General features: G+C 71.9%; 51 protein-coding genes and 1 pseudogene (2 of these 52 only partly in view). 28 read left to right on the top strand and 24 right to left on the bottom strand.

Features of this window, described 5'->3' with window-relative positions; translation table 11 throughout:
* From LGI35_RS08625 to LGI35_RS46580, 4 genes and pseudogenes are all read left to right on the top strand, one after another.
* On the top strand, positions 1–486 hold the 3' portion of the coding sequence (locus LGI35_RS08625) for an electron transfer flavoprotein subunit beta/FixA family protein (RefSeq protein WP_227293305.1). It extends 300 nt beyond the left edge of the window; only the last 486 of its 786 coding nucleotides appear in the window; its start codon lies off the left edge, out of view; it ends in the stop codon at positions 484–486.
* Positions 487–534: 48 nt separating this feature from the next.
* On the top strand, positions 535–1497 hold the full coding sequence (locus LGI35_RS08620) for an electron transfer flavoprotein subunit alpha/FixB family protein (RefSeq protein ID WP_227293304.1): 963 nt from the start codon (positions 535–537) through the stop codon (positions 1495–1497).
* A gap of 173 nt (positions 1498–1670) precedes the next feature.
* On the top strand, positions 1671–2963 hold the full coding sequence (locus tag LGI35_RS08615) for a DUF6986 family protein (protein ID WP_116500357.1): 1293 nt from the start codon (positions 1671–1673) through the stop codon (positions 2961–2963).
* Between the two features lie 92 nt (positions 2964–3055).
* A pseudogene (locus LGI35_RS46580) lies at positions 3056–3243 on the top strand (serine/threonine-protein kinase); the annotation flags it as partial.
* A gap of 17 nt (positions 3244–3260) precedes the next feature.
* Here the strand turns inward: LGI35_RS46580 and LGI35_RS08610 are convergent.
* Positions 3261–4298, bottom strand: coding sequence for a LacI family DNA-binding transcriptional regulator (locus LGI35_RS08610; RefSeq protein WP_376224993.1), 1038 nt, complete (start codon positions 4296–4298; stop codon positions 3261–3263).
* A gap of 159 nt (positions 4299–4457) precedes the next feature.
* Here LGI35_RS08610 and LGI35_RS08605 point away from each other — a divergent pair, with 159 nt between their 5' ends.
* Positions 4458–5405, top strand: coding sequence for an ROK family protein (locus tag LGI35_RS08605; RefSeq protein WP_227293303.1), 948 nt, complete (start codon positions 4458–4460; stop codon positions 5403–5405).
* Between the two features lie 116 nt (positions 5406–5521).
* Here LGI35_RS08605 and LGI35_RS08600 read toward each other — a convergent pair whose 3' ends face one another.
* On the bottom strand, positions 5522–7588 hold the full coding sequence (locus tag LGI35_RS08600; protein ID WP_227293302.1) for an NPCBM/NEW2 domain-containing protein: 2067 nt from the start codon (positions 7586–7588) through the stop codon (positions 5522–5524).
* 267 nt (positions 7589–7855) lie between these two features.
* Between LGI35_RS08600 and LGI35_RS08595 the strand changes: the two genes are divergently transcribed.
* From LGI35_RS08595 to LGI35_RS08585, 3 genes are read left to right on the top strand one after another with little or no spacing between them, the layout of a single operon-like run.
* Positions 7856–9124, top strand: coding sequence for an ABC transporter substrate-binding protein (locus LGI35_RS08595; protein WP_227293301.1), 1269 nt, complete (start codon positions 7856–7858; stop codon positions 9122–9124).
* An 11-nt stretch (positions 9125–9135) separates the two neighbouring features.
* Entirely contained in the window at positions 9136–10059 is a 924-nt protein-coding gene (locus LGI35_RS08590) for a carbohydrate ABC transporter permease (RefSeq protein ID WP_376224992.1), read from the top strand.
* On the top strand, positions 10056–10988 hold the full coding sequence (locus tag LGI35_RS08585) for a carbohydrate ABC transporter permease (RefSeq protein ID WP_227293299.1): 933 nt from the start codon (positions 10056–10058) through the stop codon (positions 10986–10988). The genes LGI35_RS08590 and LGI35_RS08585 overlap by 4 nt, the downstream gene beginning before the upstream one ends.
* A 14-nt stretch (positions 10989–11002) precedes the next feature.
* Here LGI35_RS08585 and LGI35_RS08580 read toward each other — a convergent pair whose 3' ends face one another.
* The gene (locus tag LGI35_RS08580) at positions 11003–11380 is read right to left on the bottom strand and encodes an anti-sigma factor antagonist (protein WP_227293298.1); all 378 of its coding nucleotides are present in this window, start codon (positions 11378–11380) and stop codon (positions 11003–11005) included.
* Between the two features lie 61 nt (positions 11381–11441).
* Positions 11442–11672: a hypothetical protein gene (locus LGI35_RS08575; RefSeq protein WP_227293297.1), complete on the bottom strand. Its 231-nt coding sequence runs from the start codon at positions 11670–11672 to the stop codon at positions 11442–11444.
* A gap of 148 nt (positions 11673–11820) precedes the next feature.
* Between LGI35_RS08575 and LGI35_RS08570 the strand changes: the two genes are divergently transcribed.
* Positions 11821–12861, top strand: a complete 1041-nt coding sequence (locus LGI35_RS08570) for an NUDIX hydrolase (protein ID WP_227293296.1) — start codon at positions 11821–11823, stop codon at positions 12859–12861.
* A 15-nt stretch (positions 12862–12876) separates the two neighbouring features.
* Here the strand turns inward: LGI35_RS08570 and LGI35_RS08565 are convergent, their stop codons facing one another.
* Both LGI35_RS08565 and LGI35_RS08560 read right to left on the bottom strand, forming a co-directional pair.
* Positions 12877–13614, bottom strand: a complete 738-nt coding sequence (locus tag LGI35_RS08565; RefSeq protein WP_227293295.1) for an MBL fold metallo-hydrolase — start codon at positions 13612–13614, stop codon at positions 12877–12879.
* Positions 13615–13709: 95 nt separating this feature from the next.
* Positions 13710–15068 carry a dipeptidase gene (locus tag LGI35_RS08560; protein WP_227293294.1) on the bottom strand — a complete coding sequence of 453 codons (1359 nt, stop codon included), beginning with the start codon at positions 15066–15068 and terminating at the stop codon, positions 13710–13712.
* A gap of 211 nt (positions 15069–15279) precedes the next feature.
* Between LGI35_RS08560 and LGI35_RS08555 the strand changes: the two genes are divergently transcribed.
* Positions 15280–16587 carry a geranylgeranyl reductase family protein gene (locus LGI35_RS08555; protein WP_376219476.1) on the top strand — a complete coding sequence of 436 codons (1308 nt, stop codon included), beginning with the start codon at positions 15280–15282 and terminating at the stop codon, positions 16585–16587.
* On the opposite strand, the gene LGI35_RS08550 is transcribed toward LGI35_RS08555, so the two are convergent.
* Positions 16571–17053: a nitroreductase family deazaflavin-dependent oxidoreductase gene (locus tag LGI35_RS08550; RefSeq protein WP_227293293.1), complete on the bottom strand. Its 483-nt coding sequence runs from the start codon at positions 17051–17053 to the stop codon at positions 16571–16573. The two genes, LGI35_RS08555 and LGI35_RS08550, sit on opposite strands and share 17 nt — an antisense overlap.
* A gap of 264 nt (positions 17054–17317) precedes the next feature.
* Here LGI35_RS08550 and LGI35_RS08545 point away from each other — a divergent pair, with 264 nt between their 5' ends.
* The 3 genes from LGI35_RS08545 to LGI35_RS08535 all read left to right on the top strand — a co-directional run bounded on the left by LGI35_RS08545 (position 17318) and on the right by LGI35_RS08535 (position 20106).
* Positions 17318–18052 (top strand): TetR/AcrR family transcriptional regulator, encoded by a 735-nt coding sequence (locus tag LGI35_RS08545; RefSeq protein ID WP_227293292.1) that lies wholly within the window; start codon positions 17318–17320, stop codon positions 18050–18052.
* 144 nt (positions 18053–18196) lie between these two features.
* A complete protein-coding gene (locus tag LGI35_RS08540; RefSeq protein ID WP_227293291.1) occupies positions 18197–19444 on the top strand; it encodes a sensor histidine kinase in 1248 nt (415 codons plus the stop codon).
* On the top strand, positions 19441–20106 hold the full coding sequence (locus tag LGI35_RS08535; protein ID WP_227293290.1) for a response regulator transcription factor: 666 nt from the start codon (positions 19441–19443) through the stop codon (positions 20104–20106). Before LGI35_RS08540 ends, LGI35_RS08535 begins: the two co-directional genes overlap by 4 nt.
* Positions 20107–20236: 130 nt before the next feature.
* On the opposite strand, the gene LGI35_RS08530 is transcribed toward LGI35_RS08535, so the two are convergent.
* Positions 20237–21763: an MFS transporter gene (locus LGI35_RS08530; RefSeq protein ID WP_227293289.1), complete on the bottom strand. Its 1527-nt coding sequence runs from the start codon at positions 21761–21763 to the stop codon at positions 20237–20239.
* Positions 21764–21850: 87 nt separating this feature from the next.
* Here LGI35_RS08530 and LGI35_RS08525 point away from each other — a divergent pair, with 87 nt between their 5' ends.
* A complete protein-coding gene (locus LGI35_RS08525) occupies positions 21851–22255 on the top strand; it encodes a MarR family winged helix-turn-helix transcriptional regulator (RefSeq protein ID WP_227293288.1) in 405 nt (134 codons plus the stop codon).
* A gap of 31 nt (positions 22256–22286) precedes the next feature.
* On the opposite strand, the gene LGI35_RS08520 is transcribed toward LGI35_RS08525, so the two are convergent.
* The 3 genes from LGI35_RS08520 to LGI35_RS08510 all read right to left on the bottom strand — a co-directional run bounded on the left by LGI35_RS08520 (position 22287) and on the right by LGI35_RS08510 (position 25272).
* A complete protein-coding gene (locus LGI35_RS08520; protein ID WP_227293287.1) occupies positions 22287–23018 on the bottom strand; it encodes a maleylpyruvate isomerase family mycothiol-dependent enzyme in 732 nt (243 codons plus the stop codon).
* A gap of 65 nt (positions 23019–23083) precedes the next feature.
* Positions 23084–24301, bottom strand: coding sequence for an MFS transporter (locus LGI35_RS08515; protein WP_227293286.1), 1218 nt, complete (start codon positions 24299–24301; stop codon positions 23084–23086).
* 191 nt (positions 24302–24492) lie between these two features.
* Positions 24493–25272, bottom strand: a complete 780-nt coding sequence (locus LGI35_RS08510) for a DeoR/GlpR family DNA-binding transcription regulator (protein WP_116500410.1) — start codon at positions 25270–25272, stop codon at positions 24493–24495.
* 179 nt (positions 25273–25451) lie between these two features.
* Between LGI35_RS08510 and LGI35_RS08505 the strand changes: the two genes are divergently transcribed.
* The 5 genes from LGI35_RS08505 (at position 25452) to LGI35_RS08485 (ending at position 29894) form a co-directional block, all read left to right on the top strand.
* Positions 25452–26336, top strand: a complete 885-nt coding sequence (locus LGI35_RS08505) for an SIS domain-containing protein (protein WP_116500412.1) — start codon at positions 25452–25454, stop codon at positions 26334–26336.
* 39 nt (positions 26337–26375) lie between these two features.
* Complete coding sequence (locus tag LGI35_RS08500) at positions 26376–27227, top strand: class II fructose-bisphosphate aldolase (RefSeq protein WP_227293285.1); 852 nt, start codon at positions 26376–26378, stop codon at positions 27225–27227.
* 60 nt (positions 27228–27287) lie between these two features.
* Positions 27288–28004 carry an alpha-ketoglutarate-dependent dioxygenase AlkB family protein gene (locus LGI35_RS08495; RefSeq protein WP_227293284.1) on the top strand — a complete coding sequence of 239 codons (717 nt, stop codon included), beginning with the start codon at positions 27288–27290 and terminating at the stop codon, positions 28002–28004.
* Positions 28005–28073: 69 nt separating this feature from the next.
* Positions 28074–29336, top strand: a complete 1263-nt coding sequence (locus tag LGI35_RS08490) for an ROK family protein (protein WP_227293283.1) — start codon at positions 28074–28076, stop codon at positions 29334–29336.
* A 63-nt stretch (positions 29337–29399) separates the two neighbouring features.
* Positions 29400–29894 (top strand): levansucrase, encoded by a 495-nt coding sequence (locus LGI35_RS08485; protein ID WP_227293282.1) that lies wholly within the window; start codon positions 29400–29402, stop codon positions 29892–29894.
* On the opposite strand, the gene LGI35_RS08480 is transcribed toward LGI35_RS08485, so the two are convergent.
* From LGI35_RS08480 to LGI35_RS08465, 4 genes are all read right to left on the bottom strand, one after another.
* Positions 29879–30838, bottom strand: a complete 960-nt coding sequence (locus tag LGI35_RS08480; RefSeq protein ID WP_227293281.1) for an oxamate carbamoyltransferase subunit AllH family protein — start codon at positions 30836–30838, stop codon at positions 29879–29881. The genes LGI35_RS08485 and LGI35_RS08480 overlap by 16 nt on opposite strands.
* Positions 30835–32268: a YlbE family protein gene (locus LGI35_RS08475; protein ID WP_227293280.1), complete on the bottom strand. Its 1434-nt coding sequence runs from the start codon at positions 32266–32268 to the stop codon at positions 30835–30837. Before LGI35_RS08475 ends, LGI35_RS08480 begins: the two co-directional genes overlap by 4 nt.
* Positions 32265–33857, bottom strand: a complete 1593-nt coding sequence (fdrA, locus tag LGI35_RS08470; protein ID WP_227293279.1) for an acyl-CoA synthetase FdrA — start codon at positions 33855–33857, stop codon at positions 32265–32267. The genes LGI35_RS08475 and fdrA overlap by 4 nt, the downstream gene beginning before the upstream one ends.
* 132 nt (positions 33858–33989) lie before the next feature.
* Entirely contained in the window at positions 33990–35606 is a 1617-nt protein-coding gene (locus LGI35_RS08465) for a PucR family transcriptional regulator (RefSeq protein WP_227293278.1), read from the bottom strand.
* Between the two features lie 171 nt (positions 35607–35777).
* On the opposite strand from LGI35_RS08465, the gene LGI35_RS08460 reads away from it, so the two are divergent.
* The 4 genes from LGI35_RS08460 to LGI35_RS08445 all read left to right on the top strand — a co-directional run bounded on the left by LGI35_RS08460 (position 35778) and on the right by LGI35_RS08445 (position 39919).
* The gene (locus tag LGI35_RS08460; protein ID WP_227293277.1) at positions 35778–36806 is read left to right on the top strand and encodes a carbamate kinase; all 1029 of its coding nucleotides are present in this window, start codon (positions 35778–35780) and stop codon (positions 36804–36806) included.
* Positions 36803–37867, top strand: coding sequence for an acetamidase/formamidase family protein (locus tag LGI35_RS08455; RefSeq protein WP_227293276.1), 1065 nt, complete (start codon positions 36803–36805; stop codon positions 37865–37867). The genes LGI35_RS08460 and LGI35_RS08455 overlap by 4 nt, the downstream gene beginning before the upstream one ends.
* A gap of 124 nt (positions 37868–37991) precedes the next feature.
* Complete coding sequence (locus tag LGI35_RS08450) at positions 37992–39242, top strand: amidohydrolase family protein (protein ID WP_227293275.1); 1251 nt, start codon at positions 37992–37994, stop codon at positions 39240–39242.
* A gap of 86 nt (positions 39243–39328) precedes the next feature.
* Positions 39329–39919, top strand: coding sequence for a DUF1097 domain-containing protein (locus tag LGI35_RS08445; RefSeq protein ID WP_227293274.1), 591 nt, complete (start codon positions 39329–39331; stop codon positions 39917–39919).
* A gap of 9 nt (positions 39920–39928) precedes the next feature.
* On the opposite strand, the gene LGI35_RS08440 is transcribed toward LGI35_RS08445, so the two are convergent.
* From LGI35_RS08440 to LGI35_RS08430, 3 genes are read right to left on the bottom strand one after another with little or no spacing between them, the layout of a single operon-like run.
* Positions 39929–40849 (bottom strand): phosphotriesterase family protein, encoded by a 921-nt coding sequence (locus LGI35_RS08440; protein WP_227293273.1) that lies wholly within the window; start codon positions 40847–40849, stop codon positions 39929–39931.
* On the bottom strand, positions 40846–41430 hold the full coding sequence (locus LGI35_RS08435) for a DUF4865 family protein (protein WP_227293272.1): 585 nt from the start codon (positions 41428–41430) through the stop codon (positions 40846–40848). The genes LGI35_RS08440 and LGI35_RS08435 overlap by 4 nt, the downstream gene beginning before the upstream one ends.
* A 19-nt stretch (positions 41431–41449) precedes the next feature.
* On the bottom strand, positions 41450–42010 hold the full coding sequence (locus LGI35_RS08430) for a TetR/AcrR family transcriptional regulator (RefSeq protein ID WP_227293271.1): 561 nt from the start codon (positions 42008–42010) through the stop codon (positions 41450–41452).
* Between the two features lie 183 nt (positions 42011–42193).
* On the opposite strand from LGI35_RS08430, the gene LGI35_RS08425 reads away from it, so the two are divergent.
* From LGI35_RS08425 to LGI35_RS08415, 3 genes are read left to right on the top strand one after another with little or no spacing between them, the layout of a single operon-like run.
* The gene (locus LGI35_RS08425; RefSeq protein WP_227293270.1) at positions 42194–42475 is read left to right on the top strand and encodes an SHOCT domain-containing protein; all 282 of its coding nucleotides are present in this window, start codon (positions 42194–42196) and stop codon (positions 42473–42475) included.
* Complete coding sequence (locus tag LGI35_RS08420) at positions 42472–43260, top strand: ABC transporter ATP-binding protein (protein WP_227293269.1); 789 nt, start codon at positions 42472–42474, stop codon at positions 43258–43260. Before LGI35_RS08425 ends, LGI35_RS08420 begins: the two co-directional genes overlap by 4 nt.
* A 5-nt stretch (positions 43261–43265) precedes the next feature.
* Complete coding sequence (locus LGI35_RS08415) at positions 43266–45827, top strand: ABC transporter permease (RefSeq protein WP_227300245.1); 2562 nt, start codon at positions 43266–43268, stop codon at positions 45825–45827.
* Positions 45828–45865: 38 nt separating this feature from the next.
* Here the strand turns inward: LGI35_RS08415 and LGI35_RS08410 are convergent, their stop codons facing one another.
* Together LGI35_RS08410 and LGI35_RS08405 are read right to left on the bottom strand one after the other, a co-directional pair.
* Positions 45866–46384: an ATP-binding protein gene (locus LGI35_RS08410; RefSeq protein WP_227293268.1), complete on the bottom strand. Its 519-nt coding sequence runs from the start codon at positions 46382–46384 to the stop codon at positions 45866–45868.
* Positions 46385–46596: 212 nt separating this feature from the next.
* Positions 46597–46941, bottom strand: coding sequence for a hypothetical protein (locus LGI35_RS08405; RefSeq protein WP_116500449.1), 345 nt, complete (start codon positions 46939–46941; stop codon positions 46597–46599).
* A gap of 306 nt (positions 46942–47247) precedes the next feature.
* Here LGI35_RS08405 and cds1 point away from each other — a divergent pair, with 306 nt between their 5' ends.
* On the top strand, positions 47248–48405 hold the full coding sequence (gene cds1, locus LGI35_RS08400) for an L-cysteine desulfhydrase Cds1 (RefSeq protein ID WP_227293267.1): 1158 nt from the start codon (positions 47248–47250) through the stop codon (positions 48403–48405).
* A gap of 15 nt (positions 48406–48420) precedes the next feature.
* Here cds1 and LGI35_RS08395 read toward each other — a convergent pair whose 3' ends face one another.
* Positions 48421–48918, bottom strand: a complete 498-nt coding sequence (locus tag LGI35_RS08395) for an SRPBCC family protein (protein ID WP_227293266.1) — start codon at positions 48916–48918, stop codon at positions 48421–48423.
* Positions 48919–48984: 66 nt separating this feature from the next.
* Positions 48985–49812, bottom strand: a complete 828-nt coding sequence (locus LGI35_RS08390; protein ID WP_116500454.1) for a DeoR/GlpR family DNA-binding transcription regulator — start codon at positions 49810–49812, stop codon at positions 48985–48987.
* A gap of 216 nt (positions 49813–50028) precedes the next feature.
* Between LGI35_RS08390 and LGI35_RS08385 the strand changes: the two genes are divergently transcribed.
* On the top strand, positions 50029–52368 hold the full coding sequence (locus LGI35_RS08385; RefSeq protein WP_227293265.1) for a hypothetical protein: 2340 nt from the start codon (positions 50029–50031) through the stop codon (positions 52366–52368).
* On the opposite strand, the gene LGI35_RS08380 is transcribed toward LGI35_RS08385, so the two are convergent.
* Both LGI35_RS08380 and LGI35_RS08375 read right to left on the bottom strand, forming a co-directional pair.
* Positions 52338–54746: a right-handed parallel beta-helix repeat-containing protein gene (locus tag LGI35_RS08380; RefSeq protein WP_227293264.1), complete on the bottom strand. Its 2409-nt coding sequence runs from the start codon at positions 54744–54746 to the stop codon at positions 52338–52340. The two genes, LGI35_RS08385 and LGI35_RS08380, sit on opposite strands and share 31 nt — an antisense overlap.
* Positions 54747–54861: 115 nt before the next feature.
* Positions 54862–55351, bottom strand: partial view of an Rv1733c family protein gene (locus LGI35_RS08375; protein WP_227300244.1) — the 3' portion only. Its footprint extends 116 nt past the window's final position; 490 of the gene's 606 nt are visible here — the last part of the coding sequence; its start codon lies beyond the right edge, outside the window — the gene reads right to left on this strand; it ends in the stop codon at positions 54862–54864.

Raw genomic sequence — 55351 nt, 5'->3', positions numbered from 1 at the left:
TCGCTGGTGCTGGCGAAGGCGATCGAGAAGGCCGGGTTCGATCTGGTGGTCTGCGGTATGGCCTCCACGGACGGTACGGCGGGTGTGGTGCCGGCGCTGCTGGCGGAGCGGCTGGGTGTGCCGCAGGTGACGCTGTTGTCGGAGGTGTCGGTCGAGGACGGTGTGGTCAAGGGCCGTCGTGACGGTGACACGGCCTCGGAGCAGGTGGAGGCCTCGCTCCCGGCGGTGGTGTCGGTGACCGACCAGTCGGGCGAGGCGCGTTACCCCTCGTTCAAGGGGATCATGGCGGCGAAGAAGAAGCCGGTCGAGTCGTGGGACCTGTCGGATCTGGGCCTGGAGGCCGACGAGGTGGGTCTGGCGGGTGCGTGGACGGTCGTGGACGCGGCGGCCGAGCGTCCGGCGCGCAGCGCGGGCACGATCGTCAAGGACGAGGGCGAGGGCGGCAAGCAGCTCGCCGAGTTCCTCGCGGGCCAGAAGTTCATCTAGCCCCGCTGTCCCCTTCCGTCTCACTCTTTCGCATGCAGGAGAAGTCCCATGGCTGAAGTTCTGGTCTACGTCGATCACGTGGACGGTGCCGTCCGCAAGCCCACCCTTGAGCTGCTGACGCTGGCGCGTCGTCTGGGTGAGCCCGTCGCCCTGGCGCTGGGTGCGGGTGCCGCCGACACGGCCGCCGCGCTCGCCGAGCACGGCGCGACCCGTGTCCTGACCCATGATGCCGCCGAGTACGCCGACTATCTGGTCGTGCCGAAGGTGGATGCGCTGCAGGCCGCCTACGAGGCGGTGTCCCCGGCGGCGGTGCTGGTGCCGTCCTCGGCGGAGGGCAAGGAGATCGCGGCGCGTCTGGCCGTGCGGGTCGGGTCGGGTGTCATCACCGACGCCACCGACCTCCAGGCCGGTGAGCAGGGCCCGGTCGCGACCCAGTCGGCGTTCGCCGCCTCGTTCACCACCACCACCCGTGTCTCCAAGGGCACCCCGGTCATCACCGTCAAGCCCAACAGTGCCCCGGTCGAGTCCGCCCCCGCGGCCGGCACCGTCGAGGCCCTGGCCGTGTCGTTCTCCGAGCAGGCCACGGGCACCAAGGTCACCGCGCGCACGCCGCGTGCCTCGACGGGGCGTCCGGACCTGACCGAGGCCGCGATCGTGGTCTCCGGCGGCCGCGGCGTCAACGGCGCCGAGAACTTCGGAATCATCGAGGCCCTCGCCGACTCCCTCGGCGCGGCGGTCGGCGCCTCCCGCGCCGCGGTCGACGCGGGCTGGTACCCGCACTCCAACCAGGTCGGCCAGACCGGCAAGAGTGTGTCCCCGCAGCTGTACATCGCGAACGGTATCTCCGGCGCGATCCAGCACCGGGCCGGCATGCAGACCTCCAAGACCATCGTCGCGGTCAACAAGGACGCCGAAGCCCCGATCTTCGACCTCGTCGACTACGGCGTCGTCGGCGACCTCTTCGACGTCGTCCCCCAGCTCACCGAGGAAGTCAACACCCGCAAGGGCTGAGCTTCTCCGGGCCGATCACGGCAACGGGGCCGCGTGGTGATCTTCACCGCGCGGCCCCGTTCGCGTACGGGGGACCATTGACGCAGATGGCGCACGCAGATAACTTCGCTATACGGATTATTGATTCCGTGAAGCGGAAACTCTGGAACGTCGAGAGTGTGGAGGGTGCAGGAATGGGTCAGCAAGAGAAGGTGGCAACGAGCCTCGCCGGAGCGGTCAGCGAGGGCATCAGCGCTTCCCTCGCCCCGGTGGACGCGGAGCTGGAGCGCCGCTACCCCGGAGACCCCGGCACCCGGCAGCCCGTCCACACCGTGTACATCCCGGGCGAGCAGTTCGACGCCGACAGCATCCGTACGTGGGGCGACAAGGCCCTGGCGATGCTCGACGAACACGCCCCGGACGCCGCCTCCTTCGCCGCCGTCCTCGGCCTGGGCGACGACCTCGCCGAGGCCGTCCACTCGCGCGTACGCGCCAAGCTGGAGCGCGAGCCGGTCGAGGACCTGCGCATCGACTTCGAGGACGGCTACAAGGGCGCCGACGAGGACCAGGACGCCGCCCGCGCCGCCCGTCTCGTCGCCGAGGCGTACAAGAACGGCACCGCCGCCCCGTACATGGGAATCCGCATGAAGTGCATGGAGGAGCCGGTACGCGACCGGGGCATCCGCACCCTCGACATCTTCCTGACCGGCCTCATGGAGGCGGGCGGCCTCCCCGACGGGCTCGTGCTCACGCTCCCCAAGGTGACGTACCCGGAGCAGGTCACCGCCATGGTCCGGCTCCTGGAGGCGTTCGAGAAGGCCCACGGACTCGAGGCGGGGCGCCTCGGCTTCGAGATCCAGATCGAGACCAGCCAGTCCATCCTCGCCGCCGACGGCACCGCCGCCGTCGCCCGCATGATCGACGCCGCCGAAGGCCGCGCGACCGGACTGCACTACGGCACCTTCGACTACAGCGCCTGCCTCGGCGTCAGCGCCGCCTACCAGGCCAGCGATCACCCGGCCGCCGACTACGCGAAGGCCGTCATGCAGGTGGCCGCCGCCGGCACCGGCGTCCGCGTCTCGGACGGTTCCACCAACGTCCTGCCCGTCGGCACGACCGCGAAGGTCCACGACGCCTGGCGCCTGCACTACGGCCTCACCCGCCGCGCCCTGGCCCGCGCCTACTACCAGGGCTGGGACATGCACCCGGGCCACATCCCGACGCGCTACGCCGCGGTCTTCGCCTTCTACCGCGAGGGCTTCGAGTCGGCCGCCGCGCGCCTGGCCGCCTACGCCGGTCACCACGAGGGCGGCGACGTGGCGGACGAGCCCGCCACCGCCAAGGCGCTCGCCGGCTATCTGCTGCGCGGCCTGGACTGCGGCGCCCTCGACACGGGCGAGGTCACCCGGATCACCGGCCTCACCCTGGCCCGCCTGCAGGGCTTCGCGGGTCCGCGCCGCGGCGACCTGACCGCGCAGGAGCGCTGACCGTCCCGGTCCTGTCGCGCACATCCGGTCCTGTCACCGCTGCCCCGTAGGCTGTACGCCACTCAAACTGGCGTCACAAGGACGGGGCAGCGGTGTCTTCGGGGGATCAGGAAGAGACGGGCGGAGGCGGCCGCTTCCTCGCCGGGCGGTACCGGGTGTGGGAACAGCTCGGCCGCGGCGGCATGGGAGCCGTGTGGCGCGCGGTCGAAACGAGGTGCTCGGCCGCGAGGTCGCCCTCAAGGAACTGCGCACCCCGTCTGCTGGCTGTCCGCGCCTGGCCGTCCGACAGGACAACTGTCAGTCGGCCGGGGGCAGTTCGCCCGAGCCGCGGGTGATCAGCCGGGTCGGCAGCTCGATCCGCTCCGGCACCAGCGACACCCCGTCGAGCTGCCGGAACAGCCGCTCGGCGGCCGTCCGGCCCAGCTGCGCGGCGTCCTGCGCGACGACCGTCACGCCGGGGCGCAGTAGATCGCCCAGCTCGATGTCGTCGAAGCCGACCAGCGCCACGGGGCGGTCCACCTCGGACAGGACCCGTACGACGGTCACCGTCACACGGTTGTTGCCCGCGAAGATCGCCGTGACCGGATCGGGGCCCGCGAGCATCTCCTCCGCGGCGCGCCGCACCCGCTCCGGATCCGTCACGCCGAGCGACATCCACGCGTCCTCGACGGTTATCCCGGCGTCCTCCATCGCGGTCCGGTAGCCGCGCAGACGCTCGGCGGCGGTGTGGATGCGCGGCTGGTCACCGATGAAGCCGATACGGCGGTGGCCGTGCGCGATCAGATGCGCGACGCCGTCACGCGCGCCCCCGAAGCTGTCGGAAAGGACCACGTCCGCGTCGATCTTCCCGGCGGGACGGTCGACGAACACGGTCGCGACACCGGCGGCGATCTCGGGCTCCAGGTAGCGGTGGTCGTCACCGGCCGGGATCACCACGAGCCCGTCCACCCGGCGGGCGCAGAGCGCGAGGACGAGCTCCTGCTCGCGCTCCGGGTCCTCGGCGCTCGATCCGTTGATGAGCAGCGCGCCATGGGCGCGGGCGACCTCCTCGACGGCGCGGCTCAGCGGTCCGTAGAAGGGGTCGGCCAGATCCTCGAGCACCAGGCCGATGCTCGCGGTCCTGCCCTTGCGCAGGACGCGCGCGCTGTCGTTGCGGCGGAAGCCCAGGGCCTCGATGGCCTCCTGGACGCGGCGTTCGGTGTCGGGGGTGACTCCCGGTTCGCCGTTGACGACGCGGGACACCGTCTTGAGGCCCACTCCGGCGCGCGCCGCGACGTCCTTCATGGTCGGGCGGTTGCCGTAACGGCTGTCTGGGCGGCGGGCGGTGCGGTCCACGGTGGGCTGTCCTGTCCTGTCGTCGCTGCGGTTCCAGGGGGTTCATGATGCTGTATGGGGATGTGGCGTCGAGCATAGGCCCTGGACAACGTTGTCAGATGCGAGAGAGACTATCCATCGCATATCCGACCTGCCATTTCACCAGGGGACCTCACACTGATGCAGACCGACCTCGTCGCCGCGCTCGACATCGGCGGCACCAAGATCGCCGGGGCCCTGGTGGACGACCACGGCCGCATCCTGCTGCGCGCGCAGCGGCCGACTCCGGCCAAGGAGGACGGGGACACGGTGATGCGGGCCGTCGAGGACGTGCTGCGCGAGCTGACCGCCGCCCCGCTGTGGGTGCGGGCGGGGGCCGTCGGCATCGGGAGCGCGGGTCCGGTGGACGCCTCCACGGGCACGGTGAGTCCGGTCAACGTGCCGGGCTGGCGCGACTTCCCGCTCGTGGACCGGGTCAGCGCGGTCACCGGGGGTCTGCCGGTCGAACTGGTCGGGGACGGCGTGGCGATGACGGCGGCCGAGCACTGGCAGGGCGCTGCGCAAGGCCATGACAACGCGCTGTGCATGGTCGTCTCCACCGGCGTCGGCGGCGGCCTGATCCTCGGTGGCAAGCTGCACCCGGGGCCCACGGGCAACGCGGGCCACATCGGCCACATCAGCGTGGATCTGGACGGGGACCCGTGCCCGTGCGGGGCGCGCGGCTGCGTCGAGCGGATCGCGAGCGGGCCGAACATCGCGCGCCGCGCGCTGGACAGCGGCTGGCGCCCCGGCGCGGACGGCGACCTGTCGGCCGCTGCGGTGGCCTCGGCCGCGCGCGGGGGAGACAGGGTCGCCATCGCCTCCTTCGAGCGTGCCGCCCAGGCGCTCGCCGCGGGCATCGCCGCGACGGCCACGCTCGTGGAGATCGACATCGCGGTGATCGGCGGGGGAGTGGCGAAGGCGGGAGAGGTCCTCTTCGCGCCATTGCGCCGCTCGCTGCGTGACTACGCGACGCTGTCGTTCGTGCAGCGCCTCACGGTGGCTCCCGCCCGCATGGGCACGGACGCGGGCCTTGTGGGCGCGGCGGCGGCGGCGCTCACGCGCGACCGGGACGTGTCGGCGCTCTGAGGCGCGGGTCATTTACCTGGACGTCTGGACGTCTGGACGTCTGGACGTCTTCACGTCGTTCCAGGGTGGCCGGAGCCGGGGCGGACATGTGGCCCACCCCGGCTCCGGCTGACGCTCTAGCAGGAGAGCGTCGCGTCCCCCCAGTCCGCGTGGTCGGAGTCCACGCCGTCGCCGGCGTCGGTCACCACGAGGCGTACCGCCTGTGCCCCGCTCACGTCGGCCGACAGCGGCTCGGCCGCGTCCGCGTTGGTGAGGGTGCCGGTCGATGCCACCTTCTTGCCGTCGGCCCAGATCTCGAACGTCACGGTCCCCTTCGTGCCCTTCTCGTCGTCGACGCCCACACTCGCGCTGACGCGTTCGCACGAGCCGCCCGTGTAGTACTCGACGGCACTGTCCGCGTGCACGCCGAGCCCCTTCTGGTACACGACGCCGCCGATGGTGATCGGATGCCCGTCCCCCGCGTCGCTCTCGCCGTTGCTGGTGTTGCGCTCGACGGGCCCGTACCCGTTCGTCGTGGACAGCCACGGCAGATCGCCGAGTGACGACGCTCCGGCCGGTGGCGCGACCACCACGTGCGTGGTCAGCGGCAGCACGCTCTGGACGCGCACACCGCCCGGCGAGCGGTACGTGGCCTTGAGGGACAGGTCGTACGCTCCCGTCGCGGTCCCCGCCGGCGCGGTCACGGTCCATGACGTGGTGAGGGCCTTGCCCGTCGGTACGGATCCGGCGCCGGTCGGCGAGACCGGCCTGACGCTCCATCCGGAGGGCCCGCTCAGCGCGACGGACACCTTGCGTGCGGGCGTGCGGCCGAGATCGGTGACGGACGTCGTGAGCCGGGCCGCCTTGCCGGCCTCGACGAACGGCGCGCCGCCCAGGCCGAGTTCGACGGCGGGCGGGTTCGCGGCCCACTTGCCGTCGGCGGCCACCCGTACCAGTACGGTCCCGTGGGCGGGCACGGTCGCCGAGATGGCCCCGGCCGTGTTGTAGCTCTTGTGCTGCCACAGATCGCGCAGTGTGTAGGCGCTCGCGTGCGGCAGTCCGACCGCGTCGGCCGACGTGGCGATCCGCTGTGCGTTGCCCGACTCGTTGAAGAGGGCGACGGCGCGGCTGCCGTCCTTCATCTCCTTGGCGACGACCCAGCGCCCGCCCTCGGAGGAGAGCACCGTTCCTTGCTTGCCCAGCGGGTCCTGGTCGACGGCGATGACTTCGCGGTTGCTGAGGATGTCGAGGGTCTCGGCGGAGGCCTTGCGCAGATCGGTGCCGATGAGCAGCGGTGAGGCCATGATCGACCACATCGAGAAGTGCGTGCGGTACTCGGTCGCGGTCATGCCGCCGTTGCCGACCTCGAGCATGTCAGGGTCGTTCCAGTGCCCGGGCCCCGCGTACTGCGCGAGCGGCAGGTTCTGCTTCATCAGGGAGAGCATCGAGCCCCAGCTGTCACTGATGTCACCGGTGGTGCGCCACAGATGGCCGACGTCGGCCGCCCACTCCCACGGCTTGTTGGAACCCCACTCGCAGAGGCTGTAGACGATGGGCCGTCCCGTGGCCTTCAGGGCGTCACGCATCGTGCGGTAGCGCTGCTTGGCGTCGACGCCCTGGTTGTTGCAGTTGTCGTACTTGAGGTAGTCGACGCCCCAGTCGGCGAACTGCTGGGCGTCGCTGTACTCGTGACCGAGGCCGCCCGGGAAGCCGATGTCGCTGCACGTCTTCGTGCCCGCGCTCGTGTAGATGCCGAGTTTGAGGCCTTTGGAGTGGACGTAGTCGGCGACGGCCTTGATGCCGTTCGGGAAGCGCGCGGGGTCCGGCACGAGTTTGCCGTTCGCGTCGCGCTGCGGCAGGGCCCAGCAGTCGTCGAGGTTGACGTACTGATAGCCCGCGGCCTTGAGGCCCTTCTCCACGAAGATGTCGGCGATGCCCTCGACCATCGCCTCGTTGAACTCGGCGCGGCAGTGCGTGGAGTTCCAGTTGTTGAAGCCCATGGGAGGGGTCAGCGCGAGCCCGTCGTCGAGCGTGGGCGAAGCCTCCTGAGCGCTTGCGCCCTGCGAGCCGGACGCGCCGGATGTCGGCGGGCCGGCGACCGCGGCCGGTGCCGTGACGCCCGCGGCACACAGCAGCCCGGTGGCCAACGCTCCGACGACTCTTCGGCGGATGGTGCGGGAGGTGCGGGTGGGAAGGTGACGCATTGTTACGTTCCTCCGTACTCGCGGAAGGTGGGATGACGTCATGTTCGCGTCAGTGGCGCGCGTTTACGGTAGGCCGTGTTGGACTCTGTTGGAAGAGATGCGGTAACGGTTGCCCGATGTCCCGTCAGAACCCTTGACGCTGTCCAGAGTTGGGAGTGAGATCCAACCCTCGCGTTCGGTTGTGTTGGGTTGCGGCCCCAGGAGGGGGACATGGCACAGTCATCGTTCTACGGTTCTGGCGCGCCCGGGAGCGCGACAGGACATCGGATGTCCCGTCGGGGTCTCCTGCGGGGCGCGGCGGTGGGCGCCGGTGCGCTCACGCTTCCGGCACTGCTCACGGCGTGTGGGGACGGCCCGGGCGGCGACAAGAAGACCGTCACCGTGGGGTCCAACTCCTCGGACGCGGTGCCGAAGAAGGCGTTCGCTGCGGCCTTCACGGCGTACGAGAAGAAGTCCGGCAAGAAGGTCGACGTCAACACCACGGATCACAACGAGTTCCAGACGAACATCACGCGCTATCTCCAGGGCACCCCGGACGACGTCTTCATGTGGTTCGCCGGCTATCGCATGCAGTACTTCGCCGAGAAGGGCCTCCTGACGGACGTCGACGACGTCTGGAAGGGCTTCAAGGGCTTCTCGCCGGCGCTCAAGGACCAGTCCACGCACGACGGCAAGCAGTACTTCGTGCCGTACTACTACTACCCGTGGGCCGTGTTCCACCGGAAGAGCCTCTTCGAGAAGCAGGGCTACGAACAGCCCAAGAACTGGGACGACTTCATCGCCCTGGCGAAGCAGATGCACAAGGACGGCACCCCGGTCGCGTTCTGCGACAAGGACGGCTGGCCCGCGATGGGCACCTTCGACTACATCAACATGCGCCTGAACGGATACGACTTCCACAAGGGCCTCATGGCGGGCACGGAAGCCTGGACCGACACCAAGGTCAAGAAGGTGTTCGACCTCTGGCGCGAACTCATGCCGTACTACCAGAAGGGTGCCCTCGGCCGGACCTGGGAGGAGGCCGCCCAGGGCCTGCAGAAGCGCCAGACGGGCATGGCCGTCTTCGGAATGCCGCACCCGGGCCAGCAGTTCCCGGAGAACGAACGCGCGGACATCGACTTCTTCGCTTTCCCGGAGATCGACCCCCAGTACGGGCAGGACGCGGTGGAGGCTCCCATCGACGGCTTCCTGATCGCGAAGAAGGCCAAGAACGTCGAAGCGGGCAAGGCACTCCTCAAATACCTCGGCACTCCCGGGGCCGAGGACATCTACCTCGCCGGCGACCCGAACAACGTCGCCGTGAACGACGGCGCCGACACGTCCAAGTACACCCCGCTGCAGAAGAAGTCGGCCGAACTCGTCTCCGGTGCCAAGCAGATATCGCAGTTCATGGACCGCGACACCCGGCCCGACTTCGCGCAGACCGTGATGATCAAGGCGCTTCAGGACTTCATCGGAAATCCGAACGACGTCGACGGCCTCGTCAACCGGATCGAGCGGCAGAAGAAGGAAATCTTCTCGTCCGCCGTCAGCTGAGTGGTGGGGGAATGCGTTCCGTGGCGCTGAAGACCGCGCGGCGCGCAGGGCGGCGGAGGTCACGGCGATTCACACGCCGTGACCTCGCCGTTCTCGTCGTGCTCCTGGGAATACCCGTACTGCTCGACATCGTCATCATCTGGGGTCCCACACTCGCCTCCATCGGCCTGTCCTTCACGTCGTGGGACGGCATCGGAGACATCCACTGGGTCGGTGGAGAGAACTACCGGAACCTCGTCGACAACTATCCGCCGTTCTGGCCGGCCGTGCGCCACAACCTCCTGTGGCTCGCCTTTCTCGGCCTGATCGCCACACCCTTCGGCCTCTTGCTCGCGGTGCTCATCGACCGGGGCGTGCGCTTCAGCCGCTTCTACCAGTCGACGCTCTACATGCCGGTCGTGCTCTCACTGGCCGTCGTCGGATTCATGGCGCAGCTGATCCTCGGCACCGATCAGGGCGTCGTCAACACTCTTCTCGACAACCACGAGAACCCGATCGACTGGCTGGGCGACTCCGACCTCAACATCTGGATGATGATGCTGGCCGCGAGCTGGCGGCACACCGGATACGTGATGATCCTCTATCTCGCGGGCCTCAAATCCGTCGACCCGACACTGAAGGAAGCCGCGGCGATCGACGGGGCGAACGCCCGCCAGACCTTCTTCCGCGTCGTCTTCCCGACGCTTCGCCCCGTCAACGTCATCGTCGGCGTCATCACCGTCATCGAGTCGCTGCGCGCCTTCGACATCGTCTATGCCGTGAACAAGGGCCGCAACGGCCTGGAGCTGCTGTCCGTCCTCATCACGGACAACGTCATCGGCGAGGCCAGCCGCATCGGCTTCGGCTCGGCCATCGCGGTCGTCCTCCTCACGGTCTCCCTGGGATTCATCGTGACGTTCCTGGTCCAAGAGCTGCGAGGTGCGCGCGACCGATGACCGCCGACATCCGTACGACGTCCCCCGCCGCCCGGGGCCGCTCCCTGGCCGGCGGCGACCGGCGTGGTGAACACCCGCGCCGGCGCGGCCGGTTCGGGGTGCACATCTTCCTCATGGCCGTATCGCTGGCGTTCCTCGCGCCGCTCCTGCTCGCGGTCTACGCCTCCCTGCGGCCCTACGAGGAGACGGCGCAGCACGGCTACTTCTCGCTGCCCGATCACCTGTCGTTCGACTACTACCGCGAGGCCCTCAGCGACTCGGGGATGGGCGAGTACTTCAAGAACACCCTGATCATCGCGGTCCCGGCCGTCCTGATCACGCTCTTCCTCGCCTCGTTCGTCGCCTTCGCGGTGTCGCGCATCAAGGTGCGCGGCGGAATCGTGCTCCTGATGTTCTTCACGGCGGGAAACCTGCTGCCACCCCAGGTTCTCGTCACCCCGCTGTACGTCCTCTTCCTGAAGATTCCGCTTCCCTGGTGGATGTCGGACTCACTGACGATGTACGACTCGTACTGGGCCGTGATCATCGTCAACATCGGATTCCAGCTGGGATTCTGCGTCTTCGTCCTGGCGAACTTCATGCGGACTCTTCCCCAGGAGATCCTGGAGGCGGCGATCGTCGACGGCGCGGGGCTGTGGACGCAGTTCTGGCGCATCACGCTGCCACTGTGCCGCCCGGCACTCGCCGCGCTCGGCACGCTCGAATTCACCTGGATCTACAACGACTTCCTCTGGGCCCTGATCTTCATCTCGAACCCCGACAAGCTCCCGATCACCTCGTCCCTCAACAACCTCCGGGGCCAATTCTTCACCGACTACAACTTGCTGGCCGCCGGTTCGGTCCTCGTGGCGCTCCCCACGATCCTGGTGTTCCTGCTCCTGCAGAGGCACTTCATCGCGGGACTCACGCTGGGGTCGAGCAAGGGGTAGCCGGGCCGGCCGCTCTAGCTCTGCCGTACCGCCGCCTCGACGGTCGGGGCCGGGGCGAAGAGCGGCAGCAGGCCCGTCACCTCCAGCAGGCGCAGTGTCAGGGGCTGGTCGCAGACCAGCCTGAGGCGGCCGCCGCGGGACTCGACGCGGCGGCGGGTGCGCAGGAGGAGGGTCAGGCCCGAGCAGTCGAGGAATGTGGTGCGGGTCAGATCGATCACCACGGTGGCGGCCGGGCCCGCCGCCACCGTCTCGAGCAGGGCGACGGAGCCCTGGAGCGTCACGATGTCGACCTCGCCGCGCAGTTCGACGACGACGCAGTCACCCGTCTCGTAGACCACCGGAGGCACCGGGGGCGCGTCCGTGCCGCCGCGGCGGTGTTCACCCTGTCGCATGGATCCCCTCGGCCGCGCGGGCACACCTCATGGAGGGAGCGCTCCCGTACACCGTCCGGCGTCAGCTCTGCGAGTGCGGCCGGCGGGCGGCCTGGCGCAGGGTCTTCTCCACGTCGTGCCGGTTCAGGCCCTGTTCCTGCGCGTACGCGGTGACCGCGGCCTCGACCTTGGCCGCCGCGTCGAACCAGGCCTCCCGCTGCGCCTGGCGCTCCCCGTCATCTAGGTGCTCCAGGGTGCGGCCCTTGTCGTCGGCGTCGTGCTGCATGCGAATCAACTCTTCGGGAAGGTCCACGGAGCGGATCCTAAGCGGCCCCCGTGGCAGGTTCGCGGACCTCGGTGACGTGCGCGAGGCGTACGCGAGGCGCGCCCCCATCAGGTGCTGGTTTCCGCCGCACGCTGTTGCGGGCAAGCCTCAGGGGGCCGACGGAGGAGGGGGAACCGTGATCGTCTGGATCAACGGTGCTTTCGGTGCGGGGAAGTCCACCACCGCACGGGAACTGATCGAGCTGATCCCGAACAGCACGCTCTTCGACCCCGACGTGATCGGCGGGGAACTGGCGCAGCTGCTGCCCGCCAAGCAGCTGGCCGAGGTGACCGACATCCAGGACCTGCGCATCTGGCGGCGGCTCGTCGTCGACACGGCGGCCGCGCTGCTCGCCGAGGTGGGCGGCGTTCTCGTCGTCCCGGCAACCCTGCTCAGGCAGGAGTACCGCGACGAGATCTTCGGCGGTCTCGCCGCCCGCAGGATCCCCGTACGCCACGTGCTCCTGGCCCCGGCCGAAACGATCCTGCGCGAGCGAACGGCCCGCCACGAGACACCGCCCGAGGCGCCCGACGGCGAGATACGCGTCCGGCAGTGGTCCTACGACCGCATCGAGGCCTACCGCACCGCGCTGGCCGACTGGCTCACCACCGACGCCCACCCCGTCGACACCAGCGCGCTGAGTGCGTACGAAGCGGCCGTCCGCATCGCCGAGGCCGTGCGCACCGGCGCCGTCGAGCCCTGCGACATCGTGCAGACGCCCGAGCCCACCGGGGAGACCGTCGCCGCGGGCGTGCTGCTCTTCGACGAGGACGGCCGCGTCCTGCTCGTCGACCCCACGTACAAGGCCGGCTGGGAGTTCCCCGGCGGTGTCGTGGAACCCGGAGAGGCCCCCGCCAGGGCCGGAGTACGGGAGGTCGCCGAGGAGACCGGGATCCAGCTCCCCGAGCTGCCCGGCCTGCTCGTCATCGACTGGGAGGCGCCCGCACCACCCGCGTACGGCGGCCTGCGACTGCTCTTCGACGGCGGGCGCCTCGACGGCGCCGAGGCCCGCCGCATGATCCTCCCGGGCCCGGAACTGCGCGGCTGGCGGTTCGTCACCGAGCAGGAGGCCGCCGGACTCCTGCCTCCCGTGCGGTACGAGCGCCTGCGCTGGGCGCTGCGGGCCCGCGAGCGCGGCGCCGCCCTCTACCTGGAGGCCGGAGTGCCGGTGGGCTGACGCCGTACGGGGTGACTACGCGGCGTCCAGGCGCGCGGCCACCTCGCGCAGGACCGCCGCCGACCCGTTCCTCACGGGGTCGCCGTGCCCGAAGCACGCCACGTCGGAGTCGAGCGAGGCCAGGGTGCGGAAGGACTCGACGGACCGGCGGCGGTCGAGGTTCAACACGCCCAGCATGACCTGCCCGTCCAACGGGGACGCCGCCACGGCGTCACCCGTGAACAGCACACCGTGACGGGGCAGATGGAGCGCGATGCTGCCGTCCGTGTGCCCGGGCACCGCGACGACGTGGGCGCCCCCGCCGAAGTCGAGCACCTCACCGCCCGCCAACTCCCTCACCTCACGCGGCAGTACAGGGTCCTCCGGCAGGGGCGGGAGCAGCTTCAGCGCCTCGGCGTGCAGCGGGCGCTCCCAGTCCTCGAACTCCGGGGCGGGACCCGGCCGTTCACCGCGTACGAACGGCGCGTCGAGCCGGTGCGCCCACACCACCGCCCCACTGAGCGCCGCGAACTCACCCGCGCCGCCGGCGTGGTCCTCGTGGAAGTGCGTCAGGACGATCCGGCGCACCTCGCGCGGATGCCTGCCCAGCGCGCGTACGGCGTCGGCGATCGCCTCCCCGGCGCCGGCGGCTCCCGCGTCCACCAGCGTCAACTCGTCCCCGTCGTCCCACAGATAGGCCTGCCCCACCGGGAAGCGCAACAGGTGCAGCCGGGGGACGATCTCGATCACATCGGTGATGGCGTAGACACTCATACGCCGACCGTAGGGACGGGCGGCCGTCCGGGGGACATGGCTACGCCCCGGGCAGAAGAGTTCCGCCCGGGGCGTAGGTGTCGGCCGCGCGTGGCTCAGATCGCGGCGTAGTTCTGGAGGAACAGCGCCTCGGCGACCGAGAGGCGCTCCAGCTCCTGCGGCGACACACTCTCGTTCACCGCGTGGATCTGCGCCTCGGGCTCGCTCAGGCCGATCAGCAGGATCTCCGCCTCCGGGTACAGCGACGCGAGCGTGTTGCACAGCGGGATCGAGCCGCCCTGGCCCGCGTACTGCATCTCCTGACCGTCGTACGCGACGCTCATCGCCTCCGTCATCGCCGCGTAGGCCGGGCTGTCGGTGTTCGCTCGGAACGCCTGGCCCTGCCCGATCTGCTCGATCTGGACGCGGGCGCCCCACGGGGTGTGCGACTCGATGTGCGCGACGAGGAGCTTCGTCGCGTCCACGGCGTCCGTGCCCGGCGGCACCCGCAGGCTGATCAGGGCGCGCGCCCCGGCCTGCACGGACGGCGTCGCGCCGACGACCGGCGGGCAGTCGATGCCGAGGACGGTGACGGCGGGGCGGGCCCAGATGCGGTCGGCGACCGTGCCCGAACCGATCAGCTCGACACCGTCGATGACCTTGGCGTCCTCGCGGAACTGGCCCTCGTCGTACTGGAGACCGTCCCACACGGCGTCGGTCGCGAGACCGTCGACCGTCGTCGAGCCGTCCTCCGCGCGCAGCGAGTCGAGGATCCGCACCAGCGCCGCGAGCGCGTCCGGGGCCGCGCCGCCGAACTGACCCGAGTGCAGGTTGCCCCCGAGCGTGTCGACCCGGACCCGGACGAGCGTCATGCCGCGCAGCGTCGACGTGGCCGTCGGCAGGCCGACCCGGAAGTTGCCCGCGTCACCGATCACGATGGTGTCCGCCTTCAGCAGCTCAGGGTGCTGCTCGGCGTACCGCTCGAGACCGCCCGTTCCCTGCTCCTCGGAACCCTCGGCGATCACCTTGACGTTCACCGGGACACCGCCGTTGGCCTTGAGCGCCCGCACCGCGAGCAGGTGCATCAGGACCCCGCCCTTGCAGTCCGCGGCGCCGCGCCCGTACCAGCGGCCGTCCTCGCGCTCCGTCAGCTCGAACGGCGGTGTGACCCACGCCGACTCGTCCAGCGGCGGCTGCACGTCGTAGTGCGCGTACAGGAGGACGGTCGGCGCGCCCTCGGGGCCCGGCAGGAAGCCGTAGACCGACTGTGTCCCGTCCGGGGTGTCGAGCAGCGCGACGTCCTGGAAGCCCTCGGCGCGCAGCGCGTCCGCCACCCAGTTCGCGGCGCCCTCGCTCTCGCTCTTCGGGAACTGGTCGAAGTCCGCCACCGACTTGAACGCCACCAGTTCGGCGAGCTCGGTCCGGGCCCCGGGCATGAGCGAGGCGACGGTCTCGGCGATCGGATTCGGTGACATGGGAACGCTCCTCGTAGGTGCGACGTTGCACGTGTGTATACGTATGCGGCTTTCGCACGCGTCCGTGCGGGTCCGCCGTCGGCTGGTGTGCGTGAGCGTTTCGTGCACAGGGCATGCAGCGCCGATCCTCCCACAGGGGGTTGGCGGGACACCGCCGTAGGATGCCTGGGAAAGGTGCGGCAGGCGGCTGGATCGGGAGCAGTAGACCATCGTGAGCAGCGAGAACTCGGCGGGCGGCAACGGTACGGGCGAGCACGCGGCGGACGCCGGTGGCGGCGGGCAGGTGTGGGACGTCGTCATTGTGGGCGCCGGCCCCGCGGGCGCCTCCGCCGCCTATGCGGCAGCGGTCGCCGGACGCAGCGTCCTCCTTCTGGAGAAGGCGGAACTGCCCCGGTACAAGACATGCGGCGGCGGCATCATCGGCCCCTCCAGGGACGCGCTCCCTCCGGGGTTCGAGCTGCCGTTCCGGGACCGGATCGACGCGGTGACGTTCTCCCTCGACGGGAAGTTCACCCGCACCCGGCGCTCCCGCCACATGCTCTTCGGCCTGGTGAACCGCGCCGACTTCGACCACCAGCTCGTCGAGCACGCCCAGAAGGCGGGCGCCGAACTGCGCACGGGGGCGACGGTCTCGCGGGTCGAGCAGCACGGCTCGGCCGTGCCCGACCGTCGCACGGTCGCCGTGATCCTCCAGGGTGGCGAAACGATCCTGGCCCGCGCCGTCGTGGGGGCGGACGGCAGCGCCAGCCGCATAGGGGCTCATGTCGGGGTGAAGCTCGACCAGGTCGACCTCGGCCTCGAGGCGGAGATCCCCGTGCCCGAGACGGTCGCCGAGGACTGGAAGGGCCGCGTCCTCATCGACTGGGGCCCGATGCCCGGGAGTTACGGCTGGGTCTTCCCCAAGGGGGACACCCTGACCGTCGGAGTGATCTCGGCGCGGGGCGAGGGCGCCGCCACGAAGCGGTACTTGGAGGACTTCATCGCCCGGCTCGGCCTCGCCGGCTTCGAACCGTCGGTCTCCTCCGGCCATCTGACGCGCTGCCGCGCCGACGACTCGCCGCTCTCGCGCGGCCGTGTACTCGTCTGTGGTGACGCGGCGGGGCTTCTCGAACCGTGGACCCGCGAGGGCATCTCGTTCGCGTTGCGCTCCGGTCGCCTCGCGGGGGAGTGGGCGGTCCGCGTCTCCGAGGCGCACGACGCGGTGGACGCGCGCCGGCAGGCTCTGAACTACGCGTTCGCGGTCAAGGCGGGCCTCGGTGTCGAGATGAGCGTCGGCAAGCGGATGCTGACGGTCTTCGAGCGCAGGCCCGGGGTGCTGCACGCGGCGATCACCGGGTTCCGGCCCGCGTGGAAGGCGTTCGCCCGCATCACCCGCGGTTCGACGACGCTGGGCGAGATCGTCAGGACGTATCCGATGGCGGGTCGCGTCCTGAGCCGTCTGGACCGGCCGGCAGCGGCGGCCGCGTCCTCGGCCGCGCCGTCGGTCGACGACGATCCGGAGGCTACTTCTCGACCGTGATGAGGAAGACCGGGTGGTCCGGCGCGGCCGCGGTCAGCTCTTCGTCGGTCGACTTGGCGGTGATGCCCTGGAAGTACTGGTTGACCTCCCAGCCCCACTTCTCCAGGTAGCTGCGCAGGACGGGCAGCTTCTCGCTGTCGGGCACCTCGGTCGCGGTGAACGTACGGACCTTGCGCCCGACGCGCAGCTCGCCGGCCCCGGCGACGCGCATGTTGCGCACCCACTGGGAGTGCCCACGGGCCGAGACGATGTACTGCGCGTCCCCGTACGTGTGCGGGTTGACCGGGATGCGCTGCATCTGGCCGCTCTTGCGGCCGCGCACGGAGAGCTCGGCGGACCCCATCAGGCTGACGCCGTGCCGTGCGAGCCAGCCGATCACGCCGTTCAGGCGGACGTTGAGGCGGCTGCCCTTCAGGTAGTAGGGGCTGGGGGAGGAGGGCGAGCCGGACTGGGCGTTCGCGGTCATGGGGATCTCCTGGGTGTGGGTGGCGCGACGCGGGCGCCGCTGGAGTCGGTCTCGATCTCGGTTGCGAGAGCACTGCTCTCTCTTGAGATCAGTGTGCACGTGATCGGTGATCCAAAGCAAGAGCAGTGCTCTCTTTTCTGTCGGCCGCAGCTGAGTGCGCCGCTCGCCAGTGAGTGCACTGCTCCCAAATGAGTGCACCGATCCATAACGCGTGCATCGATCCGGAACGTGTGCACTGCTCCGAAGGCATGGGACACTGCCCGTATGAGCACCGCACGAGGAGCCAGGGCCAGGGCACGGGAAGAAGTCACCGCCGCCATCAAGGACGAGGCCCGCAGACAACTCGCGGCCGAGGGCGCCGCGAAGCTGTCCCTGCGCGCCGTCGCCCGTGAGCTGGGCATGGTCTCCTCGGCGCTCTACCGCTACTTCCCCAGCCGCGACGACCTCCTGACGGCGCTCATCATCGACGCGTACGACTCCGTCGGCGAGGCGGCCGAGCAGGCGGACGCCGCCCTGCTCAAGAAGGCGGCGAAGGGCACCGACGGCAAGGCGGGAGCGATCACGCCGGTGCGCCGCTGGGTCACCGTCGGCGAAGCCGTCCGCGCCTGGGCGCTGGCCCACCCTCACGAGTACGCGCTCATCTTCGGCTCGCCCGTACCCGGATACACCGCGCCGATGACGACCGTCCCGGCCGCGTCGCGCGTCGGGCTGCTGTTCTTCGACATCGTCCGCGACGCCCATCAGGGTCGCGGGATCGCGGAGCCGCCGCTCCCCGAGGAGCTGCGGCCCGAGGCCGAGCGGCTGGGCGCCGACCTGGCACCGGACCTGCCGCCCGCCGTGGTGGCCGCCCTCGTCGCCGCCTGGGCGCAGCTGTTCGGCCTGATCGGCTTCGAGCTGTTCGGCCAGTTCAACCGGGTCGTGGAGGACCGTGCCACCTTCTTCACGCACGCCGCGACCCAGCTCGCCCACGGCGTGGGCCTGGTGCTGCCCCGGGAATGACATCCCCTCGGCCCGGGAGCGGAAGTCGCCGCCCCGGGCGTGACGCGCGCCGCCTGACCGCTGTCGCCTACTCCCCGGGGAGTAGCTGTGGTCACCACGCCCGGCTGACGCCCGCGACGCCGTGCGGCGTCTAGCGTTGCGGTCATGGATGAGCAGCACGTACGCGGGGCCGACGGCCCGCCCCCGACCTGGGCGGGGCCGCCGCACCTCAGGCGCTACGGGCCGCCCCGGTGGGGCGCATCGGGCCAGGGGCCGCGCCTGCCCTGGCGATCCACCGTCCTGATCACCGCGTTCGTCCTCGTCGGCTCGACCTTCGCGGCGCAAGCCCAGACCGACCGGGCCGACCTCGACGTGTTCGCCCGCGTACTGCTGCTCGCGGCCGGCGTCCTCCTGCTGTGGCGTCAGCGGTACCCGGTCCTCGTGGCCTTCGGCACGGCGGCCTGCGCGACGCTCTACCTCGGCGCGGGCTATGCGTACGGGCCGGTCTTCATCACCGTGGCCGTGGGCTGTTACGCCGCGATCGTCGCGGGGCACCGCAGAGCCGCGTGGGCGGCGATCGGCATGTTCTGGGTGGGGCATGCGCTCGTGGCGCACTGGCTGTACGCGTATCTGCCGCCGTCGGGGGACGACGCCGCGTCCTGGGGGCAGGAGGTTTTCATCGCCGCGTGGGTCCTGGCGATCGTGGCGTTCTCCGAGCTGGTCAAGACGCGCCGCGAGCAGTGGGCGAAGGAACGCGCCGAGCGCGAGAAGGCGGCCGGGCGGCGCGCGGACGAGGAGCGCCTGCGGATCGCCCGGGAGCTGCACGACGTGCTCGCGCACTCCATCTCGGTCATCAACGTCCAGGCGGGCGTCGGTCTGGCGCTGCTCGACTCCGACCCCGAGCAGGCGCGTACCGCCCTCACCACCATCAAGTCCGCGAGCAAGGAGGCGCTGGGCGAGGTCCGCCAGGTCCTCGACACCCTGCGGACCCCGGGCGACGCGCCGCGCGCCCCCGCCCCGGGTCTCGACCGCCTCCCGGAACTCGTGGAGCAGGCCGCGAGCGCGGGCCTCACCGTCGACATCGCCACGGAAGGATCCGGCGCCGCGCTGCCGCCCGGAGCCGACCTCGCCGCGTTCCGCATCGTGCAGGAGGCGCTCACCAACGTCGTACGGCATTCGGAGTCGCGCAACGCGCGCGTAGAGGTGCGGTACACGGGGACCGGGCTGTTCCTGCGCATCGACGACGACGGGCCGGCGAGCCATGAGGCGGCCGGCGGCAGCGGGAACGGCCTTGCGGGAATGCGTGAGCGGGCCGCCGCGCTGGGTGGCACGATCGAGGCGGGACCGCGGCCCGACGGCGGCTTCCGGGTGCTCGCCGAACTGCCGTTCACGCCGACGGAGGAGAACCGTTGATCCGCGTACTGCTCGCCGACGACCAGTCGCTCGTGCGCGCCGGATTCCGGGCGCTGCTCGACGCGCAGAGCGACATCGAGGTCACGGGGGAGGCCTCCGACGGCGACGAGGCGGTGCGGCTCGTGCGCGACCTGCGGCCCGACGTCGTCCTGATGGACATCCGGATGCCGGTCCTCGACGGGCTCGCCGCGACCCGCCGCATCAGCGACGACGCCGCGCTGGAAACCGTGAAGGTGGTCATGCTGACCACCTTCGAACTGGACGAGTACGTCTTCGAGGCGATCCGCGCCGGAGCCTCCGGGTTCCTCGTCAAGGACACCGAGCCCGAGGAACTGCTGCGCGCCGTAAGGGCGGTGGTGCACGGGGACGCGCTGCTCTCGCCGGGGGTGACCCGCCGCCTGATCGCCGAGTTCGCGGCGCGCTCCAAGGAGCCCGCGGCCGCCGGGTCGCTCGGGCAGCTCACCGAGCGCGAGCGTGAGGTGATGGCGCTGGTCGGCATCGGCCTGTCGAACGAGGAGATCGCCCGCCGCCTCGTCGTCAGCCCGCTCACCGCGAAGACGCACGTGAGCCGCACGATGGTGAAGCTCGGCGCGCGCGACCGGGCCCAACTGGTCGTCCTCGCCTACGAGTCGGGCCTCGTGCGGCCCGGCTGGCTCGGCTGAGCGGACCCACGCCGCCGACACACGGGTGCGCCCGGCAGGCAGGGGACTGCCGGCCGGGCGCACCCGTGCGTGGTCGGGGCGAGCGGGTGGGGTCGGGGCGAGGCCCGTGGGTCGGTGGAGGATCCGTGGGTCAGTCGTGGACCGCGACGCGCTCCGTGCGCGCGGCGTCCGACTCCTCCTGGGCCGGCTCCTCCCGCACCGACTCCTCCTCCCGCACCGACGTCGCGATCAGGACCGTGCTCTGCGGACGCCGCGTCCGCAGCCCGGTGAGGGTGATCAGCAGGCCGACCAGCGCGATCGCGGTGACGACGACGAGACCGGGCCGGAAGCTGTCGAGGACGGCCTGCGGGGACGAGCCCTCGCCGGAGTTCGCGGTGACGACGGCCGTCACGACGGCGAGGAAGATGGCGCCGCCGACCTGCACGGAGGTGTTGAGCAGGCCCGAGACCATGCCCTGTTCGTCGTCGTGGACGCCGTTCGTGGCCTGGATGTTGAGCGAGGGGAACACCAGGGCGCAGGCCGCGCCGATCAGGAGCATCGTCGGCAGGATGACGGACGCGTAGACCGGGGCGAGGTTGATGCGCAGGAACAGCGCGTAGCCGATCACCATGAAGGTGAAGCCGACCGCGATGAGGCGCGGGGTGCCGAACCGGTCGACGATCGCGCCGACCTTCGTCGAGGAGAGCGCCACGAGGGCGCCCGCCGGCAGGAACGCCAGCGCGGTGTGCAACGCGGACCAGCCGAGCAGGGACTGCATGTACAGCGTGACCAGGAACTGGAAGCCGACGTACGAGCCGAAGAACGCCATCGCGCCGAGCTGCGCCCTGATCTGTGAGCCGGAGCGCAGCACCCCGAGGCGGATCAGTGGGCCCGGGGAGCGGCGCTCGATGGAGACGAAGACGGCGAGCAGCACGGCGACGGCCAGGAAGGACAGCAGGGTGCGGGCCGAGGCCCAGCCCGCCTCCGGCGCCTGGACGACGGTGAACACGAGGAGCAGCATCGATGCGGTGCCGGTGATGGCGCCGGGGATGTCGTAGCCGCGGTGGTTCTTCTCGCGTTCGCTGTGCGGGATGAGCTTGATGCCGATGAGCAGCGCGATCACGGCGATCGGGGCGGGCAGCAGCATGGTCAGGCGCCAGCTGGCCTCGGTGAGCAGGCCGGACAGGACGAGGCCCATGGAGAAGCCGGTGGCGGCGCAGGTCGTGTAGATGGAGAGCGCGCGGTTGCGCAGCGGGCCCTCGGCGAACGTCGTGGTGATGATGGACAGGCCGGCCGGCGCGGTGAACGCGGCGCTGAGGCCCTTGATGAAGCGGCTGGCGATCAGGAGCGGCCCGGAGTCGACGAGTCCGCCGAGCAGGGACGCCAGGGCGAAGACGCCGAGGGCGATCAGGAACACCCGGCGCCGGCCGAGCAGGTCGGCCGCGCGACCACCGAGCAGCAGCAGGCCGCCGTAGCCGAGGATGTAGCCGCTGACGATCCATTGCAGCGTCGACGTCGACAGGTCGAGCTCCGAGCCGATGGACGGCAGGGCGACTCCGACCATCGACACATCGAGTGCGTCGAGGAACATCGCGGCGCAGAGGACGAGCAGTGTGCCCCACAGACGGGGGGACCAACGCTCCTGGGACGCAGGGGTGTTGGCGAGCGGAGAGGTCATGCGGAGCAGACTACATGCATATGCATTGACTGCAAGTGCATTTAATTCCGATGCAACAATGCCCGTCTTTTCTGCTACGGTGCGGTCATGGCGGCGAAAAAGGCCGAGCCCGGCCTCGTGGATCAGTGGCGGGACATCCTTGCGGTGCATGCGCGCACCATGTGCGAGCTCGATCGTGAGCTGCATCAGCACGGCCTGGGTGCCAGCGACTTCGAGGTGCTCGACGTCCTGGCCGACGGCGCGGCGGAGGACGGCAGTTCCTCCTTCCGCGTGCAGGAGATCGCCGCTCAGGTCCATCTCAGCCAGAGCGCCCTGTCGCGCCTGATCGGCCGTCTGGAGAAGGACGGCCTCCTGGAGCGCGGCATGTGCCCCGAGGACCGCCGTGGCGTCCGGGTCTGCCTCACGCGGAAGGGCCGCGACCTGCACACGGAGGTCCGGCCCTTGCAGCGCGCGGTACTGGGGCGCATGCTCGCCGATCGCACGCAGGGCTGATTTCCCCAGGTGGCCCGGCCCGTCGTCAGCTTCAGGTGACCCCCGACCGCTCCCGCCACAGTGCGGCCAGTGAGGCGTCGCCGGTGATGCTCGGGAACGGCAGCCGGTTCCACAGCGACAGATAGAGCCGCGCCGCGGGTCCCGACAGCTCGCAGTCGGCCTCGCCCGCCCCGTCCCGTTCGGTGACCGGCGGCTCCTGCGAGATCCGTACGGTCCATGACCGATCGGCGTCGGTGGCCCGCACGCGCAACAGGCGTGGGGTGTCCGACCGCACCTTGCTCCGGCCGCGGGCGTGGAAGCCGAGCAGCAGTTCCTCGATGCCGTCGACCGCGAACTCCGCGGGGATGACGCCGGGCGTCCCGGCCAGCGCGGACTCCGCGTCCACCCGGTGGACGGTCGTCTCGTGCGCCTGTCGCCGCGCCCAGAACGCCAGCGGCGACGCCGCGGGCAGGAACGTCCAGCACTCCACGTCGGGCCGGGCGTCGGCCAGCGTCCCGACGAGCCTGCCGTGGCCCTCGCGGAACCAGGCGACGAGCTCCGCGCCGTCCAGGTCCGGCAGGCCGTCGTCGGGGTGGTACGACGTGTGCCCCTCGGCGACGAACGCCGTGGCCCAGCGATGCACCATGCCCACGTGCCGCAGCAGGTCCCGTACGGCCCAGCCCGGGCAGGTCGGCACCTTGGCGTCGGTGCCCGCCGTCTCGGCGGCGACGGCGAGGAGGCGGCCCTCCTCGTCGAGCGTCTCGATGTGTTCCGCAGTCTTCATGGCGGGAGTCTGCCCGATGGGACCTGGCTTGAATGCGTCCTTGCCGAATGCTCGTCGCGTGCGGGTCAGGAGACGGCCGCGCGCCGGGTCGCGAAGCCGATCAGGGCGGCGACGCCCGCCAGCGCGGCCACGCTGGTCAGCGCGGCGGGGAGTGAGAACCAGTCCGCCATGAACCCGATCATCGGCGGTCCGAGGAGCATGCCGCCGTAGCCGAGCGTGGACGCGGCGGCGACGCCGGTCGGTCCTGCCAGGGAGCCCGCGCGTTCGACCGCCACGGGGAAGATGTTGGCGAGGCCGAGGCCTGTGACGGCGAAGCCGAGGAGCGCCAGCCACACGGTGGGGGCGAGCGAGCCGAGCAGCATGCCGGCCGCGCCGGTGGCGCCGCCGAACACCAACGTGCGTGTCCTGCCCAGGCGTTCGAGCAGCGTCGTCCCGCTGATCCGTCCGATGGTCATGGCCAGGGCGAAGCAGGAATAGCCTGCCGCGGCCACTCCGGGATGGGCGTGCAGGTCCTCCTCCAGGTGCAGGGCGCCCCAGTCCGCGAGCGCGCCCTCCCCGTACGCGGTGCACAGGGCGATGAGGCCGAAGACGAGGACGAGTCCGCGCACGCGCCCGGCGGGCCGCTCGGACGCCGACGCGGGCTCGTTCCGTGGACGACCGTGGTCGTCCGCGGGCGTGGGGGCGTCGTGGCGCAGGAGTGTGGGGCCGACGGCGGCCGTGACGAGCAGGCCGATCACGGTGAGGGCGAGAAGGTGCCGGGTGGGGGAGAGGTGGCCCGCGACCAGGCCGCCGAGCCCGGCGCCGAGCATGCCGCCGAGGCTGAACGCCGCGTGGAAGCTCGGCATGACGGGGCGGCGCAGGGCGGCGACGAGGTCGACCGCGGCGCTGTTCATTGCCACGTTGATCCCGCCGTAGGCGGCGCCGAACACGAGCAGGACCAGGCCGAGGGTGAGCGCCGAGTGGGTGAGCGGGGGCAGTGCGACGCTCAGCGCCAGGAGCACACCGCTCACGACGGTCACCGGGTGACTGCCGAAGCGCCTGCACAGGCGCCCCGTGAGCATCATCGTGATCACGGCCCCCGCGGAGACGCCGAGGAGCGCGAGCCCGAGCGTGCTCGCCGAAGCGCCGGTCTGCTCCTTCACGGCGGGGATGCGCACGACCCATCCCGCGAAGATGAAGCCGTCGAGCGCGAAGAAGATCGTGAGCGCGATGCGCAGGCGGGTGAGGGACGCGGTCCGCGGGCTGTCGTCGTTGACGGCCCGGAGTTTGTTTAGTGTCGGCACAAAGTCAGGGTAGGGCGCCACCCCGGCCGGGGACAAGACGGTTCGCGGCGTGACGGGTACGACATCCGGCGGACCGGCACGGGAGATGGCGGACGGCGCAGGGGAATGCCGGGACGGCGCAGGGAAATGGCTGCGGCCCCACCCGTCCGGGAGGGGCCGCAGCCATGAGAGCCGTAGGTGTGGCTCGGGCGTCACACCGCGAGGACCTTGACCCCCGCCTCCTCGAAGCGCTCCACCGTCGCTGCGTCCACGGCGCTGTCGGTGACCAGGGTGCCGATCCGCTCCGTCGAGCAGATCCGGGCGAACGCGCGCTGGCCCAGCTTGCTGGAGTCCGCCGCGACGACGACGCGCTCCGCGCGCTCGCACAGCAGCCGGTTGATGGCCGCCTCCGCCTCGTCGTGCGCCGCCGCGCCGTGCGCGACGTCGATGCCGACGACGCCCAGCACGGCCGTGTCGATCGTGATCTGGCTCAGCACGCCGTCCGCGAGCGGGCCGATGAGCTCGTACGACTGCGGCCGGGCGACCCCGCCCGTCACCACGATCTTGAACTGGGGCCGCACGGCGAGCTCGTTGGCGATGTTCAGCGCGTTCGTGACGATCGTGAGGGCCGGGGAGCCGGAGGCGAGGTCGGGGCGGACCGCGAGCGCGCGCGCCACCTCGGTCGTCGTCGTGCCGCCGGTCAGCCCGACCGCCTCGCCCGGCGCGATCAGCTCGGCGACGGCCTTGGCGATCCGTTCCTTCTCGGAGGCGTTGCGCGCGGTCTTGTAGCGCAGGGGCAGCTCGTAGGAGACACCGTGGACGACGGCGCCGCCCCGGGTGCGTACGAGCATCTGCTGTTCGGCGAGCTGGTCGAAGTCGCGCCGGATCGTGGCCGCGGACACCCCCAGATCGGCCGCCGCCTCCTCGACATCCAGGCGCCCCCGCTCCACGAGCAGTTCCAGCAGGGACTTCCAGCGGGCGTCGCGGGACATCCGCGGCCTCCAATCGTCGTTCTCCGGTGACCCTAGCGCACTACCTGATGCTTGGTTATGCTCGAAAGGTATCGAATTCTTGCAGGAACGAGCATACGCTCGGCGGGGCCGTTCGAGCGCGACGCATGCGACGTGCTCGAACGGCCCACTGACACGACACATCAGGGAGTGGGCAGGGCATGAGCCATGTCGAGAACGAGCTGAACAGCCAGCCGGAGTGCTGGACTCGCGCGGCGGGCCTGGCCGCCGGCGAGGCCGCCAAGCTGCCCGCGCCGGGGGAGCGCGTCGCGATCGTGGGCTGCGGCACCTCGTGGTTCATGGCGCAGGCCTTCGCCGCGCTGCGCGAGCAGTCCGGGCAGGGCGAGACCGACGCGTTCGCGGCCTCGGAGTTCCCGGCCGGGCGCCCGTACGACCGCCTCATCGCGCTGTCCCGGTCCGGCACGACGACCGAGGTCGTCGAGCTGCTGGCCGCGGTCAAGGGCCGCATCCGGACGACCGCCGTCATCGGCGACCCGAACACGCCGATCGTCTCCGCCGCCGACGACGTGATCGTCCTGGACTTCGCCGACGAGCAGTCCGTCGTCCAGACCCGCTTCGCGACGACGGCGCTCACGCTCCTGCGCGCCCACCTCGGCCTGCACACCGAGCAGGCGGTCGCCGACGCGCGCACCGCGCTGGAGACGCCGCTGCCCGAAGGCCTCGTGGAGTGCGGCCAGTTCAGCTTCCTGGGGCGCGGCTGGACCGTCGGCCTCGCGAACGAGGCCGCCCTGAAGATGCGCGAGGCGTCCCTGTCGTGGACCGAGGCGTACCCCGCGATGGAGTACCGCCACGGCCCCATCAGCGTCACCACCGCGGGCACCGCCACCTGGATGATCGGCACGGCGCCCGAGGGACTCGCCGAGCAGGTGGCCGGCACCGGCGCGCTCTGGGTCGAGGGCGGCCTCGACCCGCTCGCCGAACTCGTGCGCGCGCAGCGCCTCGCCGTGGCCGTCGCGGCCGCCCGCGGACTCGACCCCGACCAGCCGCGCCACCTCACCCGCTCGGTGATCCTCACCGCCGGCTGACCGTCGACCGAGCTTCCGAGCCTTCCGAAAGGAGGGGCTGTGCCCCTCGCAGCAACCGGCGCGCTCGTCGCCGAGGCCACCGCGGCGCGTACCGCGGTGGCCGCGTTCAACGTCATCACCCTGGAGCACATCGAGGCCGTCGTGGCGGGCGCCGAGGCGGCGAACGCGCCGGTGATCCTCCAGATCAGCGAGAACGCCGTGCGGTACCGCTACGGGCGCCTGCTGCCCCTCGCGAGGGCCGCGGCCGCCACCGCCGAGGCGTCCTCGGTGCCCGTGGCGCTCCACCTCGACCACGTCCAGAGCGACGAGCTGCTCCGCCAGGCCGCGGACGCCGGGTTCAGCTCGGTGATGTACGACGCGGCCCGGCTCCCCTACGACGAGAACCTCGCGGCCACCCGCGCGGCCGCCGACTGGGGCCACGCCAACGGGCTCTGGGTCGAGGCGGAGCTGGGCGAGGTCGGGGGCAAGGACGGTTCGGCGCCGCTCGACGCCCACGCGCCGGGTGCCCGCACCGACCCCGGGGAGGCCCGCGCCTACGTGACGGACTCGGGCGTCGACGCCCTCGCCGTCGCGATCGGCTCCTCGCACGCCATGACCACCCGCACCGCGACGCTCGACCACGACCTCCTCAAGCAGCTCTCGGAAGGCCTCGACGTACCGCTGGTCCTGCACGGTTCCTCCGGTGTCGGTGACGACGAACTCTCGCAGGCCGTCCGGGGCGGCATCGCCAAGGTGAACGTCGGTACCGCCCTGAACATAGCGATGACGTCGGCCATCCGGGAGTTCCTTGCCGCACATCCCGACGCCGTCGACTCCCGCAAGTACCTGAGCGTGGGCCGCGAGGCGATGGCCCGCACGGTGACGGAGCTGGTCGAGGTGATGCGCCGCTGACCCGTCCCCCGCTCCCGCCCCGGTACGCGGAAGACGCCTCGTGCCGGGGACAATGGGGCCATGGCCGACCGGCACGAACCGCACGCGCCCCCGCTCTTCCCGGTGCACCGGGAGCGCCGGGAGATCACCCCCGGCGCCGTGCACGTGCCCGGCTGGCTCGACGCCGAGGCCCAGCGCGCACTGGTCGAAGCCTGCCGCGGCTGGGCCGCCGGGCCCGTGCCGATGCGCCACACACGACTGCCGGGCGGCGGCGTGATGTCCGTCCGGACCGTGTGTGTCGGATGGCACTGGCAGCCGTACCGCTACACGCGTACGGCATCCGATGTGAACGGCGCCCGAGTGGCCCATTTCCCCGACTGGCTGAAGGAGTTGGGCAGACGCGCGCTCGTCGACGCGTACGAGGACGAAGCGGCCGGTGACGGCTACGACCCCGACACGGCACTGATCAACTTCTACGACGGCGCCGCCACCATGGGCATGCACCAGGACAAGGACGAGCGCGCCCGGGAACCCGTCGTCTCGCTCAGCGTCGGTGACACCTGCGTCTTCCGGCTGGGCAACACCGAGAACCGCGGCAGACCGTACGAGGACGTGGAGCTGGTCTCCGGGGACCTGCTGGTCTTCGGGGGGCCGTCACGGCTCGCCTTCCACGGGGTGCCGAAGGTGTACCCCGGCACCGGCGACCCGGCCACCGGGCTCTCCCGGGGCCGCCTGAATCTCACGATGCGCGTCACCGGACTCACCGGACCGGCCTCCGCACCCTCCCCACGGGGGTGAGTTCACCCGCAGGGGCTGCGGCGTTCACCGGATACGATGCGACACGGTGATCAGGGCGAGGAGTTGCTGATGCGTGGCAAGGCGGCCTCCGGGGCCGGGGGGCAGACGGCGGGCGAGGCGGAGGGTTCCGCGCGTGCGCCCCGTCTCGAGCGGGGCCGTGGTGCTCTCGGCCCGGCGCTCGAACTCGTGCACACCGGCCGCGCGCCGACCCGCGCCGTCCTCACCGCCGAACTGGGGGTGACCCGGGCCACGGCGGGCGCGGTCGCCGCCGAGCTGGAAGCGCTCGGGCTCATCAGGATCGACGCGAAGCCGAGCGCCGCCGCGGGCTCGCAGGGGCGTCCCTCGCACCGGCTGTCCGTCGCCGAGGACGGCCCCGTGGCGCTCGCCGCGCAGGTGCACGCGGACGGTTACCGCGCGGCCCTCGTAGGCCTCGGCGGCCGGATCGTCGCGACCACGCCCGGCTGCGAGATCATCGACCCGGACCCGGCGCAGGTACTCGGCTCGGTCGTGGAGGCCGGCGCCCAACTGCTGCGCGAGACCGGCCGTCACTGCGTCGGCGCGGGCCTCGCCGTGCCGTCCGCCGTGGCCGAGCCCGACGGCACGGCCCTCAATCCGCTCCACCTCGCCTGGCCCGCGGGCTCGCCCGTCCGCGAGATCTTCGCCGAGCGCGTACGGGAGGCGGGCATCGGGCGGCCCGCGTTCGCCGCGAACGACGTCAACCTCGCCGCCCTCGCCGAGCACCGCCATGGCGCGGGCCGCGGCGCGCGCGACCTGCTGTGCGTCGCCACCGGCCACCGCGGCGTCGGCGGCGCGCTCGTCCTCGACGGGCGTCTGCACACCGGCAGTTCGGGCCTCGCCCTGGAGGTCGGGCACCTCACCGTGAACCCCGAGGGCCGGCCCTGCTACTGCGGCAGCCGTGGCTGCCTCGACGTGGAGACCGACCCACTGGCCCTGCTCGACGCGGCGGGCCGCGAGCCCGGCCCCGACGGGTCCCTGCTCCAGCAGGCCCGCGACCTGATCGCCGGCAGCCTCGACGACCCCAAGGTGCGGATGGCCACCGAGGCCCTGATCGACCGTCTCGGACTCGGCCTCGCGGGCCTGGTGAACATCCTCAACCCCGACCGCATCATCCTGGGGGGCCTGCACCGGGCGCTCCTCGACGCGGATCCGGACCGTCTGCGGGCCGTCGTCGCCGACCGCAGCCTGTGGGGCCGCAGCGGGGGCGTCCCCATCCTGGCGTGCACGCTCGACCACAACAGCCTTGTCGGAGCGGCCGAGTTGGCGTGGCAGCCGGTCCTCGACGATCCGCTCTCGGCGCTGGGCCTCACCTGACGCGAGGGAAACCGTCGCACCCCGGCTGGTCCTGAAGGGCCTTGACCGTGCACAATCACCGCCATGATCGGTGAATCGGCCCGGAATTACCTGGCCTCGGTGGAGAGCCGCCTCCAGGCGGACGGGTGCGCGACGCGCTGGGAGGACTGGTTCGGTGTGCCCGTCCTCGTGGGGCGGCGGGCCGACTTCCGGATGCGCTGGATGGGCACCAACCTGCACCTGTTCACCGTCGCTGCCGCCGTGCCCGAGATCACTCCGCAGAGTGTCGACACGTTCACCTCGCAGGTCCTGACGTACGCGAAGAAGAACAAGGGCGGCCTCCCGGTCGGCCTGCAGACCGGTGTCGCGGCCTTCCCCGTCCTCGTCAGCGAGCGCGTCGACCCGGCCGCCATGGCCTGGGCCGAACAGCAGCAGCGCAACCGCTTCGCCTGCTTCGCGCGCCCCGTCGTCGTGGACAGCGCACAGCGCTACGTCGGCTTCTACCGCGGCAAGCCGGCCATCGGCCGCGTCTACGCCTCCCACCTCATCGACAAGGGCAACCGCTACTTCAACGGGTAGCCGTCACGGTCACCGGGCGTCGCGCCCGCTCCGCCGAGGCCCACCGCGAGCACCCCGCGCGCCAGATCGCCTCCCGAGTGGTGCCCGACGGCGAGCAGTTCGCGTAGAGCGGGTTCCAGGGCACCGTCCCCGCTCAGTGCCCGCAGGAACGCGTGGGCCTGCGGCACGCATTCACCGCGCACCGCGTGCCGCAGGAGTGCCGCCGAGAGCAGCGGGGTGCGCAGGGACGCGTCCGCGACCGCCTCCGCGAGCGGCGCGAGAGGGCCTCCCCAGGCCCGGCTCGCCAGCAGCGCGCCGCACAGGATGTCGTCACCGGACGGGGTGAGCCCGGGGCCGAGACCGACCAGCGCACGGGCGGCCCGCCGGACTTCGCTCGCTTCATCGGCGTGCAGGGCATGGCGCAGGTCGCTCAGGTGGGGAGCCAGCGGGGGCGGCAGGGGTTGCGCCAGCGCGTCGAGCAGCACCGCGACCTGCCTGATGCGCGCGGGGGTCGGTGGGGAGGAGGCGTCCTGGACACGGGGCGGTGCCCAGGACGCCTCCGGCTCGAAGCGAACGGGCCCGATCACTACGCGGCCTGCCCCGAAGCCGGCCCGTGGTGTGGTCAGGTCCAGCGGCCGGTCCGCCGACGAGAAGGGCAGCACGAGCGCGTTCGGCAGGCGGATCGCGTCCCGGGTCACCACGGCGAGTGCGGGCAACTCCCGGTCGCCGGTGGCGAGATGGACCGCGTAGCGGGTGGCGGCGACGACGCGGGCCGGCCGGGACGGACCGTGCAGCAGTGGGGCGACGGCCGTGCTGATGGTGCCGAGGTGTACGTGACTGGGGGTGCCGGGTGGTACGTGACTGGGGGTGCCGGCGAGTGCGTGACTGAGGGTGCCGAGATGTACGTGCTCAGGGCGGGGCACCCTGGCCCGTACCGGACCCCCGTCGGCCGCCGTGCCCGTCACTCCCCGGGCTCCGGGGGCACGTCGACGGCGCTCAGCGCGTCGGTGAAGCAGCGCATCGGGGCGTGGGTGAGGCCGGCGCCGATCTGGCCGATGCCCGGTTCGCGGTGGGCGATGCCCGTGGTGATGACCGGTTCGAGGCCCGTGTCGACGACCTTGCGGATGTCGAGGCCGACGGGGCTGCCGACGAAGTCGAGGCCGGGGAGGCGGTAGTCGCGGTGCCGGCCGACGGTGAGCGTCGCCATCTCCTGGCTGACGCGGCGGGCCCCTTTGGGGGTGCCGCCCACGAAGCCGACGATCGCCGGGGCGGCGGCCAGCGCGAATCCGCCCAGGCCGTGCATCTCGGTGATGGCGCTGTCACCGATGTCGGGGTTGGCGTCGGCGGGCCCGTATCCGGCGAAGTAGAGGCCGTCCACGGGGGCGGCCGGCGCCGTGAACCAGGCGTCGCCGAGGCCGCTGACGCGGATGCCGACGTCGACACCGTTGCGCGCGAAGGCGGTGACGACCGTGGAGTGCTGCACGCCGTGCCCGGCCAGCAGCGCCAACTTGCTGGCGGCCATCGAGAAGTTGAGGAACCAGTAGTTGTTGTCGCGCAGGAAGTCCAGCGCCTCGATCCCGCCGAGGTCCGTGTGCCGGGCGAGCGCGGCGGAGAGTTCTCGGGTGAGCAGGGCGCTCGCGGCGGTGTTGCGGCTGTGGCACTCGTCGCCCATCTGAAGGGCCTGCGCGGTGACCGACCGGAGGTTCACCGGCTCGGCGAGCGAGCCGATCGCCGCGCGCAGCGCGGGGCCGAGGCGCTCTCCCATCCAGCGCAGCCGCTCCATCACGTCGTCGCCGAGGGCGCCGTAGCGCAGGCAGCGGCCCTGCCCCTCGTTGAGGTTGGAGTAGGCGCGCAGGCCCGTGGCCTCGTCCTCCACGACGAGCAGGGGCATGGACGCGGAGATGACGCCCGCCATCGGGCCGACCGCGTCGTGGTGATGGCAGGGGGCGAAGCGGATGGCTCCCGCGTCGGCGAGTGCTTGGGCTTCCGGTGCAGTCGCCGCCCAGCCCTCCAGGAGCACGGCGCCGACGACGGCGGCCCGCATCGGGCCGCACATGCGCTGCCACTCGATCGGCGGACCGGCGTGCAACAGGAGTCTCTCCTGCGCCAGTTCGGGGATGAGCTCCCCGGCCGGGCGGACATCGGTCCACAGCGGCACGACGCCGAGTATCCGCTCGAGTGCTGCGGCGTTGGCCGCCTCGACGGCCGGGTGCGCGACCAGGCGGGCGAGCCCGGCGCCGAGTTCCGGATCACCGGAGGCCGGGGGGCGCCAGTCGACCGCCGTCACCGTCGCGCCCGCGGCCCGCGGCGGCCCGGCGAACGCGTCGACACCGACGTTCACGACGTGCGGTACGCCGGTCAGGAGGCCCTGCGCGGGCGCGGCCTGTGCGGTCATGCGGTCTCTCCGATCCGGGAGGCAGAGGCTGAGGCGGAAGCGGCAGAGGCGGAGCCGGGGGCCGCGGGGGTGAGCATCAAGTCACCACCGGAGGAGAGGAGTTCGGCGCACATCCGCGCGGCGGTCGTGCTGCTGTCGACGACGTACGCACCCGCGTCGCGCAGAATCCGCTGCTGTGCGGTGAGCCCCTGCGGGTCGTCGTCGGTGCCCACGACGAACGCGATCACCGGCGGGGCGTCGAGCGGAGCCTCGGCCAGGGCACCCGCGAGAGCCGCTGCCGGATCCGGCGCCGCGCCGTGTCCGATGACCACGTCGAGGACGACCGCGGCGCTCCGCGGGTCCGCGAGGGCCGCCCGCAGGTACTCGGTACGGACCGTGGGGTCGATCATCGGGTGGGGGCGCCCGGCGGTGAACTCGTCGTCGCCCAGGTCGAGTACGAGATGCCGGTCCGGCAGGTGCGGGGCGGCGCCCGGTACCGGCGGGGGAGCGGTGCGGGTGATGTCGCCGAGCGCCGGGCCGAGGAGCAGTGCCGCCTCGTGGGCGAACGTCCCACCCGCGTACAGGGCCCGCAGCAGGCGGCGCGGCGGCGCGGGGGCGGGCAGTTCGGTCAGCTCCTCACCGGGCGGCAGTGCTCCGCCGACGGCTAGGGAGGCCGCGGACCGGGCTGCTTCCAGAAGGGTGGGCGCGAGCGTCACGCCGGATGGGTCGGGGGCCGTCCCGTCCGTACCGAGGAAACAGGCCACCACCGGTTTCCCCAACAGACCTGCGTGCTGCAGCAGTTGATCGGCCACGTGTGGTGCGGGCGGCTTTGACACGAGGACGATGACCTTCGTGGCGGGGTCCGCGGCCAGGGCGTCGAGCCCGGCCCGCATCGTCGGCCCGCCCACCTCCGCGCTCACGTCGCGGCTGCCCGTGCCGATCACGTGGCTGACGCCCGCGCCCATGGAGTGCAGCAGACTCGACACCTGTTGCAGTCCCGTGCCGGAGGCCCCGACCAGGCCGACGCAGCCCGCCCGCACCTCGTTGGCGAAGCCGAGGGGGATGCCGCCGATGACGGCGGTTCCGCAGTCCGGGCCCATGACGAGCAGCCCGCGGCGGGCGGCCTCGCGCTTCAGGAGCATCTCCTGCTCGATCGGCACGTGATCGCTGAAGACGAAGGCGTGCATGCCCAGGCGCAGCGCCTTGAGTGCCTCGGAGGCCGCGTACGGGCCGGGGGTGGAGATCAGCGCGAGGCTCGCTCCGGCGGGGGCGCCGGCGAGCGAGCGGACCGGGGGTCCGGTGTCCGCACCGGCCTCCGGTCCCGCGCCCGGTCCCTCGCCGGGACCGGACAGGGCATCGACCACCAGGGCGAGTGCGGTGTCCACCGCGTCGGGTTCGCCGCGGACGGCGACGAGCAGGTCGTTGGGTCCGGCGTCGTGGCCCGGGGTGGTCAGCAGCCCTGATCGCGCGAGGACGTCGCGGTTGGCGGGTGTGCCCATCACGAGGCTGATGGTTTCGACGCCCGGAGGTTCGGCCAGGCGGGCGGCGACCCTCATGAGGGCGACGGAGTCGGCGTACAGGTCCTTGTGCACGGCGTTTCGCAGCACCATGGTTCCGACTCTAGGCAGCGGCCCGCCCCTTGCAGCATGGCTCGAAGTGCCAGAACCGGCCGGGGATTTACCGGCAACGGGTGACAGTGACCCGCCTTTCGAGGATCGGTGCCGGCCGCGAGGTGGGCTTGCTCAGCGCCGGTCGCGCGCGCGGAGCAACCGGTGGGCGTGGACGGCCAGTTCGGTCTGGAGCCGGGCGGTGGGCCGGCGTTCGAGACCGCCGGTGAGGCGGTCGATCTGGCGCAGTCGATAGCGCAGGGTGTTGTAGTGGACGTGCAGCCGCGCCGCGGTGGCCACGCCGTTGCGGTCCTGGAGGAGATAGATGCTGAGGGTCTCGACGAGGCTGCCCTCGTGCTCGGCGTCATGGGCGAGCAGCGGTCCGAGCGCGTCGTCGACGAGGGCCGTGAGCTCCGCCGCGGGCAGCTGACCGAGCAGCCGGTACACCCCCAGGTCCGCGTAGCCGCGGACGAAGTCGGGGCCGTGCAGTTCGCGGCCGAGCGTCAGGGTCTGCGCCGCTTCCTCGTAGCTGTGGTGGTAGTCGGTGAAGTCGTCCCGGACGGTTCCGGCGGCGACCGCCACGTCCCAGTCGGGGTGTGCGGCGGTGACAGCCGCGTGCAGGGCCTGACATCGGCCGTTGAGGGACGGCCCCGGTTCCGTCAGCAGGACGAGTCCGCTCCGGCTTCCCCAGATGATCGCGCCGGGCCCGGCCGCCGACCGTACGAGAGGCAACAGTCGCTCCTCCAGGGCGAGTTCGGTGTCGGTGGGGCCGCCGCTGCCGGTGGAGGCGACCTCGACGAGGACGACCGCGCGGGGCAGTCGCAGGTTCCAGCCCATGGCCGCGGCGCGGCGCGCGGTCTCGGCGCGGTCACGCGGAGGCCGTGAGACCAACTCCATCAGGAGCAGCGTGCGGTAGCGCTGCTGGCGGCTGGCCAGCGCGCGTTCCTGGGCGGCGATGGTGGCCGCGACGGTCGTGGCGTGCTCCAGCGCCATCCGCTGATGGGTGTCGAGCTCATGAGTGGGAGGCATGGCCGCCCCGGCCCCGTGGTCCGCGGCCTCCGCGTCGTCCCGCCACAGGGCCACGGCGCCGCTCGCGCCCGTGCCCGTCTCGATGGCGCGCTCGGCGGCGGGCGGACAGTCGGGAGGCGGGGACCCCGCGGAGGCCAGGATCCACCCGTGCTCGTCGAGCACGGCGGCCGCACAGCCGGACAGTTCGAGCAATACGTTCATGAGCTCCTGGTAGGAGCCCCCGTCGAGGGCCACCGCCGTGAGCCGTTCATGGATGGCGCGCGAACGCTCCAACTCCAATGCCTGGCGGTTCAGTACGGTGCCCAGCACCTCGGACAGGATGTCGTTGAACATCACGGCGCCCGGCAACTCGACGACAGGGAAACCGAGTTCGTCCGCCGCCGCCAGCATCACCGGCGGCAGCGCGGGCAGGTAGGGGCCCACCTTCACGGCCAGGGCGGCGAGGCCGCGCTCGGCGAGCACGGGGATCAGGTCGCTCAGCGCCTCCGCGTCGTCACGGACGGCGTAGGCGGTGGTCAGCAGCAGTTCCCCGCCGCGCATCCAGCGCACGATGTCGGGGACTTCCATGATGTTGACGACGCGGATACGGCGGCCGTGGCCGCTCGCCCCGGCGACGAGTCGTGCGCCGCTGAGGCAGGGCAGGGCCAGCGCCTCGCTCACGGTCAGCCCGGGAGAGAGGCCGTAGGGGACGGTCGGGGCGGTACCGATACCGATGCCTGTCATGCACAGTCACTATGCGACAGCCGCGAGTAACCTGTAATACCCCGCGCGTAACTTCCATGTTTCCCACCGCGGTTGGAGACGCCCCTTGTCAGCGGGTGTCAACGGCGGACCGCTCATCCTGGCGTCCGGTGCCCATGACCGGCTCGGCCCGCCTCTCCTACGGTGACCCGCATGACTCCCCGAGCCGTGCCGAGGACAGCGGTGGTCGCCATCGGCGGCAACGCGCTGCTGCGCGGTGGCACCCACGCCACCGTCGCCGAACAGGTCGAGGCCGCGCGCCGGCTCGCGTCCCCCGTGGTGGCGCTGGCCGACGCGGGATGGCGGGTCGTGGTCACCCACGGCAACGGCCCTCAGGTCGGATTCATCAAGCGCCGCGCGGACCTCGCGGCAGCCCTGGCCCCTGAACTGCCCGCCCTCGGCCTCGACCTGTGCGTGGCCGACTCGCAGGGCGGCCTCGGACACATCCTGGCGACCGCGATCGCGGGCCGCCTCAGGTCGCTCGGGCGCGCCGACGACCGGGTCGCCGCCCTGATCACCCACGCCGTGGTGGACGCGCACGACGAGGCGTTCAGCCACCCGACCAAACCCATCGGAGCCTTCTATCCGGCAGCCAGGGCACGGGAGTTGGCGGACCTCCACGACTGGACCGTGGCGGAGGAGGGAGAGCGGGGCTGGCGGCGCGTGGTCCCGTCGCCCCGGCCGCGCCGGGTCCTAGAGACGGAGTCCGTACGGGCGCTGTCCACGGCGGGGTTCACGGTGATCGCGGCCGGTGGCGGCGGCATCCCCGTCGTGGAAGGCGAGGCCGGCTACCAGGGCGTCGAAGCCGTCATCGACAAGGATCTGACGTCGGCGCATCTCGCGGCCGAACTCGGCGCGGACCTGCTGGTCGTCACCACCGCTGTCGAACGCGTAGCCGTCGACTTCGGCCGGCCCACGCAGCGCTTCCTGGACCGGCTGACCTGCGGCGAGGCCGAACGGCTCCTGGCCCAGGGCCAGTTCCCGCCGGGCAGCATGGGTCCCAAGATCGGCGCCGCCCTCGAATTCCTGCGCGGCGCCCCCGGCCGCCAGGTGCTCATCACCTCACCGCAGCAGCTGGCTGCCGCCCTCGACGGACACGGCGGCACCTGGCTCGAGAGCGACCTGGCGCGGACCACCGAAGAACCCCTCAACGGCACCGTCACGGCAGGGAGGCCGCAGTGATACTCGAAGCGGGACAGGGCCCGATCGACGGCACGCACTATCTGCGCGCCACACCGGAGACCGTCGGCTGGGGGCGGCTGCCCTGCCGCACCACGGCGCCGGCGCTCACGATCGAATCCGGCGAGAGCGTCACGTTCGACACCGTCTCCCACGAGGGCATCCTGGAGGACCAGGGGCGCGATCCGGCGGCCTTCTTCGGGCGGTACGGCATCGCCGCGACCGAAGTGCTCTCCGACGCCCGCGTGCTGGCGAAGTCCCCGCCGCCACGGGACCCGGACGGGGACGGCCCCCATGTGGTCAGCGCGCCCGTCCACATCAGGGGCGCCGAGCCGGGCGACCTCCTCAAGGCCGAGGTGCTGACGCTGCACCGGCGCGCCGACTACGGCGTCATCTCCAGCAGGCACGGCCGTGGCGCCCTGCCGGACGAATTCGCCCGCACAGCACCGGAGTTCACCTTCTGCGAGGTGGAGCGTGCGGACGGCCGGGACGTCGGCGTGATCCGCTACGCCGAGGGCCGGGCGGCCCGGTTCCCGCTGCGGCCCTTCATGGGCATCATGGGCGTGGCCACCGACACGGACGGGACGCAGCACTCGGTGCCGCCGGGACGGCACGGTGGCAACCTCGACATCAAGGAACTGGAGACACGCTCCGCGCTGTATCTGCCCGTACAGACGGCCGGAGCGGGCTTCTACACCGGAGATCCGCACTACGCACAGGGCAACGGCGAAGTCGCCCTCACCGCCCTGGAGGCGCCGCTGCGCGCCACGTTCCGGCTCACCCTCCTCAAGGGCGCACGGGCCCGGGCGGCGGCCGCGACCCTCACGCACCCCTTCGGCGAGACCGACCGGCACTGGATCCCCGTGGGGCTGCACGAGGACCTCGACGAGGCGATGCGGGAAGCGGTCCGCGCAGCCGTCCGCTTCCTCACGGACCGCTTCGGCATGGACGGGCCGGCCGCGTACGCCTACCTGAGCGCGGCGGCCGACTTCGAGATCTCGCAGGTCGTCGACCAGGTCCAGGGAGTGCACTGCCTCATCCGCAAGGCGGACTTCCCCGACTGATCCAGTTCGATCCCCTCTGATCCCGTCCGATCCCGTCCGATCCCGTCCGATCGCGGCTGCCCCGCCTGCCGCGTACGCCAGTCCCCCGCATCCGCCCCCGCCCATCCATCCACCGGGAGCCCGTATGCCTCAACTGATACTGCGTCAAGCACGCGTCGAGGACGCCCGGTCGCCCTGCGACGTGGTGATCGACGGCGGCCGGGTGCGAGCCGTCGGGGACGCCGCGGGCCAGGACGCCGACGAGGTGATCGACTGCGCCGGCCGGGTCGTCCTGCCCGGCTTCGTCGAACCGCATCTGCATCTCGACAAGGCCCTCCTGGACGGCGTACGAGGCAACCCCGACGGAACCCTCGCCGGAGCGATCGCGGTGACCGGCGAGCTGAAGAGCGCGTTCACGCACGAGGACGTACTGGCCCGTGCGCGGCGCGTCCTCGAGGCGGCGGTCCTCAACGGTACGACGGTGATCCGCGCCCATCCGGACGTCGACCCGATCGCGGGGCTGCTCGGCGTCGAGGTACTGCTCCAACTCCGCGCGGAGTACGCGGATGTGGTGGACCTCCAGATCGTGGCGTTCCCGCAGGAGGGCGTCCTGCGGTCACCCGGCACCGAGAAGCTGCTGATCGCGGCGCTGGCGGCGGGCGCCGACGTGGTGGGCGGCTGCACCTACAACGAGGCCACCCTGGAGGACTGCCACCGCCACGTCGAGCTCGTGCTCGACCTCGCCGCACAGCACGGAGTGCCGGCCGATCTGCACGCCGACTTCGCCGACGACGCGTCCGACCCCCGGTACGCGCTCGCCGAGTTCATCGCCGGCCAGACCGCGCGCCGGGGTCTGGGGGGTCGGGTGGCGCTCGGTCATATGACCTCACTCGGCGGCCGGGAGCCCGCGGACCGGGCGCGGGCGATGGCCGCACTCGCCGACGCGGGCGTCGCCGTCGTGCCGCTCCCGGCGACCGACCTGCACCTCGGCGGTCGACGGGACACCCGGGCGGTCCGGCGGGGGGTCGCCCCGGTCCGTGAGCTGTGGGACCACGGCGTGCTCGCCGCCTGCTCCTCCAACAACATCCGCAACGCCTTCACCCCGTTCGGGCGCGCGGACCCCCTGGACACGGCGCTCCTGCTGGCGCAGACCGGTCATCTGTCCGGGCCCACCGACCTCCACCGGGTGCTGCGCATGGTCACGCACGACGCGGCCCGGGTGGTGGGCGTCGCCGACGACTACGGCGTACGGCCGGGCGACCGCGCCGACCTGGTGGTGCTCGACACGCAGGTCTATGACGACATCGTCCTGGACCGGCCCGAACGCGCCCATGTCATCAAGGCGGGGAGGGTGGTGGCCCGCACGGTCAGGACCAGCGAACTCCTCGTCCCCTGAGCCTCCCTCCCCTCGCACCCGCACCCGCCCCCCACGCCCCCGCACGGCACCGCGCTCTGCCATCCGACTCCAGCGGAGGAATCCCCATGCGCGAACGCCTCTCTCACGAAATCGTTGCCTCCGTACTCGCCGGTCTGACGGCGTTCATCGGAGGGACCGCGCTCCATCTCCCGCCCTGGGCGATCTTCATCTCGTGGGCGGCCGTCTTCGCGCTCGGAGGGCCGAGCTGGGCGAACGCACGCAGGCTGTGGTGCACGATGCCCGCCGGCTCCGCCTTCGCCCTGATCATCGTGCTGATCGACCAGCACGTGGGCACGGCGTTCGGCGACGGCCAGTTCGCCCGGAACGCGGTGCTGGCCCTGGTGATCATGGTCGTCAACACCGTCCTCATGTACACGGGCCGCATCAAGGTGTTCTCGCTGATTCCCGGCATGTTCCTCGGCTTCGCCAGCTACTTCGCCACGTTCTTCGGCGGCTTCGGCTACAAGCCGGGCAACATCTGGGCGGCGTGGGTCTGCGTGGTCGCGATGAACGCGCTCGGGCCGGTCTTCGCCTATCTGTCCAACCGGCTCATGTACCCGATCTTCTCGCCGGTGCCGACGTCGGTCGTGGCGTCCGCGGGCCCTGTGCACCACGACGGCCGCACCCCGCCGGCCGGAACCGCACCGGCCGAGTGAGGCCGTCCGTCACCGCCCGGGCAGCCGCTCCACCGCGAACGCGCTGCCCGGGTTGTCGACGAGGATCCGGTCCACCAGCGCCTTGCCCAGGGCCAGTTCGAGCCGTGGGCGGACGCGGCGCAGCAGATACGGCATCCCGGGCCCGCCGCTCACCGAGCGCGCTCCGGCGGTCGTCGTGTCGCCGCCGAGCAGGAGCCGGTCGCCGTACCCCGCGTCGGCGAGCGCCGCCATCGCGTCCGGCATCCGCCAGTCCGTCGCGTGGTTGGCGCGCGACGGCCCGTCGAAGGCGAGGTACGCGCCTGACTCGGCGGCCTGCCGGTGCACGGCGAAGTCGGGGGAGCGGTTGAGGTGCCCGAGCACGACCCGCTCCGGCGCCACCCCCAACTCCCCGCACAGCAGGTCGAGTACGTCGAGTACGCCCGTCCCCAGCTCGTGGTGGACGGCGATCGGTGCGCCCGTCGCGTGATGGGCGTCGGCGGCGGCCCGCATCGTCCACACCGCGTGGTCGTCGAGGGCGTGGAAGCCGCCCGCGACCTTGATGAGCCCGGCCCGCACACCGCTGTCGCCGATCCCCTCCGTGAGTTCCCGCACGAACACGTCGGCGAGGACGGGACGCAGCCGGGCGAGCAAATCCGGTGCGTAGTGGGCGGCTTGGTGGAGTCCCGTCGCGGCCACGATGCGTACGCCCGTCGCCCTCGACAGTTCGGGCAGCAGCTCGGCCCGGCGTCCGAGTCCGTGCGGTGTCCACTGGACGACCGCGCCGCCGCCCGCATCGCGGTAGGCGCGCAGTTCCGCCTCGGCGGCGGCCGCGTCGTCGAGTTCCTGGCCGGGGAGCAGGGGGCTGCGGAAGAAGAGGTGGTCGTGCGCGTCGCACACGCCGAGCTCCTCCGGCGCCACGTCCCCGAGCACGGTCCGAACGGTCGCGGTCACCACTGCCTCCCCCGGGGGAGCCGGTCGCGCTCGGGGGCGCTCAGGTGCAGCACCTCGTAGAGGTCGCCCGGTGTGTCCGGTGACGCGTGGTCCCAGAGGGAGAAGGTGAGCAGCTCCCAGTGGCGCGGGTCGACGGCGACGGCCGCGCACACCGCCCCGTCCTGCCCGGCGATGCGAGCCGCGTCGCGCACGGCGGCTTCCGTCGGTTCGGCCGGCGGAGCCTGCCCGGTGAGGGGTGTCCGGCGGCGTACCGCGCTCCTCGGGGTGGCCTGCGAGGCCGAGCCCTCCTCGTACGCGAGTCCGGTCCAGTGCTGCACCTCGGGCCGCCCGAAGTCGTCCACGATCCCCTGGAATCCGGGCCCCCACAGGAACGAGTTCATGCCCTGAGGTGTGTTCCACAGGTAGCACGGCGCGTACTGGTTCACGGGTGACCCGGCGACACCGCGCTCCCGCATCAGATACGCCTTGAGGCCGAGTCCGGGGAAGTCGTCGAGGAGATGCCCCCTGGTCTCCACCCGCTTGCGGATGATGCCCATGTCGTAGTCGGCGGGCAGCGTGATCTCGTACTGCGTCGCGTGCACGGTCGTGTCTCTCCTCGGCTCAGGCGGCGGGTGCGAGCAGCGAGAGCAGTCCGCGCACCCCCGCGTCGAAGGCGGCGGGCGAGCCCGACGCGCGGGCCAGGACATAACCGCCCTGGACAGTCGCGACGATCGCCGCCGCGATCTCCTCGGCGTCCAGCGAGGCCGCGAACTCGCCCTGTTCCTTGCCCTCTTCGACGATTCCGGCGAGCTGCTCCCGCAGCCAGTCGAGCGTGTCGTCGACCGGTGCGCGCAGCGCGTCGCTCGCGATCACGTCCGGGTCCATCGTGAGCCGGCCGATCGGGCAGCCGCGCAGCACATCGCGCTCGCGCCGCAGATACGCCTCGATGCGGGCGTACGCGGAACCGCCGCCGCCGAACGACTTCGCGGCGGTGGCCCGCATCTCCTGCGCCGTGCGCTCGATCGCGGCGAGCGCGAGGTCCTGCTTCCCGCCGAAGTGGTGGTACATGCTGCCCTGCCCCACGTCGGCGCGCTGCTGGATCGCCTTGGGGCTCGTGCCCACGTAACCCCGCTCCCACAGGAGCTCACGCGTGGACTCGATCAACCGGTCCGAGGTGCTCATGAAGCCACTGTACATACTAGTAGGTACAGAAGTCGAGGAGGGAGAGAGCAGACGGAAGCGGGCTCCGTACTCCCGTGGGGGTACGCGCGCTGCCGCTGGCTGTACGACGACTTCGACCCCCCTTCGGAGCGAGCCTCGAGGCATCGAGAAAACGTGGACACACACTCCGAGGAGATGACTCGCATGCAGACCCTGGCGAACTGGGACGGCGGGCCCGGCCCGTGGATCCTGTTCCTCCCGCTGATCTGGGCGGCCGTCGTCATCGGCGTCGTCACGCTGCTGCGCCGCACCGTGTGGCGCGGACGCCGCCGTGGCGGCCCCTGGCGGCCCGCCGCCGACGAGAACTCGCCCCTCACCGTGCTCGGCCGGCGCTTCGCCGCGGGCGAGATCGACGAGGACGAGTACTGGCGCCGGAGCTCCGTCCTGAACGAGGAGTTCGGCCGTTCCAAGGGCGGTGCGGCATGACCACCACCACGCTCACCCGGACCGCGGCGCGCGTCGTCGACGCCGTGAAGGTCTACGGCAGTGGCGACACCGCGGTCCGGGCCCTGGACGGCGTGAGCGTCGGCTTCGAGGCCGGGAGGTTCACCGCGATCATGGGTCCCTCCGGCTCCGGCAAGTCCACGCTGATGCACTGCGCGGCGGGCCTCGACACCCTCGGCGCCGGCTCCGCCTTCATCGGCGACACCGACCTGAGCGACCTCGACGACCGCCGCCTGACCCTCCTGCGCCGCGACCGGATCGGCTTCGTGTTCCAGGCCTTCAACCTGGTGCCGACGCTGACGGTCGCGGAGAACATCACCCTGCCGATGGACCTCGCGGGCGCCAAGGAAGACGCCGCTTCCAGGGAGTGGATCGACGCACTGGTCGACGTCGTCGGCCTGCGCGACCGGCTGCACCACCGGCCGTCCGAACTCTCCGGCGGACAGCAGCAGCGCGTCGCCGTGGCCCGCGCCTTCGCCGGCCGCCCCGACGTCGTCTTCGCCGACGAACCCACCGGCAACCTCGACTCGCGCTCCGGCGAGGAGGTGCTCGGGCTCCTCGGCCGCGCCGTGCGGCAGATGGACCGCACGGTCGTCATGGTCACCCACGACCCGGTGGCCGCCGCCCACGCCGACGAGGTCGTCTTCCTCGCCGACGGCCGTCTCGTCGACCGGATGCAGGCACCCACCCCGGACAAGGTCCTCGACCGCATGAAGGCCTTCGACGCGGCCGGTGGCGCACGACATGCGGGGGAGAAGCCGTCATGAGCTCCCTGGGCACCTCCGCGCGCCTGAGCCTGTCGTCGCTGCGCGCCCACAAGCGGCGCTTCGCCGGCACCTTCCTGGCCGTCCTGCTCGGCGTCGCGTTCCTCACCGGCACACTCGTCATGGGTGACACCCTGCGCGCCGGCTTCGACACCATGTTCGGCAACGCGACGAGCGGCACGGACGCCGTCGTCCGCAGCACGAACGTGATCACGACCCCCGGCGAGAGCCAGGGCGCCCGGCAGCCCGTCGCCGCGTCGCTCGCGAAGAAGCTGGCGGACACCCCGGGTGTCGCCGCCGCCGTGCCCGGCATCCAGGGCGCGGGCCAGCTCGTCGGCAGCGACGGCAAGGCGATCGGCGGCCAGGGGCCGCCCACCCTCGCGGGCAACTGGATCAACGACCCCGAACTCAACCCCTACCGCCTGGCCGAAGGACACACCCCTTCGAAGACCGGCGAGGTCGTCGTCAACCACGGAGCCGCCGAGAAGGGCCACCTCAAGATCGGCGACACCACGACCCTGCGCACCCCCGACCCCGTCAAGGTGACGATCGTCGGCCTCGCGACCTTCGGCGGTGAGGACGGCATGGCGCAGGTGACGTACACCGGCATGACGCGGGCCGACGCCGAGAAGTACCTCACGCCGAGGCCCGGCGAGGCCGCGTCCATCCAGGTGCGGGCCGGCCCCGGCACCAGCCAGCGGGAACTCGTCGACGAGCTGACTCCCGTACTGCCCAAGGGAGTCGAGGCCATCACCGGCGAGGCGTCGGCGCAGGAGAACACGGACATGATCTCCGGCCAGTTCCTGAGCCTCTTCACCACCTTCCTCCTCGTGTTCTCCGGCATCGCCCTGCTCGTGGCGACCTTCTCGATCCACAACACGTTCGCGATCGTCGTCGCCCAGCGCACCCGTGAGAACGCGCTCCTGCGCGCCCTCGGCGCCTCCCGCCGCCAGGTCACCGCCACGACGCTCGTCGAGGCGAGCGCCGTGGCAGTCCTCGCCTCGGTCGCCGGTCTCGCCGGCGGCATCGGCATCGCGGCCGGGCTCCAGGCGCTGTTCCCCGCCATCGGCTTCCCGTTCCCCGACGGCGCCCTCGTGATCAGCGGCCTGTCCATGCTGCTCCCGCTCGCCGTCGGCATCCTCGTCTGTCTCGGCTCCGCGCTCCTGCCCGCCGTACGAGCCGGACGCACGGCACCCCTCGCGGCCCTGCGCGAGACGGCCGTCGACCAGTCCGGTGCCTCGCGCAGCCGCGCCGTCATCGGCACGGCACTCGGCGTCGCGGCGGTCGCCGTCACCTTGGTCGGAGTCCTCGCCTCGCCGTCCATCTGGCTCGCGGGCCTCGGCAGCGTGCTGATCCTCATCGCGTTCGTGGTGCTCGGTCCGGTCGCCTCGTCGCGCGCCGTACGTGTCCTCGGCAGCCCCCTCGACAAGCTGCGCGGCGTCACCGGCGGCCTCGCCCTGCGCAACGCCCTGCGCAGCCCCAAGCGCACCGCGGCCACCGCGAGCGCCCTGATGATCGGTGTCGCCGTCGTCTGTCTGTTCACCGTCTTCGGCGCCTCGCTGAAGGCGACCATGGACCAGACGGTGTCCCGTTCCTTCGCCGGCGACATCGCCGTGTCCGCCCCGTCGTTCGGCGCGGGCGGCAGCGGCCTCAGCCCGAGGCTCGCCCCGGCCATCGCCGAACAGCCGCAGGTCGCGACCGCCGTCGGCCTGGGCAAGGGCGTCGCTGACGTCGACGGCGAGGGCCGCGCCCTGACCGTCACCGACCCGGCCGCGCTCGCCAGGTCGTTCGACCTGGGAACCGTCCGCGGCTCGCTCGACGACCTCGGCACGGACGGCATCGCCATCACCCGCGAGGAAGCCGACAAGCAGCACCTCCGTCCGGGCAGCACCGCCCGCCTGGCCTTCACCGACGGCAAGCGGCAGACCTTCAGCGTCCGCGCGGTGTACGGCCGGTCGGAACTCGCCGGGGACTACGTCATCACACGCCAGGCCTGGGCCCCGCACCGCGCCCAGGACTCCGACACCCTGATCGCCGTCACCTTCAAGGACGGCGTGAGCACGGCCGACGGCAAGGCCGCCGTCTCCAAGGTCGCTGCGGCGTACGGGAATCCGGAGGTGCAGACCCGCGACGAGTACGCGCAGTCGTCCGCGGGCGGCATCGACATGATGCTGACCCTGGTCTACGCGCTGCTGGCCCTCGCCGTGCTGATCGCCCTGCTCGGCATCGCCAACACCCTCACCCTGGCCGTCCACGAACGCACCCGCGAACTGGGGCTGTTGAGGGCCGTCGGCCAGACCCGCGCCCAGCTGCGGGCCATGGTCCGGTGGGAGTCCGTCCTGGTCGCCGCGTTCGGTACCGCGGGTGGCCTGGTGCTCGGCGCATTCCTCGGCTGGGTCCTCGTCGAGGCGTCGGACGGCGCGAGCGACAGCGCGTTCGCGTTCGCCCTGCCGCCGCTCCAGCTCGTCGTCGTCGCCCTGGTGGGCCTCGCCGCCGGAGCGCTCGCGGGCCTGCGCCCGGCCCGCCGCGCCGCACGCCTCGACGTGCTGCGGGCCATCGCCACCGAGTGACGTGGCCCGTGCCGTGGCAGGAGGTGGTCACCGCCCGGTCAGCCGACAACGGCCGACCGGGCGGGAGCATGTCGGGCCGCGCGGCGGTCCGCCGGCGAGTCCAGCTCGGGGAAGGCGTCCGCCACCCGGTACTCGGGAAGCGGCGGCAGCGGCATCGCCGCCGACGGCGCGGGGAGCGTGAACCACACGACCTTGCCGTGCTCGCCCTGCGGACGCGCGCCCCAGCTCTCGCTGACCGCGGCGACCAGGGCGAGGCCCCGGCCGCAGGTCGCGAGCGGGTCGGCCTCGCACGGTTGCGGCAGGTGCGGGTCGTGGTCGTGCACCGACACCGTGAGGTGGTCGTGCAGCAACTCGATCTCGACGGTGCACATCTTGTCGGGACCCGCGTGCCGGTGGACGTTGGTCAACAACTCGGTCACGCCGAGCATCGCCTCGTCTATCAGCGGATCCAGATGCCAGTAGCGCAACTGCGCCGATACGATTCTGCGGACCTGGCGGATCCGCGACGGCAGGGCCTGGAGCTCCACCGTGCAGTGCTTGTTTGGGTGGGTGATCACGGCTGCGACTCCCCGAATTGAAGGTCCGGAAGAAGGCGGAGTACCGAGCCAGCAGGGGGTCGCGTTGACAGCTGAGGCCCGCCTGCTGCGTGTCCGGCGGGCTGGTTCGCAGCGTTATCGCCGGTAAACCCTGAGTAGTGATGTGTGACCAGAGTGACTCAGGGGGTGCGAGCCTGCAACTCGCGGTCGCTGCCCCCCAAGTACGCGGCCGGCTACGTCAGCCGGCCGCGCGCCCTGCGCACCGCCTCGAGGAACCGACGCGTCGTGGGCGGCCCGCTCTCGCCGACGAGACGCGGCACCGCGTCGCCGGGTTCATGATCGGCGCCGAGTTTCAGCAGGTAGCGCCTGCCGCCGACATCGGCGAGAGCCCGGTCGCCGGGCGCGAACCAGGCCTTGCCGGCGCGGACTTCCTGGAGCGGTGCACTGTCGATCTCGCTGCCATAACTGGTGAGCAGTTCGAGGCGGCCGCCCTTGATGCGGACCTCGCCTGCCCGGGTGAGTGAGCGAAGGAGACGCCCTATGCGCACACCCGTCGCCGTGAACTCCGGCTCAGCCATGTCGTCCGCCCCCTTGGTGTGAACTCTCACCGGCCCCGCGGTGCAGTCTGCCCGCACGAAGGCGTCCGCACCAGTGCGTGAGGCACTGCGCCCGGCAGGGGAAGGGGCGACTCACGCCTTTGTTCCTCCGCACGCCTGTTCCTGCCTTGGGGCAGGTGTTCCTTTGAGTTGCTCAAAGGGGTGTTTATGCAGGTGAGAAGCGTGCGGAAGGTGTTTATGATCGGGGCGTCCGACCGGTCGCAAAGACGACGGCCGGGTGTGGACGGCGTCGGACCGGCGCTCGGAACGACGCCAAGGAGCCATGCGGTGAGCACCCCTCAGCAGGACCAGTCAGCCGGTACCCCCCAAGGGCAAAACCCGGTGGCCACGCTCGACGTGGACCACACGGACGCCGCGTACCGAAGCTGGCTCAAAGAAGCCGTACGAAAGGTGCAGGCCGACGCCAACCGGTCGGCCGACACCCACCTCCTGCGTTTCCCGCTCCCCGAGGAGTGGGGCATCGACCTCTATCTGAAGGACGAGTCGACGCACATCACGGGCAGCCTCAAGCACCGGCTCGCCCGGTCGCTGTTCCTCTACGGCCTGTGCAACGGATGGATCCGGCCCGGCCGCCCCGTCATCGAGGCGTCCAGCGGCTCGACCGCCGTCTCCGAGGCCTACTTCGCGAAGCTCATCGGGGTGCCCTTCATCGCCGTGATGCCGCGCACCACCAGCCCCGAGAAGATCCGCCTGATCGAATTCCACGGCGGCCGGTGCCACTTCGTCGACGACTCGCGCACGATGTACGAGCAGTCGGCGGCGCTCGCGGTCGACACGGGCGGCCACTACATGGACCAGTTCACGTACGCGGAGCGGGCCACGGACTGGCGCGGCAACAACAACATCGCGGAGTCGATCTACCGGCAGCTGGAGCTGGAGCGCTACCCGGAGCCCACCTGGATCGTCGCCACCGCCGGCACCGGAGGCACCTCCGCAACCCTTGCCCGGTACGTCCACTACATGCAGCACGACACCCTCATCTGCGTCGCGGACCCGGAGAACTCCTGTTTCTTCGAGGGCTGGACCACCGGGGACCCGGACGTCACCTGCGACTGCGGCTCCCGCATCGAGGGCATCGGCAGGCCCCGCATGGAGCCGAGCTTCGTGCCCGGAGCGATCGACCGCATGATGAAGGTGCCGGACGCGGCGAGCGTCGCCGCCGTGCGCGCCCTGGAGGGGGCCATCGGCCGCAAGGCGGGCGGCTCGACCGGTACGGGCCTGTGGAGCGCGCTGAAGATCGTCGCCGAGATGGTGGCCGAGGGCAGGACCGGCAGCGTCGTCACGCTGCTGTGCGACCCGGGGGACCGTTATCTCGACAAGTACTACTCCGACCAGTGGCTGGCCGCCCAGGGCCTGGACATCGCGCCGTACACGCGGGCCATCGAGACGCTGCTCGCGACGGGAGTCTGGCCGAGCGCCGACTGAGGGCCCGGACCGCGTCTAACTCGCCTTGGAATCGCGGGAGTTCGCCGCGATCCTGCGGTCGAGCGCGGCCACCGCGTCACGGAACGCGCGACCGAGTCCGGCCCGGCCGAGGCGCAGGCCCACCCGGAACGCGGCGACCCCGTCCGCGGCGAACGTCCACTGCACCCGCGTCCCACCGATGCCCGACGGCGTGAGCCGCCACTCCTCGACCAGGGCGCGTATCCCCGGCGCGTTGGTCTCGTCCACCCGGTACGCGTACACCTCGTCGGGGTCGGCCGCGAGGATGGTCTCCCGCATGCGCGCACCACCCCTGAGCCGTACCTCGCGCCCGGCGCCGTCTTCCGTCGGGCGGGCGAGCGTCACGGCGGAGAACCACTGGGGCCAGCCCGCCACGTCCTCGGCGAGCGCCCGGAACACCGCCTGCGGAGGCGCGGACACCTCGCGGGCGAAGACCAGGCGCAGCGGCGCGGACTCGGTGAACTCGAGCCCCACGGGCTTCAGTCGGCGTGCCATGGACCTTCAGCCCCCAAGCGGAATCGGGCGGTTGACCGGGCAGGGGTCACCATAGCTGGCGAACCGTCAGATGTCTGTACCTGTTCCGGGCTCGCCCGCGATGACGAGCCGCAGCTCCTCGGAGATCTCCGCGCGCGCGTCCGCGGGCAGCCCCGCGTCCGTGACGAGCGTGTCCACCTGGTCGAGCGAGGCGAACGAACTGAGGCCCACCGTCCCCCACTTGGTGTGGTCGGCGACCACCACGACCCGGCGCGCGGACTGCACGAGCCGCCGGTTCGTCTCCGCCTCCGCCAGGTTCGGTGTCGACAGACCGGCCTCCAGCGATATGCCGTGCACACCGAGGAACAGCACGTCGAAGTGGAGCGCCGCGATGGCCTGGTCCGCGACGGGCCCCACCAGCGAGTCCGAAGGCGTCCGCACGCCGCCCGTGAGGACGACGGTCGCCGCGCCCTGCCGCTGTCCCGACGAGCGCTGCGCGCCGTGGAACACGTCCGCCACCCGTACCGAGTTGGTCACCACGGTCAGGTCCGGCACCTCGAGGAGGTGATGGGCCAGCGCGTACGTCGTGGTGCCGCCGGACAGCGCGATGGCCGTGCCCGGCACCGCCAGGGCCGCGGCGGTCCGCGCGATGTCCTCCTTGGCGCTGAGCTCCAGACCCGACTTCGCCTCGAAGCCCGGCTCGTGGGTGCTCGCCTCGACCACGGGGACCGCGCCGCCGTGCACCTTCTCCAGGACACCCTGCCGGGCGAGCGCGTCGAGATCACGGCGGACCGTCATGTCGGAGACGCCCAGCTTGCGCGTGAGCTCGTTGACCCTGACGCCGCCACGGCGCCTGACCTCGTCGAGGATCAGGGCCCGGCGCTGCTCCGCGAGGAGGTTCTGATTCTCGCTCACGTCCTGTCGGATCCCTTCGCCTCGTCACAGCCGTCCATGGTCGCCACATCCTCGCACGCGCCACCGACAGCCGTGCCACTGCCCGCTCGCGCCCGCCGTATGGCGCGCGGTCGCACGGATGGAGGAGATTCGGTGAGGAGGGATGCGTAGCGCGGTCGTGAGCGGGGATTCTGATTCCGGCACCACACGCGCACGTCAATCGGGGGATGCTGAACGGTGGAGCGTGACACGGCGGACGAGACCGCCCTCGAACTTCTGGTCCACGGCGTAGGGGGCACCACCCCCGCGGCGATGCTCGGCGACCCGCGCACGGTCCGGGTCTCCGGCGACGACACGGCCGCGGTGTACCGCCGCGCCGACGACGCCGACGCGGAGGAACGCCCCGAGGACTACCGGGGCAAGCCCGTCCCGGAGGCGTACGTCTGGTGCAACCTCACGTCCGGCAACGGCTCGCGCGCCTTATGGCTGTTGCTCCTGCCGTTCATGGTCGTCAACCTCGCCCACTGGATGCGCCCCAACGCCCACCGCCGCACGCGGACCGTGCGCGCGTACGGCCTTCTGGTGCGCCTCGTGGGGCTCAGCCTCACCGTCCTCCTGGTCGCCGCCGCCTGCGAGGTGGCGCTCGATCTGGTGGCCTGGCAGTGCGCCGGCACGCACGCGTGCGCCGAAGGACGCTCCTGGCTGGGCTTCCTGTCGGTGGACTCGCACGGACACGGCGGCTGGTGGAGCCAGCCCGGCCGCCGCCTCGCCCTCGCGGCGACCGTCCCGGCCGCCCTCATCGGCCTCCTCTGGTACCTCTCCCACCGCACCTGGGGCGCGTACGAGTCCCAGCAGCCACTGCCCCACCAGCCCGACCCCGAGGAGGAGGCCCCGACCAACGCGCTCGGCAGGCCGGGGTTCTGGTACGGACGCCGACTCGTCGCGCGTCTGCGCGCCGCGCACACCGCCGCCGGTCTGCTCACCGTGGCGGCCGCCGTCGGCACCTCGGCCGCCCGCTTCGACCGCGGGAGCGGCGGTCCCGTGCTCCTCGACGTGCTCGGCCGGATCCTCGACGGCGCGCTCGTCGTGGGCACCGGCATCGTCGTCTGGGTGGTGTGCCGCAGGGGCCGCAGCGAGAGCACCGTCGACCGCACCCTCGACCGGACCCTCGTCCGCCTCCTGCCCGCGGCCGCCCTGGCCCTCCTGCTGCTCACGTTCCTGTACGCGGGCTGGTCACGCCCCGAGTGGCGGTCGCACGGGCGCCTGCCCGGAGACGCGACGTTCGGCGGGATCGTCCTCGTCCAGGGCGCGGTGGTCGTGGCGCTCGCCGTGGTCGCCCACGCCATCCACCGCCGCGCACGCGACTCCCGTGCGGCCCTGCGCGGCCTCGGCGGACCCGCGACCGCGATGCTCGCCTGCGCCCTGGGCGGTGTGATGTCCGGGGGAGTGTCCCAGCGCGTCGCCGACTGGCTCGACGGCTCCGGTACACCGGGAGCCGGCGGCACCATCGAAGGACCGCCCGTCCTGCTGTCCTGGCAGGCCTCCGTGATCCCGCCCCTGCTGATCGTCGTCGCCGCGGTGTGCGCCGTGCTCGCCCAGCGCACCATCCGGCTCAAACGCCGCGAGACGGCCACCGTCGCGACCGACTACCCGGGGGAGCCCGAGGACCCCGCCCGCACCAGCCGCATCGCGGGCACACGCGCGCGTGCCGCCCTCACCGACCAGGCACCCATGATCATCGGCGCGGTCTCGACGGTGACGCTCCTCCTCGGGGCGGGCGCGCTCATCGGCGCGTGGGCGACCCACCAGGTCCCGGGCCAGGCCGCACAGGGCACGTACGACATCGTGGAAGGCGCCGCGCAGACCGCGCAGGCGCTGGGCTCCTGGCTCATCGGACTCGGCTTCATACTCTTCGTCACCTGGGGACGGCGCGCCTACCGCGACGCGTCGGCCCGCCGCACGATCGGCATCCTGTGGGACGTCGGCACGTTCTGGCCGCGCGCCGCACACCCCTTCGCGCCGCCCTGCTACGCGGAGCGCGCCGTGCCCGACCTGACCTGGCGCATGGCCACCTGGATCCGCGCCACGGGCGGCCGCCTCGTCCTGTCGGGGCACTCCCAGGGCAGCGTCCTCGCCGCCGCGGCCGCCTGGCAGCTGCATCCCACCGTCCGCCGACGCGTCGCCCTGCTCACCTACGGCTCACCTCTGGAGCGGCTCTACGGGCGCTGGTTCCCGGCCCATTTCGGCCCCGCCGCTCTCGGCGCCCTGCACCGCCAGGTCGACTGCTGGCGCAACCTGCACCGCACCACCGACCCGATCGGCGGACCCGTCCGGCTGCCCGGCGAGGACGGCCCTCAGGTCGACCACCCGGCACTGAAGGACCCGCTCGCCTACGGCCGCACCGAGCAACACCCGCTGCCCGCACCGATCCTGGGCCACTCCGACTACCAGGCCGACCCCGTCTTCGCCGAGGAACGGGCCCGCCTCCTCGCCAGGCTGCGCCCCGAGGTCCCGGGGCCACGCCCGGACGGCGAGCCCGCCGCGCCTCAGGGCAGCTCGGGCAAGTCGTCCTCGTAGAGCAGGGTCAGGTCGTCCGTGCTCGGCTCGGCGAGCTGGGCGACCCGGCCCGCGTGGCGCTCCACCATCGACTCGAAGGTCTGCCGCGCCGTGCGGCCGTTGCCGAAGGCGGGACCCTTCGGGATCGCCGTGAAGTGCTTCAGAAGGGCTTCGGACGCGCCCTCGCCGAGCCGGTACTCGTGCTCGTCGGCCTGCTGCTCGACGATCCGCAGCAGCTCTTCGGGCAGGTAGTCGGAGAACGTGATGGTCCGTGAGAATCGGGACGCCACACCGGGGTTGACGGAGAGGAAGCGCTCCATCTCGGAGGTGTAGCCCGCGACGATCACCACGACGGAGTCGCGCTGGTCCTCCATCAGCTTCACCAGCGTGTCGATCGCCTCACGCCCGAAGTCGCGGCCGGAGTCCTCGGGGGACAGGGCGTACGCCTCGTCGATGAACAGCACGCCCCCGGTGGCGCGTTGAAAGGCCTCCTGCGTGCGAATGGCGGTCGAGCCGATGTGCTCGCCGACCAGGTCGACCCGGGACACCTCGACGAGATGGCCCTTCTCCAGGACGCCCAGTGAGGCGAGGATCTCCCCGTACAGGCGTGCCACGGTCGTCTTGCCGGTGCCGGGGGAGCCCGTGAACACCAAGTGCCGCCTGACGGAGGCCGCCTTGAGGCCCGCCTGCTGCCGGCGCCGGCCGACCTCGATCATGTCCGTGAGCGCACGCACCTCGCGCTTGACGCTCTCCAGGCCCACCAGGGTGTCGAGTTCACCGAGGACATCCGTCGACGTGCGGGTCGTGGCCGGGGCCTCCGTGTCGGGTGCCACGGCACGCTGGTCGGGCAACGCGCTGAGCAGCCCCACGGTCTGCGTGGCCTTCTGGACGCCCGGCGCCGGGGCGGCGGCCTGCCCGGCGGAGCGCACCCCACCGCTCTCGTCGCTGCTGCAGTCCTCGACCACGGGGCCGTCCTCGGCGAATTCGTAACCCCCGCGCGAACACCGTTCCGTACGGCACTTCTTGAGGGTCGTACGGCAGCCGTCGATGATGTGGAAGCCGTAGCCCTCGCTGCCCGTGACGCGACAGCCGTGGAAGCTGCCCCGGCCCCCGGCCGACACATAGAAGCCGGCCTCGGCAGGGGAGGTGACCGTGCAGCGCTCGATCGTGGGGTCGGCGCCCTTGGTGACGATCACGCCGGTCTGGACGGCGTCGACCGTGCAGTTGGCGAGGGTGCCGCCGCTCCCATGGTCACGGAACCAGGCACCCGTCGCGGCCTCCCGGATCCGGCAGTCGTCGAGCTGGGCCGTGGCGCCGTCGCTCACCGACACGGCCGTGTTGCGGACCTGGGAGAGATCGCTGTCGACGACGTCCACCCGGGAGCCCCGGTCCAGGACGAACAGCGCGTCCGGTACGTCGTGCACCCGGCACGCGTCGAGCACGGCGGTCGCGCCGTCGCTCACCCACACCGCCGGGTAGTCGCCCGTACTGTCGTGGATCTCGCACTGGTTGGCGTCCACGCGCGTGCCCGGGTCCCACACGGACAGGCCGTTGCGCCCGAACCGGCGCACGCTCGAGCGCGTCAGTGTCAGGACCGACCGGGAGCGCAGATCGATCGCGTTCTCCGGGATGTCGTGGATACGGCAGTCGGCGAGGGTGAGCACCGCGTCCGTGTCGAGCGTGACGCCGTCCGCCGTGGTGCGGTGCACGTCGCAGTCCGTGAGGTGCGCCGTGGCGCGCCCCGTGATCTGCACGCCGGTGCCCTTGACCTCGTACACCTCGCAGCCGACGGCCTCCAGGCCGCTGTGCTCGCCGGTGACGGACAGTCCGGAACCCGACGCGTGATGCACCCGGCAGCGCTCCAGCCGAGGGTGCGCGCCGCCGCGCACGGCCACTCCGGCCTGGCCCGCCGAGACGACCTCGCACTCCTCGAAGACACCGCCCCCGCCGTCGAGCACGGCGATGCCGATCCCTCCGGGGTTGTCGACGGTGCAGCGGCGCACGGTGGGCCGCGCGCCGCCCCGCACCTCTATGCCGGCCGCGGAGCGCGTGACGATGCGCAGATCGCAGAGCTCGGGAGCGCCTTCCTCCACCAGGAGCGCGGGGGCCGCCGAGTCCTGCCCCTCGACATGCAGATCGAGGACGGTCGCGGACGCGCGCACCGTGAGCGGCACCCCGTCGATCGGCGCGATCCGCACGGACCCGGGTGAGCCCTCGGGACCACGCAGCGTCACGGCGCGCTCCACGACGAGATTCTCTCTGTACGTGCCCGACGCCACGGTCAGCACGTCGCCGTCACCCGCGGCCTCCAGGGCCGCGGCGAGCGATGCGTACTCCCCAGTGCGGCGCCGCCACCGCGACGTGCCGGTGTGCGTCACCTGGACCGTGCCCTGTGCCATGGCTTTGTCGTGCCCCCACCTCGTCGTACGCGGGTCCTCGCTGCGATCCCCGCGGCGAAGGTGGGTCAACCGTAGCGTGCGCGCAGCCGATGAGTTGACCGGAGCGGAAGGCCGGTCAGCTGCCGGTCCCTGTCCTGCCCCAGTCCGGGCCCGCCTTGTCCCAGGCGCGGTCCCAACGGTCGTACCGGCGGCGGACCATGCGCCACACGATCAGGCGCCGGGCGCCCTCGACGAGCCCCGCCGCGGCCGCCGCCGTCCCGAATCCGGCCAGCGCGGCGTGAGTTGTCGCCGTCGCGTTGTCCAGCGGGCGGCCCACGACCTGACCCGTGCCGTCGACCCACAGCGGGAACCGGTCGCCCGGATGCGGGGTCTTGAGGCTCGACAGGACGCGGCCCGTGCGGTGGGCGCCGTCGGGTGCCTTCCAGTGGGCGACGACCCTGCTGTGCGCGTCTCTCGCCGTGGATGTCTCGGGGTCGGAGTCCAGCGGCGGCTGGGCCAGCTTCCGCACGACCGTGGCGGCAACCTCCCGGCGGTTCTTGTGCTGCTCCTGGACCGACTGCATCAAGGCGCCCTGTGCCAGGGATCCCGTCGTGACGCCGATGATC

Origin of the sequence: Streptomyces longhuiensis, assembly GCF_020616555.1 — a bacterium.
GTDB classification, from domain to species: Bacteria; Actinomycetota; Actinomycetes; order Streptomycetales; family Streptomycetaceae; genus Streptomyces; species Streptomyces longhuiensis.
This window is presented reverse-complemented; position numbering and strand designations above follow the sequence as displayed.

What these genes read in the sequence shown, in the direction of transcription:
- LGI35_RS08620 (WP_227293304.1), top strand. Translation starts at nt 535, where the DNA reads ATGGCTGAAGTTCTGGTCTACGTCGATCACGTGGACGGTGCCGTCCGC.
- LGI35_RS08615 (WP_116500357.1), top strand. Translation starts at nt 1,671, where the DNA reads ATGGGTCAGCAAGAGAAGGTGGCAACGAGCCTCGCCGGAGCGGTCAGC.
- LGI35_RS08605 (WP_227293303.1), top strand. Translation starts at nt 4,458, where the DNA reads ATGCAGACCGACCTCGTCGCCGCGCTCGACATCGGCGGCACCAAGATC.
- LGI35_RS08600 (WP_227293302.1), bottom strand. Translation starts at nt 7,588, where the DNA reads ATGCGTCACCTTCCCACCCGCACCTCCCGCACCATCCGCCGAAGAGTC.
- LGI35_RS08595 (WP_227293301.1), top strand. Translation starts at nt 7,856, where the DNA reads ATGTCCCGTCGGGGTCTCCTGCGGGGCGCGGCGGTGGGCGCCGGTGCG.
- LGI35_RS08590 (WP_376224992.1), top strand. Translation starts at nt 9,136, where the DNA reads ATGCGTTCCGTGGCGCTGAAGACCGCGCGGCGCGCAGGGCGGCGGAGG.
- LGI35_RS08585 (WP_227293299.1), top strand. Translation starts at nt 10,056, where the DNA reads ATGACCGCCGACATCCGTACGACGTCCCCCGCCGCCCGGGGCCGCTCC.
- LGI35_RS08580 (WP_227293298.1), bottom strand. Translation starts at nt 11,380, where the DNA reads ATGCGACAGGGTGAACACCGCCGCGGCGGCACGGACGCGCCCCCGGTG.
- LGI35_RS08565 (WP_227293295.1), bottom strand. Translation starts at nt 13,614, where the DNA reads ATGAGTGTCTACGCCATCACCGATGTGATCGAGATCGTCCCCCGGCTG.
- LGI35_RS08560 (WP_227293294.1), bottom strand. Translation starts at nt 15,068, where the DNA reads ATGTCACCGAATCCGATCGCCGAGACCGTCGCCTCGCTCATGCCCGGG.
- LGI35_RS08550 (WP_227293293.1), bottom strand. Translation starts at nt 17,053, where the DNA reads ATGACCGCGAACGCCCAGTCCGGCTCGCCCTCCTCCCCCAGCCCCTAC.
- LGI35_RS08545 (WP_227293292.1), top strand. Translation starts at nt 17,318, where the DNA reads ATGAGCACCGCACGAGGAGCCAGGGCCAGGGCACGGGAAGAAGTCACC.
- LGI35_RS08540 (WP_227293291.1), top strand. Translation starts at nt 18,197, where the DNA reads ATGGATGAGCAGCACGTACGCGGGGCCGACGGCCCGCCCCCGACCTGG.
- LGI35_RS08530 (WP_227293289.1), bottom strand. Translation starts at nt 21,763, where the DNA reads ATGACCTCTCCGCTCGCCAACACCCCTGCGTCCCAGGAGCGTTGGTCC.
- LGI35_RS08525 (WP_227293288.1), top strand. Translation starts at nt 21,851, where the DNA reads ATGGCGGCGAAAAAGGCCGAGCCCGGCCTCGTGGATCAGTGGCGGGAC.
- LGI35_RS08520 (WP_227293287.1), bottom strand. Translation starts at nt 23,018, where the DNA reads ATGAAGACTGCGGAACACATCGAGACGCTCGACGAGGAGGGCCGCCTC.
- LGI35_RS08510 (WP_116500410.1), bottom strand. Translation starts at nt 25,272, where the DNA reads ATGTCCCGCGACGCCCGCTGGAAGTCCCTGCTGGAACTGCTCGTGGAG.
- LGI35_RS08505 (WP_116500412.1), top strand. Translation starts at nt 25,452, where the DNA reads ATGAGCCATGTCGAGAACGAGCTGAACAGCCAGCCGGAGTGCTGGACT.
- LGI35_RS08495 (WP_227293284.1), top strand. Translation starts at nt 27,288, where the DNA reads ATGGCCGACCGGCACGAACCGCACGCGCCCCCGCTCTTCCCGGTGCAC.
- LGI35_RS08490 (WP_227293283.1), top strand. Translation starts at nt 28,074, where the DNA reads ATGCGTGGCAAGGCGGCCTCCGGGGCCGGGGGGCAGACGGCGGGCGAG.
- LGI35_RS08485 (WP_227293282.1), top strand. Translation starts at nt 29,400, where the DNA reads ATGATCGGTGAATCGGCCCGGAATTACCTGGCCTCGGTGGAGAGCCGC.
- LGI35_RS08475 (WP_227293280.1), bottom strand. Translation starts at nt 32,268, where the DNA reads ATGACCGCACAGGCCGCGCCCGCGCAGGGCCTCCTGACCGGCGTACCG.
- fdrA (WP_227293279.1), bottom strand. Translation starts at nt 33,857, where the DNA reads ATGGTGCTGCGAAACGCCGTGCACAAGGACCTGTACGCCGACTCCGTC.
- LGI35_RS08465 (WP_227293278.1), bottom strand. Translation starts at nt 35,606, where the DNA reads ATGACAGGCATCGGTATCGGTACCGCCCCGACCGTCCCCTACGGCCTC.
- LGI35_RS08460 (WP_227293277.1), top strand. Translation starts at nt 35,778, where the DNA reads ATGACTCCCCGAGCCGTGCCGAGGACAGCGGTGGTCGCCATCGGCGGC.
- LGI35_RS08450 (WP_227293275.1), top strand. Translation starts at nt 37,992, where the DNA reads ATGCCTCAACTGATACTGCGTCAAGCACGCGTCGAGGACGCCCGGTCG.
- LGI35_RS08445 (WP_227293274.1), top strand. Translation starts at nt 39,329, where the DNA reads ATGCGCGAACGCCTCTCTCACGAAATCGTTGCCTCCGTACTCGCCGGT.
- LGI35_RS08430 (WP_227293271.1), bottom strand. Translation starts at nt 42,010, where the DNA reads ATGAGCACCTCGGACCGGTTGATCGAGTCCACGCGTGAGCTCCTGTGG.
- LGI35_RS08425 (WP_227293270.1), top strand. Translation starts at nt 42,194, where the DNA reads ATGCAGACCCTGGCGAACTGGGACGGCGGGCCCGGCCCGTGGATCCTG.
- LGI35_RS08420 (WP_227293269.1), top strand. Translation starts at nt 42,472, where the DNA reads ATGACCACCACCACGCTCACCCGGACCGCGGCGCGCGTCGTCGACGCC.
- LGI35_RS08405 (WP_116500449.1), bottom strand. Translation starts at nt 46,941, where the DNA reads ATGGCTGAGCCGGAGTTCACGGCGACGGGTGTGCGCATAGGGCGTCTC.
- LGI35_RS08395 (WP_227293266.1), bottom strand. Translation starts at nt 48,918, where the DNA reads ATGGCACGCCGACTGAAGCCCGTGGGGCTCGAGTTCACCGAGTCCGCG.
- LGI35_RS08380 (WP_227293264.1), bottom strand. Translation starts at nt 54,746, where the DNA reads ATGGCACAGGGCACGGTCCAGGTGACGCACACCGGCACGTCGCGGTGG.